Below are 57,671 nucleotides of genomic sequence, written 5' to 3' on the forward strand. Positions count from 1 at the left end.
ACCATCATCTCAATTAATCCTGCATAACCCTTAGGTGCTACTTTTACAGCATACCCTACAGCATCACTACCTTTTTGTGCTACATAAACTTCTGTTACTTTTCCCTCTGCTGCTAATTGAAGTTCTAATGTTTCTCCTGCTTCAGGAGTTACATCTCCTACCTTTTGGAAGCCTTCTGCTGATGGTAAAACTTCTTTCATAGCTTCATTATTAGCCTTTATATTTTGTTGCTTTATTGGCTCTAAAGTGATTTTATAAGCCCATCCTAAAATTAATCCTGCTATAGCTGTGATAATTAATAGTCTTAAACCTAAACTTATAATCTCCTTGTTGCTAGTTTGGTTTTCCATCTACTTCACCTCCCCAGTTCCAAATACTCTTACTTTTACGTACTTATCTATTAGTGGTACCATTAAGTTCATTATTAATATTGAGTAAGATACTCCTTCTGGATATCCGCCAAATTGACGTATAACTGATGTTAAAACACCACATCCTAGAGCAAAAATAACTTGTCCTTTTGTAGTCATAGGAGTAGTTGTATAGTCAGTTGCCATGAATATAGCTCCAAGCATTAATCCACCAACCATTATTTCATATACTCCACCCATTGGGTTTCTTCCCATAAGTGTTCCTAATGCTAAAACTGTTCCAATATAAACTACTGGTATATGCCAAGTAATAACTCTTCTATAAACAAGATAAGCAAAACCTATCAATAAAGCTAGAGCTGAAGTTTCTCCAATACATCCTCCTACTTGTCCTATAAATGCTTGGCCAAGACTTGGAAGGTCTGTTCCTGCTGCTCCTGCTTTTAGTATTGCAAGTGGTGTAGCTGCTGAAGTTCCATCTACTCCTGGAGTTGTCCATGTTGTCATAGCAACAGGATAAGATGCAAGCATAAATGCTCTTCCTGCTAAAGCTGGGTTAACTATATTTTGGCCAATTCCACCAAATAAAAGTTTAACAATTATAATTGTAAATATTGATCCAACTGCAACCATCCATAATGGAATTGATGGTGGAACGTTAAATGCAAGTAATATTGCAGTTACAACTGCACTTAAATCTTTTGTTGTATTTGGGCTATTTGTTATTTTGCACCATGCCCATTCTGCACCTACACAAGCTATAATTGCTGTAAGTATTACTAAAGCCGCTTGTACTCCGAAGAAATATATTCCTGCTGCTGTAGCTGGAATTAATGCAATAATTACATCTCTCATAACTGATTGAACCGAGTGGTCTTCACGAATATGAGGAGAAGAAGACACCGTATACATTGTTTCAGCCATTATTATTCACTCCTTATTTAGCTTTTTTACTTCTTTCTTTTATTTGCAAGTACTGTTCTTTTTGAAGTTCTTATAGATTGAAGCAAATGACGTTTTGCTGGACATATAAATGTACAAGATCCGCATTCGATACAGTCTAAACCATTACCTTCTTCAAATTCATCGTACTCATTTCTTCTTCCTAAAGAATCTAATGCTGTTGGATTTAAGAACATAGGACAGACTTGAAGACACTTTCCACATCTTATACAGCTTGATTCTTCTGGTAAAACTGCTTGTTTTTCTGTTAAACAAAGTATTCCTGATGATCCTTTTGTAGTTGGTACATCTACACTTGATATAGCCATACCCATCATTGGTCCACCTGAAATTATCTTAACTGGATTTTCTTTAAATCCACCACAAGCTTCTACTAATTCTTTGTAAGACATACCTAATCTTATTCTTAAGTTTTTAGGCTCCTTAACAGCTTCTCCTGTAACAGTAACAACTCTTGATATAGTAGGTCTTCCGTTTACAACAGCGTTATATACTTCTCTTACTGTATTAACGTTTTGAACTATACATCCTACATCAGCTGGAAGTTTTCCTGAAGGAACTTCTCTCTTAGTTACAGCATATATTAATTGTTTCTCAGCACCTTGAGGGTACTTAGTGTGTAATGCTGAAACTTCTATATTTGGAATATCTTTAGTTGCTTCTTTTAATGCTTCAATTGCATTTTTCTTGTTATCTTCTACTCCAATGTATCCTTTAGCACCTGGGAACATATGAAGTATTATTTTTAGTCCTTCAATAATCATATTTGTTTCTTCAAGCATTAATCTGTGGTCACATGTTAAATACGGTTCACACTCTGCACCATTTAGTATAATTGCGTCAATTTTCTTATCTGGTGGTGGGGCAAGTTTTACACTTGTTGGGAATGTAGCTCCCCCCATACCAACTACTCCAGCTTCTTTAACAATTGCAACAATTTCTTCTTTTGTCATTTCTGTGTAAGCTTTTGGTTTTGGCATATCGATTTCTTCGTATTGCCCATCATTTTCAACTATTACTGAAAGTGATTTAGTTCCCCCTGCAGTAGGCATTTCTTTTACATCTTTAACTGTACCTGATACACTACTATGCACGTTAGCAGATATAAATCCAGCCGCTTGACCAATTTTTTGCCCAACTAAAACTCTGTCACCTTTTTTTACCAAACATTCTGCTGGAGCTCCTATATGTTGAGACATAGGAAACACTAAAATTTGGTTTGGTTGTAAATCTTCAATAGGCTTATTCTCTGTAAGATGTTTACCATGCGGTGGGTGAACGCCTCTTTTAAAAGTTAAAAGTTCCATGTTAATCCTCCCATTCTAAAATCTAAATATACAAAAATATTTTTAATAGTGCACATAATTAATAAAAGGATATCATAATCCGCTATAATTTGTATATTATACTTTGTTGCATAATATACTAACTTTTAGTAAAATATTTTACTTTAATTATCCTTATAGCCAATCCTAAGCCCCTCTGTAAAACATAAACCCTTACATTGCAAAATTGCAGAAAAATACATAATACATGTAAATGTCTACATAATGTCAGTTAGATTATACTCTACATAAGTATATAATAACATAAATTTGTGAAAATTTAATCAAAATTTATCATTTTTTTAACTTTTTTTGATTATCTTTATAAATTTATTTTATTAGACCTTATGTTTATGATGTTAATGAAAATATTTATTTGAGATTGTTATTAAACTAAACTATTTAATTTAATAATACCACATAATATTGATTTTTAGTGAATTGACAAAATATTAAAATAAATCAGACTTTATCTCACAAGGACAATTATACAGTTTATTTAATAAAAATCAATATAGTACAAAGGCGGCTAAACTCTAAAAGATTAAAACCGCCCTTCCTATATCATTTTAAATCAATTTATCTCTGTATAGATAGTTTTTTTTAATTTACATTAAAGAACTATCCCTTTGTTTTGTAAATATTCGTCATAAGTTGTTTGCTTGTCGATTATTCCTTCAGCTGTTACTTCTATAACTCTATTTGCTATAGTTTGAATAAATTCATGGTCATGAGATGTAAATAAAAGTGTTCCTGGGAAATTTATTAGTCCATTATTTAATGCTGTTATTGATTCTAAGTCTAAATGGTTAGTTGGTTCATCTAAAACTAATACATTAGCACCACTAAGCATCATTTTAGATAACATACATCTAACCTTCTCTCCCCCTGATAAAACACTTACTTTTTTCATTGGTTCATCCCCTGAGAAAAGCATTCTTCCAAGGAAACCTCTTAAGAAACTTTCTGATTTTTCTTCTGAATATTGACGAAGCCATTCCACTAGATTTAGGTCTACATCATTAAAGTACTCAGAATTATCTTTAGGGAAGTAAGCCTGAGATGTAGTAACACCCCACTTATACTCTCCATTATCAGCTTCCATCTCTCCCATTATAATTTTAAATAACGCTGTTTTAGCAGCTTCATTATCCCCTATAACGGCTATCTTATCTCCCTTATTTAACATAAAGTTTATATTATTTAAAACCAATTCTCCATCAATTGTTTTACATAAATCTTTAACATATAATAAGTCCTTTCCAGCTTCTCTATCTGGTTTAAAGCCAACAAAAGGATATCTTCTTGTTGAAGGACTAATATCATCTAAAGTAAGCTTTTCAAGTTGTTTCTTACGAGAGGTAGCTTGTTTTGCTTTAGATGCATTAGAACTAAATCTAGCAATAAAGGCTTGTAATTCCTTCATCTTCTCTTCTTTTTTCTTATTTTGATTTTTAGCCATTTCAAGGGCTAATTGACTTGATTGATACCAGAAATCATAGTTACCAACATAGATCTTTATTTTTCCATAGTCCACATCTGCAATGTGAGTACATACTTTATTTAAGAAATGTCTATCATGCGATACAACAATAACTGTACTCTCAAAATCTAAAAGGAAATTTTCAAGCCAGTTAATTGATTTGATATCCAAATGGTTAGTAGGCTCATCTAGTAATAGTACATCTGGGCGACCAAATAATGCCTGAGCTAAAAGTACTCTTACCTTCTCCATTGGTGTGATATCTTTCATAAGCTTTGAATGAAAATCATCCCCTATTCCAAGTCCATTTAATAGCATTGCAGCCTCAGTTTCTGCATCCCATCCATTTAGTTCTGCAAATTCCCCTTCAAGTTCCGCTGCCTTTACTCCATCTTCATCTGTAAAATCTGCTTTAGCATATAATTCATCTTTTTCCTTCATGATTTCATAAAGTCTTGCATGACCCATAATTACAGTTTCCATTACTTGAAACTCATCAAACTGATAGTGGTCCTGTCTTAAAACTGCCATTCTCTTACCTGGTTCAATACTAACTTCTCCAGTATTAGGTTCTACTTCACCTGAAAGAACTTTTAAGAATGTAGATTTTCCCGCTCCATTTGCTCCTATTAATCCATAACAGTTTCCTGGTGTAAATTTTATATTAACATCTTCAAATAATTTACGGTCACCGTATCTTAAACTTACTCTACTAGTACTTATCATATAATTATTTTTCCTCCAAATCCATTTCTACTTGCTTCATTTTCAGTTCTTTAGTTTTTCATCAAAATCAGCACATAGTTACTATTATAATATATTTAACCTTAAGTTCTCAAGTTTTAATATGAAAAAATCAGGTACTTATCTGATTTTTTGTAGAATTTTTATAATAAATAATTAAATAAGGTGCCTAATTTAGGAAATTTAGTTTATTTAGATTAAATTAAAAGTATTTTTGAAGGATTAGATTCCTTTTATTTTAATATTTTTTATAGGCTTAGTAAATATTTGCATTAATTAACAAGTAAATTTCTGTACTTTTTATGTTTTTGAAGCTTATGTATCAATAAGTTTCAACATTGATGTATTTCAAAGCATTACTAACTAATACCTATTGAATTGCATTTTAATCAGTATATTTAAAGGCTATAGGGCTAATCCCTCTATAAATTGATAAATACAAGTTTTGAGCATGCTATTTGATTATGCTACTATTAAGATAAATTCAAGTTAAATTTCATTTTTCATCTTATAACGAATAGAAAATTGCATATAAATGCATTATATAAGGAGAATCATTATGAAAAAGTTGTATAAGGAAATAGTATTACTAATTCTAGGTGGTGTATTGTTTTCACTCTACGTTTCAGTATTCTTAGTACCAAACCAAATAGGTACAGGTGGAATAACAGGAATATCCCTTGGTTTAAATCGCTTGTTTAATTTTCCAATAGGTATTACGACCTTAATATTAAATATCCCTCTCTTCATATTTGGATATAATCTTCTCGGAAAAAACTTCGCTATTAAAAGTGGGATTGTTGTTATAGGGTCATCCCTTTTAATTGACTTCATAAATGCTAATATTAAATTCAAACCTATTGGTGATATGCTAACGGCAACCATATTTGCTGGTGTTATGTCTGGATTTGGCATGGCGCTATTATTTATGGCAGGATCATCAACTGGAGGACTTGATATATCTGGAAAGATAATTAGAAATAAGTTTCCTTCACTACAACTTACAAAAATTTTGCTAGTACAAGATATAGTTATATATATTTTTATAGCCTTCACCCTTGGGCCTCGCTCTGTTATGTATGCAATTATAATGAGCTTTATACGTTCCAAAACTATAGACGCAATACAAGAGGGCATGGCTTCTTCTAGACAATGTATTATTATTTGTGAACATCCTGAAGAAATAATTGAAGCTATAACAAAAGAACTTGGTAGAGGTGTTACACTTTTAAATGCTCAAGGTTGTTATTCTCATACCGACAAAAAATTTATATATGTAGTAGTACAAAAGGTACAGCTTACTTCTTTAAAATTAATTGTAAATAAAATTGATGCTAAAGCTTTCTTAACAATATCTTCCGTTAACGATATTTGCGGAAATTTCAAACAGAAATCTTTATCAATTTAGATATGATATGTAAGCTAAAGGACGATTCTTAAAAGTTTTAAGAATCGTCCTTTAATATTTTATTTACTTATCAAACATATAAGAATTAATTACCGCTAAATACTCTCTTACATAGTAGTTAGGAATTAGAAGTGGATGAAGTTCAGAGGGTACACTATCTACTTTTAGTCCAACCCTACCTGCTAGAAACTTAGCTCTAAACATATGAAAGTTCGTTGTTACAAGAGAAATTTTTAGTTCCTCCTTACTATCTATTTTGTCTATAATTGCCTTAGAATAAATAAGGTTTTCTGATGTACTTGTGGATTTATCTTCTTTAATTATTTGTTTTTCATCTATTCCATTACTTATTAAAAATCTTTTCATAGCCTCAGCTTCTGTTATATCTTCTCCAAGTCCTTGCCCTCCTGAAACTATGATTTTTGTATTTGGATGTTCCTTCAAGTACTCAAGACTCTTATACATTCTTTGACTTAATGTTAAAGAAAGTCTTTCTCCACGCAGACCTGCTCCTAAGATTATTAGGTAGTCACTTTTATGAAAATCGTTTTGGCTTCCATAATATATTATTAAACCTTCAATTATTATAAAAGATGCTATTATAATAGAAGACAGTGTAAAAAATATAATCTTAACTTTCTTATTAACTATTATTCCACTTCCTTTTAAAAATGGCTTTCCTAGAGAAATTGCAATTAAAAATATACCTGCCAGTAACCAAAACACTGAGAAACTAATTCCTCCTCCAAAGATAGTAAGTCCTATGTAATATACAATGCTTAATATCCCTAATCCAAGAAACACTTCGCCATCCTCCTCACTAATATAGTAGTCTAAAGTCAGGAATTGTTATATCCTCATTTCCCTTGCTCTTTTGTATTTTATCAACAATTGCTTTAACGTTATAATAATTCTCTTTAATTATTTTTTTAGTGTATTCATTAGTATTTTTATCTATGCTCTCAAAGGCCTTCTTTAAATTAGTATTAGCTTTATTAAAATCATCTGTATACATTATATAGTAACAACCAGCATTATTTAATGTTAATATATCATTTTTATCGTACTTATAGGCTGCTCTTGTTTCTTCTATACCTTCCTTTGCTTTTCCTATAGTTAGATATACTGTCCCAAGAGTTCTATGATATTTAACAGAGGTTGGTTTTAGCTTTATACTTTCCTTTAAAGCTTGTACAGCTTCGTCATCTCTATTTTCATTAAAATATAATAATGCTATATTGTACTTTATTTCAGGCTCATCTGGCTTTATTTTGCTAGCTAACTTAAAATATTGCAGAGCTTTATCAGTATTTTGCTCAGAATTCCAATAATAATTTGCTGCTGCTAATATAATCTTATAATTATAGGGTTCTTTTAGAACACCTGTTTGGTAATAAGCTGCCGCAGTAGTTCCATCTTCCATATCCTTTAATATTTCTGGCATTAAAAAAGCATAATTGTCTGGATAATCCTCATTCTGTTCAATAGATTTTCTACAATAATCTATTGCTTCTTTGAGCATATGTTTTTTTAAATATAGCCATCCTGCAGTATGAAGAACACTGTAATTATCACTATTTTTTTCTAAAATCTCACCAATTAACTTGTCCCCTTCTTCCTCTTTATTAAGATTTTGAAGAACTGCTGCTTCTATTAGCTTTATTTCAATACCATTAACATTTTTCTTCTTCAACTCAAGCACTAATTTTTCAGCTTCTTTTGATGTTGCTGTTTCTAAAGAATATATCTTTGCAAGCCACATTTTATATACTTCATCTTCTGGTTTATCCTCTTGCAATTCTTTTATTTCATTTATAATCTTCTCTTTATTGTATACAGCATTTTGAGCGAGAACATCATAAATTTTATATTCGTCTTTATTAATTTTCCATGCCTCTCTTAACTTATCTAGACCCTTCTTATAATCACCTAAAACCATAATAATCCCTGAATATTCTGCCATTTCATAAGCTGAGGATTTATCTACATTATAGCTACTAACTAATTTCTCAGCCTGATCTTTTTTATCATTTGCTATATAAACTGCTATCATAGTTTTTACTAATTGCTTATTATTAGGGTTAATTCCTATAGCTACTTCTCCCTCTTTTAAAGCAACATCTATATCCCCATTTATGTATTGGCTAAATACTAATCTGTTTAAGACTTCATCATCCTTAGCGTTAGTTTCCTTAGCTAACTTTATATACTTATTATAATTAACTAAATCTCCTTTAAGCGAGTATGCATCTGCAATATGTAAGTTTTTTAAAGCAAATAGTGTACTATCCTTCTCTTTTGTAACTTTAATTTCATTATATTGCTCAATAGCCTTGTCCATCTCTCCTGAATACAAATATTCATTACCTTTTTTCTCCAAAGAAATATTATGTTTCTTTACTCTGCTATCCCCTGTAGCAGTATATATTATCAACGTAGCAACAAAAACAATCATTATAATAGCTGCCATATAAATTAATATACCTGCTTTCCCACCAGACTCTATTCTATCTTTAATCGTAGTTTTTATCAAATTCTTGTTAAAACCTTCTGATTTCATAGAACTTTCACCTCATATCAATAATTTCCTAATTTAACCTTTATACTGCTATTTTATCAGAATTGATATTATAAAGCTATAAATTTACTTTTTTTACATCTATATTGATTTCAATGCGTATAAGTTATAGTATAGTATCAAGTGAAACTTAATTCAGATGTGGTTTAAGCCCACATCTGAATGCTAGTTGAACTTATCTAGGGACTTAGCAGCTGTTACCTCCCAATTTAAAAGTGGGAGTGTTACAGCTGGTAGTCTTCAGATAAAGTATAATTGTAAATACTTAGGAGGTCTAATCTATGTCTAGTAGAAAAAAATATCGTTCTAAAAAGAAAAACAAGGCTAAACATATATTATCTTTTTTCATTATTATATTACTTTCTGTTAGTTGTTTTATTTTTTATAATTTATTCCTTAAAAATATGTTACTAACTTCTTCAGAGAATTCTAAAGAAGCTAATATTACAAAAGATGTTATATCAAATAACACTACCGATAATACTAATCTAAAAAATCCTGATAAAACAAAGGAAATTTCTACTTCCCCTGTGAATAATTCTGCTGAAGTTCTACTAACAGCAGTTGGAGACTGTACCCTTGGACGTGATGATAAGTATTCTTTTGATGGGTCATTGCCTCAGGTTATTAAAAAGAATAACAATAACTTTTCCTACATATTTAAAAATGTACATCCTATATTTAAAAGCGATGATATCACAATAGCGAACTTAGAAGGAACTTTCACTAATTCAAATACTAGAGCAGATAAACAATTTACATTCAAGGCACCACCTGAATATGCTAAGATATTGACCTTAGGTAGTGTGGAAGGTGTAAATTTATCTAATAACCATACATTTGATTATTTAAATGGAGGTTTTCAAGATACTAAAAAAGCTTTAATATCAGAAAATATAGAGTATTTCGGAGAAGGAAATATTTGGGTAACAGAAGTTAAGAATGTAAAATTTGCCTTTTTAGGATACAAAGGATTCTATAATAGTAAAGAGCTTCAAGATAAATTAAAAAGTGATATTTCAAATTTAAAAAAGCAAGACTGTACTGTAATTATTAATTTTCATTGGGGTGAAGAAAGCAAATATACTCCAAATTCAACACAAAAATCAATAGCACATTTTGCCATTGATAATGGAGCTGATTTAATATTAGGTCATCACCCTCATGTTATTCAAGGGATAGAAAAATATAAAAATAAATTAATATTTTATAGTTTAGGAAATTTCGCTTTTGGTGGTAATAAAAATCCAAGTGATAAAGATACTATTATACCTCAAGTTAAATTTAATTTTGAAAATGGTACTCTTTCATCTTATGATTTCAAGGTTATTCCAGCTAAAATTTCTTCTGTAAACTATACAAACGACTACTCTCCAATAGTTGCACAAGAAAATTCAAAAACAGCTATACTTGATAAATTAAATAAACTTTCCCCTAATATAGGAATGAAAATAGATGGTAATTTTCAAAACATATCTATTACCGATGAAGATTTAAAATAATATTAAAAACCACAGAACCTTTGTTTATATCAAAAGTTCTGTGGTTTTTTAATTAATTCTTTATCTCATGACTAACTTTAACAAGACTCTCATTTTTGTTGCGTACATGATATGCTCTAATTAAGAGTTTTATTCAAAAATTTAACGTCATATCTCAATATTAAATTCTAAATTTCTTGTAATTTCTTGTGAAAATATTCCTGTTTCTTGTTTTCTGATATTTAAAAATGATGAAAAACATACTATTACACAAAAACTTACCTTTAGTAAAATATTTCCATTTAGCTTTTTACATGTTAAAATCTTATTATTACTAATATAGTATAGATTTAATAAATGTGGGCATAATTGTTTAATAAGACGGAGGTGTTGAAATATTTATATTAAAACATTTATAGCTATAACTATTTCTAAATTCGTTATGTATCTTTCAAAAGTTATCTTTAAGGGAGGTACAAATTTCCCAGGTAAAATAGCCTTAAAGTTTGATAAGAATATTTTGAATAAAATTTCTAAAAACTATGAAGTTATTTTGATAACTGGAACGAATGGCAAAACTACTACAACTAACATGATCTACAGTATATTAAGAAATAATGGAAATAATGTAATCACTAATAGTACTGGAGCAAATTTGTATACAGGTATAATCTCTTGTTTTATAGAGAATCATAAAATTCTATGTAGAAAAAATCCTGGATACGCTGTTATAGAAGTTGATGAAGCCAATGTTAAATATATTACAGAACATATCAAACCAAAGATAATTGCCATAACAAATCTATTTAGAGATCAATTAGATAGATATGGTGAAGTATATACAACTCTCGAAAAAATATTAGAAGGAATAAAAAAGTCTCCTGATTCAACTTTAATACTCAATGGAGATGAGTCTCTTCTAGGAGAACTAAACCTTCCAAATAAGATTTTATACTATGGATTTACATCCCCTATTTTATCAAATAACAAACCTTCTCTCAACGCTGACGCTAAGTTTTGTAAGGCATGTAAGCATCCCTATAGCTATAACTATATAACATATAGTCATTTAGGAGATTTTTATTGTACTCATTGTGGTTATAAGCGACCTGAATTAACCTATTCGGTGAGTAAAATATTATCTTTAACACCAGAAGGCTCTACTGTATGTATAAAAGACAAAGAATATTATATAAATCAGTCTGGTACATATAATATTTACAATGCTTTATGTGCTTTTTCAGCATGTAGCAGTCTTGGTATTACTGAGTCTATAATTGCAGATTCTTTAAAAACACTTGATTGTAGCTTTGGTCGTCAAGAACTAATCAAGATAAATGATAAGAATCTAAAAATAATTTTAGTTAAGAACCCTGCTGGTTTTGATGAGGCTCTTAATTCCATTAACTTAGATAGTCATAATAAAAGTATAGCATTACTTCTTAATGATAACTATGCTGATGGAAAAGATGTCTCTTGGATATGGGATGTAGATTTTGAAAACTTAAAAATTAGTCAAATACACGACATAATTTTATCAGGTATAAGACTTTATGATATGAGTATTCGCCTTAAAGTTGCAGGATTTAATGAGGATTCTTTTTATCTTTGTGATGATCATGAAGCTCTTTTAAAAAAGATTGAGAAATCTAATTCACCTACTGTTTATATGTTAGCAACCTATACTGCAATGACTAGTTTTAGGAAATTCCTAAACAATAGAGGCTACATAAAAAAACTATGGTAGATTTCACTTAAATTGCTTATGAAAAAATAAAGAATATAGAGGAAGGTGGTATTTTGGAACTTAATATATGCCACATGTACCCAGATCTTTTAAATGTGTATGGCGATGTAGGTAATATTTTAATTTTAAAATATAGATCTGAAAATCGAGGAATTAAAACAGTTATATCTCACATATCAGTAAATGATAATTTTGATGCTGAAAAATATGACATAGTATTTTTTGGTGGAGGTCAAGATTATGAACAAAGTATCGTATCTGATGACTTAAAGACTAAAAAAAGAAAAGATGTTATTAGATATATAGAAGATAGCAAAGTATTTCTTTCTATTTGTGGTGGATATCAACTCCTTGGTAAATATTACGTAACACCAAAAGGAGAAGAGATTGAAGGACTACATGCTCTTGATATATATACTACCGCTGGTAATAAAAGATTTATTGGTAATACAGTAATATATAATCAAGATTTCAACGAGACTTATGTAGGATTTGAAAATCACTCTGGAAAAACCTATATAGGCTCACTTAAACCACTCGGAAAGGTCTTAGCTGGTTATGGAAACAATGGCGAAGATGGATACGAAGGATGTATATACAAAAATACATTTTGCACCTATTTTCATGGTTCATTACTTTCCAAAAATCCCGAGCTAGCCGATAGACTTATATTTTTAGCGCTACAAAGAAAATATGGGAAAGTTATTCTCCCTCCTTTAGACGATACTTATGAATTAAAAGCAAAGGAATTTATAATTAAAAGAGAAGTTATACATTAATATATAAATAAAGCTAATACCATTAGTGTTGCTCCCCCTAAAGCATACTATTTGATATTAGCTTTATTTATATCCTTATTCATTACATTATTACTTACTAATTTATCATAAGTCTCTTTACTTATATTATTAAAAGTTTCAAACTCATAACCTTGACTCTTATAGTAATTTATTATAAAAGGTAAAGCTTCTACGGTAGACTTTTTATGATAAGAGTCATGCATAAGTACAACTAATGCTTTGTTATTTTGTAGCTTTTTACTTTGATTTATTAGATTATCTTTAATCTGTTCTGCTGATATACTTCTTCCTACTGCATCATTAGTACAAATATTCCATCCTACATAATTAATATTCTTACTTCTTAGTATAGTGGTTATTTTACTCATGGTTTCTCTTGAAACGTATCTATTTTCCATTCCTCCAGGAATTCTCATGTATGGAACCACTTCTTTTCCTGTTATATTTCGTATTAAATCAGTACATCGATCTAAGTCTTCAATATAATTTTTAGGACTTGAAAAAATTTCATTATATCTATGAGAGTAAGTATGGGGAACTACACACATATTATTATCTGATAATTCCCTAAGAAGCTTTGGATTATTCTCTGCAATATTTCCAATTACAAAAAAAGTTGCTTTAATGTCATTCTCCTGCAGTATATTTAAAATTTCTCTCGTAGTATTATTTGTTGGACCATCATCGAAAGTTAAATACACTTCCTTATTTGATTTCTTCTTAACTTCTTTATCTTCACCCTTTACAGCTATTTCATTTTTATTATTCTTAGAGGGCTTATTTTCTTTAACTTCCGTAAGCTTATTTTGCTCTATTTGTGGTGACTTTGGTGGCTTAGGTCCTGTAGCTCTGCAGCTAACAAGTAAATTTCCCACTAAACAAGTTAATATTACATAAACAGTTACTGCTTTTTTATTATGCGCTCTCATAAAAGCACCTTCTTTTCCCTATTTATATTACAGTATTAGGATGCACATATCTATTTAATTAACTCAATGTAATTTTATGAATCTTACCAATATTATAGGAAAATAAGAGGATTCTTCTCAAAATAAAAATCACAAAGGGAGCATCCACTTTTGATATGCTCCCTTTATGATTCCATTTTATTCCTTTACTTGAAGCTTAAGAGTCCCATCATCTTCTATGGCTGTTATTGTAACACCATCATATGCTTCTCCCTTAATTATCATCTTAGCAATACTTGTTTCAAAGACTTTAGAAATATATCTTTTTAAAGGTCTAGCTCCATATATAGGATCATACCCTTCTCTAACCATTAACCGTTTCGCTTCTTGTGTAATTTCAAGAGATATATTTCTTTCCTTTAATCTATTTTTTATTTCCTCTATAAATATATCAATTATATTTTCTATTTCACTTTCCATAAGTGGTTTAAACATTATGATATCATCTAATCTATTTAGAAACTCTGGTTTAAATCTAAGTTTCATTTCATTCATAACTTTTTTTCTTATGGTTTCATCTATACCTTGAAGGTCAGTGTTTTCTAAAAGATAATCACTTCCTATGTTTGAAGTCATAATAATTATACAGTTTTTAAAATCAATATTTTTTCCTTTATTATCAGTAAGCCTTCCCTCATCTAATATTTGAAGAAAAATATTGAATACATCATCATGAGCTTTCTCAATTTCATCAAATAAAACCACGCTATAAGGCTTTCTTCTGACAGCTTCGGTTAATTGTCCTCCTTCTTCATACCCTACATATCCCGGAGGTGCTCCAATTAATCTTGATACAGAATGTTTCTCCATATATTCAGACATGTCTATTCTTATAATATTATCTTCACTGTCAAATAAAGTTCTAGCTAAAGTTTTTGCAAGTTCTGTTTTACCAACACCTGTAGGTCCTAGGAAAATGAAAGAACCTATTGGTCTATTTTCTGCTTTTAGTCCTGCTCTAGCTCTAAGGACCGCATCAACTGCAGAGGTTACAGCCTCATCTTGCCCTATGACTCTTTTATGAAGTTCATCCTCTAATCTTAAAAGCTTCTCCCTTTCCCCTTCAACTAATCTTGATACAGGAATCCCTGTCCACTTAGCTACAATTTCAGATATTTCAAACTCTGTAACCTCTTCTTTTAAGAAAGCACTATCTCCACTTTCGTATATTACACTTTCTTTTTCTTTTATTTTTTTCTCTAAATCTGGTATAACACCGTATTTTAGTTCTGCAACTTGGTTTAAATCATATTCTCTTTCAGCCTTTTCAAGTCTTCCTCTAGTGTCATCTAATTGCTCTTTATACTTACGAACCTCTGTTAAGTTTTCCTTCTCGTTATTATACTTAGATGTCATTTCTTTATCTTTTTCTTTTAATTCGCTAAGTTCCTTCTCAATAAACTTTAATCTCTCTATGGAAGCTTTATCTTTCTCTTTTGACAATGCTTCTTTTTCTATTTCCATCTGAAAAATCCTGCGTCTTGTCTCATCGAGCTCTGTTGGCAAGCTATCTATTTCAGTTCTTATCATAGCTCCTGCCTCATCCATCAAATCAATTGCCTTATCTGGAAGAAATCTATCTGTAATATATCTATGAGATAACTTCGCTGCTGCAACTATAGCTGAGTCATGTATTCTTACCCCATGATGAATCTCAAATCTCTCTTTTAAGCCCCTAAGTATAGAGATACTATCCTCAACAGTAGGCTCATTTACAACAACTGGCTGGAATCTTCTCTCAAGGGCTTTGTCTTTCTCTATATACTTTCTATACTCATCAAAAGTAGTAGCTCCAATACAATGTAGTTCTCCCCTTGCAAGCATTGGCTTAATTAAATTTCCAGCATCCATAGCTCCTTCTGTCTTACCTGCTCCCACAATGGTGTGTATCTCATCTATAAATAATATAACTCTTCCTTCACTGCCCTCAACTTCTTTTAGAACTGCCTTTAGTCTTTCTTCAAATTCTCCCCTGTATTTAGCACCAGCTATAAGAGACCCCATATCTAGAGAAAAAATAGTTTTATTTTTAAGTCCCTCTGGTACATCTCCCCTGACTATTCTCTCTGCAAGTCCTTCAACTATAGCTGTTTTTCCAACTCCAGGTTCTCCAATCAAAACAGGATTGTTTTTTGTTCTTCTAGTTAGAATTCTTATAACTCTTCTAATCTCTTCATCTCTTCCAATTACCGGATCTAGTTTATGTTTTTTTGCTGCCTCAACTAAATCTCTTCCATATTTCTTTAGAGCATCATAGGTACCTTCTGGATCTTGATTTTCAACTCTTTGACTTCCTCTTACAGAAGATAGTATATTTAAAAAGTTTTCTTTACTTATATTAAACTTTCTCAAAATATTACCTACAACACCCTTATTATCTATATCCATAATTGCAAGCATAACATGCTCCACACTTATATACATATCCTTAAATTTGTCAGCATATTCTTGGGCTTTTATAAACAAGTCTTCTACTCTTCTTACCAGGTATATTCCTGAAGTATTAGCACCGTCACCTAAAACTTTAGGCATTTTATCAAGTTCGCTATGGGAATACTCCCTTAAACTAGTTACATTAACTCCCATTCTACTAACAAGGTTAGGTATGAGACCATCCTCCTGCGAAATTAAAGACATAAATAAATGTATAACATCAATCTGTTGGTGATTATACTTTACTGCTACAAGTTTTGATTCATTTAATGCCTGCTGCACCTTAGTTGTCATCTTTTCGTAATCCATAACTTTAACCCTCCCTAAAATATTGTTTATTAATACTATTTTTTTCTTATATAGTTAATAAATATAATTTATTTACAATATTATAATTCATTCTTAGTTAATAATAAATATCCTATAAATAAATTAACAAAAACTTTATAAATAAAAGAACTGCTTTTAAACTTCTCTTAAGTTTAAAAACAGTTCTCATAATTTTTATAACTTTTTATTTAATGATATAGCTAAAGTAAAATACTTTAATGCATCTCCAGTTAATCCTATATCATAGTACATCTTTCCCATCTCCATGTATCTTTCATGAATTTCTCTTTTATTTCCAAATTTACTTAGTGCATCTAGAGATAAGTTCATATACATCTCTGCTGATACTAAGGAATTCATTTTCTTTAATATCTTAGCTTTTAAATAATAAGCCTTTTCGATTAATTTAATATTATCCAATTTTATAGCATAATTTAATGCATTTTCATTTATTATTTCTGCCTCATGTATTATTTCATTATTCACAAGCTCCTCAGTACATAGAAGCATAAAATTTACTAAATTATCTATATTTTCATTTGGATAAATATCTAAAGCTTTCTTAATATAAACTATTGCCTTGTCCTTTAAGCCTATGTCAAACATTGTAGATGCATAATTAAATATAGACTTTGCTTTATAATCAATTTTAGTTCCATACATATCATAAGCCATGGTTTCATAATACTCAAATTTATCATCATTAGTTCTTAAAGAAATATTGGCCATCATATGATACATTCTAGCTTTCTTTAAATTATCTTCAACATAATCAAACAAATCATTTAATCCATTTGAAATCTGATATGCTTTAGTATAATCCTTAAGTTTAAAATTACAAAGCGCTTCTCCATATATACTATCAGCAAGTACCGCGTAATCTATAGTATTGGATTCTACTACTATTCTTTTAATATTGTTGAAGTAATTCATAGCTTGAGAATATTCTTTGTTTTTATAGAAAAATTTTCCGACATCCATATAATATAATAGCCTCTGTGCTTTTTCACTGGACTTATTACGCAAATCATAATATTCTCCAATTAGTTCTTGTACACTTTTCAAATCATTATTTTTTAATAAAAATTCAACAATTTCATGCATAATAGAAAAAGCTAAGTCGTTATAACTATATTTTACAGCTGCTTCTAAATTATATCTTAATTCCTTTATCAGTTCATTTGATATAGAATCCTTTAGTAAAGACTTTATATTCATATTAATTTGACTATCTATACCTTGATTTAAGTAGTTTAAATCTAAATCAAGCTTCTTGGATATGCTTTCTAAAATCCTTTGCTCAGGCACAATTTTTCCATTTTCTATGCAGCTAAGCTTCGATACTGAAACCTCACTACCGCATACATCTTTAAGGGTTAGTCCTTTATATACTCTTGCTCTTTTTATTTTTTCTCCAATAGATAGAACTTCCATACAAATCACCTATCCAATACTTAGCTATTTCAAAACTCCTAACCTTTTAAATGCCTCAACACCTTCATTTAAGTATTTAGCAGCTTCCTTTTCTTTACCACTATCTATATAAAATTTTCCGATTAATATTGATATTTCTGCAATTTCATCTTTTAACTGAGCGCCCTTTGTATAATCCAATGCCATTCTTAAAGTATTTTCAGCTTGATTTTTATTTTCTTCTAGCATATCTATCCTATACTGTAGTAAATAATACTTATATAATGTTAGGTCATCTCCATTATCTTTATTATCAAATATCTCCTCTAACACGTATACTGCATTTTTAATATCTTTTAGCTTAATATAGTTTTCACATATATTAACTAAAGTTTCAATATACCTTTCATCTTTATCATTCTTTCTTAGCTTTCTTGCAGTATTGAGATGAATAAAAGACTCCTCAATATTATCAAAATCCGAAAAAAGTTTTCCTAAGTTATTTTCTATCTCTGAAATATATTTTACATCATCAATTTCTTTAAATAATTTTAGTGTTTTATTTGAATATTTTATAGCATTATCCATATCTCCCTTTTTGCTGTACTCCTGAGAAAGTAATAGAAGGGATTTTGCGTATTCTCCTATGTTATTAATTTTTTTAAACTTGCTATTGGCTAAATATGAATAATTGATAGCCTTGTCCATTTCTTCCAGCTTAAAGTATGTATATGCTATATAATAGTATATTTGACCTATTAAAAAATCACTACCTGTAACACTATCCTCATAAACCTTTTCAGCCTGATGAAAGTAACTACAAGCTGAGTGATATGCGTGCATATCATATGTTATTATACCTAGCTTTAAAAATGTATTTATTATATCTTCAAACTTATTTTCCTTAATAAATATTACATTTGCTGATAAAAAGAATTGTTGAGCAAGCCCTAGTTCCCCTCTTGCTATATATATTTCTCCTCTTAGATATATATTTTTTGCCTTTCTATGCTCTAGTCCATATTTTTCAGCATAAAATAGTGCATTTTCTATGTATTGTTCTCCTAAATCTAGATCACTATTAAGTATATGAGATTCAGCAATATTTTGAAAATAAACACATATCTTTTCAGCTTGAGTTTCCTCAGATTCCATTAAGTACTCTATGGAAATATCAAGAGAATTTGCTAAATACTCTAGTAAATCCATACTAGGATTGGACTTTCCTGATTCTACTAGGCTTATTTGTCCCGGAGTAATTCTATCACCTGCTAAATCTTTTAAGGTCATATCTAATTCTTTTCTTCTTCGTTTAATTTTCTCTCCTAAAGACAATATTTCCATGAATACATCTTCCTTTACTATATTATAATTAACGTATTTAATAACATTCAAAAAAATTTAATAAATATGTATTATATTATACCATATTATTGCTATATTCCGCAAAAAAAATTTTAATGTGTTTTAAAATTATAAAAAAATGATTCCTATTATGTTGAAATTGGAATCATTTTATAGAACTTAATATTATTTTGTTAATATTTGATTACATCATATTTCTCATAGCATCTACGATATTTTCTGCTGTATTCATCATAGTCCTATTACTTCTTTTTATCATTTTTCTTGTTTTCCTACTCATTTCTGGAACCATCATCATACCAGCAGCTGCACCTATTATAGCCCCAGTTGTAAGTCCTTTTATAAATCTTCCAGTCATAAATTGCACACCTCTTTCCATTAATTTGTTAATTTGTTTTTAAATATAACAAACTTATATGTTTAAGTTAAAGCTTTAACTTGAGTTCAGTATTAGGTTGTGCAAATTCATAAATCTTAAACATAATTTAATCTTTTTATTATCAAAAATATCTTAGTATTGCTACTAGTTTAAAACTATATTAACCTTTTTTAAAGATTCTTCTTTAAGAATTTTTTTAAATTCCGCTCTTATATCCTCACTCTTAACTTTAATTCCCTCAGATTTTAGACATTTTTCGGTTTCCCCTTTAATGTTTATATCTGCTGCTACTTTAGCAAATTCATCTACTACTTCATTAAATAAATCCCCAGTATGACTATCTACTTTAACAAATATAACATTTATATTATTATTTTTAGTTAATTTATTAAATTTCTCATAATATTGTTTTGATGACTCTTCCTTTCTCTCCCATGCTCCAGTAGCATGATAACATACACCTACATAATCATGAATAATCACAATATCTTTAAAACCATTACGTGCAGCATACTCTACAGATTTTATAGATGCCTCAAGTTCACCTGCTATCTGTCTTATAGATTTACTTTTATTATCCCTTGCAGCATCACTTTCCACATGGATAACTATGCCATCCTTTACTACAACTACAGCATAAGAATATCTTTCCGAAGAGTCATTATAGCTACCGTCAACATAAAAATGAGGAATATCCTGTGGATAATTATTCATACCTTTTTTAATAATGCCTTCACTATTTAAGTATTCCTCAGCTTCTTCTCTTGATGTAAAGCTCTTATATTTTGCTCCCTTTACTCCTTTTACATACTTTAAGCATTCATCCCAAGAGTTTAATAATTTATTTTCTACTCTTATATTATTTTCAAAATCAAAGCCTTCTTTTATTGCATATATTTTTTTAGCCATAAACCTTATTCCTTTCAAACTAAAATCTTTGTCTTCTTTTTCTTTTCTTTAAAAATATAATAGCTCCACTAAAAATTCTTACTGCGTTATTTCTTCCTACAACTTCCATCAGATCATTGTTTATATTCATAATTTTACATATAACCTCATTATCTCCCTGCCAATGCTCTAGTATAATATCCTTTGGCACTTCTTCTATGATTTTATCCAAAACTAGAAATGCTATGCCAAAATCTTCTCCTTTTCCTACTATTGGAATAAAGTCTGGTATGATATCTGTAGGTGTAATCAAATACCCTACCACCCCTCCAATTAAAATCTTTGTTTTAGTAGATACTCTATTATCTTTCATAAGTCTGTATAATAGAGCTATTATATCAGGCAGAATTAAAAAGTATTCTGATATATATCTACTCTTCTCTGGAATACTTTCTTTTATATCTTCTCTAACCTCTGTATACTTATCTCTAGTCTTTGTTAATGTATTACAACAAATTTCCTTACTTCCTGCTACTTCATCTATGTGTTCTTGAAGTTCTTTTAAAGAAAGAGCTTGTTTACCTTCACTATAAACTAAATTTTTAAGTTCAACATCTAAACTCCCTTTAAAACTAGTTATGTGCTGAAGAGTAAAACTCACAGAAGGTATATAATTACAGAGTTTTGTAAAATCAATATGTAAAAACTTTTTATCTACTGTTATTCCCATAATCTCTAGGCTTTTAAGTACTCTCTTTATAATAAAACTTACTAAACCTACAGCAATAGATATTCTTCCTAATTTTACACTTGAAATTTTAAGTTTTAAAACATTGTTTTCTATACTATGAACTATTACATTAACTTTGAAGTTAAAACTTAAACCCTTTATAAGCTTTCCCTCTATTTCTATTTCTTCTCCTATACATATATTTTCTATTTTAATCTCATCTATTTTTATATAGTCTTTAATAATGCTAAAAATATCATTTTCAGTAAGCCTAACAGTGACATTAGAGATATTCATATATACGTGCTCTTATGAAGTTATCTTATAAGAGCTTCCCCCCTTTTTATAGCATATTTTTACATCTACCCTAAAGTATACACAAAATATTAATTTTGCACAATAATCCATTCTATCTATCTTTCTTACATAAATTACATTAGCAATTTTTATGAACTTCATTGGACATGTTGTAATAACTTTAATATAATTAGTTCTAGTTGACATAATGTCCGAGAAAATATTAGATTATACCATCTAGAAAGGGTGATATAGTGAAAAATAAATTAAAAAATAAATTTATAATAATACCTATTATTACAATGTTACTTTCTATAATTCTAATGATTGTTACAAACTTTGTTTATAAACCAGGAATTTCAAAACCATATACAGACTTTATTAAAGATTTATCTAGCAAAAAAATTTCTAAAGTTTATTATACAAGTTCTCCTAAACTAAAGGTAAAACTAACTACTGGAAAAGTTTACGAAACGGATAATCCTAGAAGTGATAGTTTCAAAGAGGATATGCTAAAAAATGGTGTTCAGGTTTCTGAACAAGGATATATTTCTTTATTTGAAATTATCCCATTTATTCTACTTGCAGCTTCCTTTACAGGTCTTATTGTTGTATCAATAAAATCCTCTAGAGTTGCATCTAAAGGACTTCGATCTGTGGATTCCTTAGAACTTAATGAAACTGAAAATATAGGCTTTAACTTTGAAAGTGTTGCTGGTAATGAAGAAGCTAAAGAAAGTGTTAAAGACATTGTAGACTTTCTTAAAAATCCTGACAAATATAGTGCTTATGGTGCTAGAATGCCAAAAGGCATAATTCTATATGGAGATCCTGGTACTGGAAAAACTCTTCTTGCTAAATCAGTTGCTGGTGAAGCTGGTGTTCCTTTTTATGCTATGTCCGGTTCAGATTTTGTTCAGGTATATGTAGGAGTTGGTGCTAGTAGAATAAGGCAACTATTTAAAAAAGCTAAAGGTCATGGAAAAGCAGTTATCTTTATAGATGAAATAGATGCTATTGGTAAAAAGAGAGAAGGCTCTGCTACTGGTGGTTCTGATGAGCGAGATCAAACACTAAATGCACTACTTACAGAAATGTCCGGATTTAATGAAAAAGAAGGAATAATAGTTATGGCAGCTACTAATAGACTTGATATGTTAGACCCTGCTTTGTTAAGACCTGGTAGATTTGATAGACACATTGAGGTATCTCTTCCCGATATTGCTGCTAGAGAAAAGATTCTATCACTGCACATTAAAGATAAACCTGCAGAAAATATAGATATTAAAGAATGGGCTCAAAAGACTTCTATGTTCTCAGGTGCAAAACTTGAGCACTTAGTTAATGAAGCTGCTATACTTGCTTGCAAAGAGGAAAGTAACTTTATAGAAAATAGTCATTTTGATAAGGCTTTCTCTATAGTTTTAGCTGGATATGAAAAACAAAATAGAGACCATATAAAAGAGCTAGATAGAAAAATCACAGCTTATCATGAAGCTGGGCACACTCTTGTATCTGCTAAAATTCTTCCTGAAGAAAAGTTATCTAAGGTTACAATAATTCCAACAACAAATGGAGCTGGAGGATATACTTTAAGTATACCTGAAGATAAAATGTACCAAAACAAAGACTATCTTTTAAGAAGAATAATGGTTCTCTTAGGAGGACGAGCTGCTGAAGAAATTATCTTTGGAAGTACTAAGATAACAACTGGTGCCTATAGCGATTTAAAACACTCAACAGGCTTAATAAATAACATGGTTACAGCTTATGGAATGGGTGACTCTCTAGGACTTCTTACTCTAAATGAAATGGGACACTTGTCGAACTCTGCTAAAGAAGCTGTGGTTTTAGAGTGCAAAAATATTATAGATAAGCTATACAAGGATACAAAAGAACTTTTATTAAATGACAGACAAGCCCTAGAAGACTTAACTAATCTTTTACTCCAAAAAGAAACTATTCACTATGATGAAATTATGGAAACTCTAAAAAAGCCAGTAACTATTAACTAGTTACTGGCTTTTCCTTACTATATTTGATAATCTGTGTCCTCTGTACTAATCTCAACATTAGCACTTATAGGTTCTTTAGTTTCTTCTTTAGAGGATTCCTGATTTTCGTGTACATTTCTATATCTAAGCATAACTTGTGAAAAAATATCAGCTGAAGATTGTGGTGTATATGTAATTGCATTTGCCCCTGCCTCTATAGTCTCTCTTATACTCTCATCAGTGGGTCCACTTGTAGCTATTATTGGGACGTCTGGAAAATTACTTCTTATATATCTTACAATCTCTGCAGTCTTTTTACCTCCGGAAACATTCAAAATACTGGCTCCTGCGTTTATTCTTCCTTGAATATCTTCTTTTTCTGACACCACCGTAACTACTACAGGTATATCTATAGTTTTTCTAACTCTACTGACTACCTGATTTGGGGTAGGAGAATTTAAAATTACTCCCATAGCTCCTTTAAACTCAGCATCTAATGCTAAATTTACAACTCTTTTACCAGTAGTAAGTCCCCCTCCAACGCCACAAAACACAGGTTTATCTGTACCTACTACAATTGATTGAGTTATAGCAGGCTGTGGAGTGAATGGATATACCGCCATAATGACATCTGCATTATTGTTTCTAATTACAGCAACATCAGTACTGAAAATTAAGGACTTTATTCTCTTGCCCAAAACAATAATACCACTTACCTCTCTAATAATTGCTGGAACAGTAATCATATGGCTTCTTAAAATTCCATTTATCTCTGGTACACTTCTTTTCATAATTCCCCTCCAAATTTCTTAAAATTCTTATAGACTATCCTTACTTTTCAACACAGCAGCTATCAGAATACCTCCAATAAGTCCTCCTAAATGTGCATAGTTATCTATATTTGATAGTGAAAATCCTATAAATATGTTCATGGCTATAACAGAAAGTATGTTTTTGACCATTCCATTTCCTACTCTATCCTTACTTTTTATTGCAAGAACTAGTATTGCTCCTAGAAGAGCGAATATTGCTCCTGATGCTCCAATTGAAATTTCCTGTGAAAATATATAACTTGAAATAACTGAAATAATTCCCCCTAGAAAATAGATAGCAATATATCTTACTTTACCAAAAACCTTCTCTACAGTGGGCCCTAAAGCCCTAAGTGCATACATATTAAATCCTAAGTGTACTAGTCCACCATGTAAAAACATAGCTGTAATAAACCTATAGTATTCCCCCTGCGAAATCAACGAATTCTCTTTAGCACCTAATTTAATTAACACATAAACATTAGCATCAAATGGATTTCCTGAAAGAAAAGCAGTAAAAATATACATTATTATATTAGTAATAATTAATATTGTTGTTATTGTGCCCATATCCATTTTATTGATTTTTCTATTTACTTTCTCTTCTTTTAGTTTTCTTCTATATTCTGAAATTCCTTCCATTCGATTTGAAAATAAATTTATATTTGGAGTATAATATAAAACCTTATCACTGAATTTATCCACAACTACAATTTCATTATTAGATCTTTCAACTAAAATATGCCAATTAATTCCTTTCTCTTTATTTCTATCTATAACTAAAACCTTTATAATTTCTACATCTCTTATCATATTTTTATTATACAAAAAGCTTGTATCTAAATTTTCAAAATTATTTTCATCTAAAAATACAACATACTCTGTTTTGTTATCTATTACCTTACTTAATCCCCAAAGGTTTTTTTCACTATCTTTTATCTTAAATTCCTCAATATTATACTTATAGTATTGACAAAATATATTTATTATAAACTTTATTAATTCATCACTGCTCATTCCTATTCTCCCTTATAAATAACTTAATTATAATTTTAACCTAAAGCGAAAAAATATTCCATAAAGAAATCTATTTTAATTATACCAAAAAATAAAAGCACCTATTAATAGGTGTTTCTATAAATAAATGCTTCTAAATTTAATATTATATTTTTACACTGTTTCTGTAATTACTATATTTAGGTGTTCCAATAAGTCTATCTCATAGAAAGCTATAGGTTCTTTATTGATATAATTATATAATATTCTTATAACTGGTCTATCTGGGAATCCTTTATTTTGACGTATAACATATCCTTCAACATTATTAGAAAGTCTAACACAGCACCCAAGTGGATATATTGCGAAGGTTTCCTTAAACTTCAAAACTATTTGATTATCAAAGCTTGAACCTGCCCCAGCTAATATAAGTTCATAAGCATCATTAGGACTAAATTTCTTTCTATAACTTCTGTCATTACTTATAGCATCATATACATCACAAATTCCAACAATTTTACCGTATCGTGATATTTCATTACCAGATAGTCCATAAGGATATCCAGTTCCGTCAACTTTTTCATGATGCTGTTCTACAGACTTTAACACTATATCTGATATATGCATATGCTTATTTAAAATTTCTCTTCCATATATAGGGTGATTTTTAACTTCAAGATATTCACTATCTGTTAATTGTCCTTGTTTACATATAATACTATCAGATATTTTAGTCTTTCCTATATCATGAAGTATACCACCTTTTCCTAGTTCCTTTAAATCCCCTTCTTTAAATCCTAAGGATTGACCTAAGAAAACTGCCATTATTCCTGTATCAATAGAATGTACATATGTATAATTATCATAAGTATGAATATCGTATAAGCTTTTATTTACATCAGCGGAACCTATTATATATTCTATAAGGTTTTCAACTACCTTTAGAGAGTCTTTTGCCTGACTTTTATTAGAATTGTTTAAGTTTTTAATTATTTTATCCATGCTTTTCATAGTTACTTGCTTTAGCTTTCCAAGCTCTTCATCATCAACCATGACATCATCAAGTCTATCATCTTCAATATATACATAAATTACCCCTAATTCCCTTAACTTGTCTATATATTGATTTGTCAACTGAACTCCAGCTCTTAAGAGTACTCCCCCATCACTGGTTAAAATATTTTTTCCTAGAATATCTTTATCCTTAACTCTGTTTATAAACTCTAGTCTCATATTACACCTCGTAAAATTGGTTTCATTTGCTGTCCAAATCTATATTTATAATAGCTATACTCTTTTTAATATCTATTTTAATATGATTCCAATATTAATTAAATAAGCTTCAATTATACCTATTATAATATAATCTTGAAGATATTTCATCATTTTTGGTGCAATTTCTAAATTTTATAAATACTTGACTTCAAAATTCTTCAAAATAGTGCAGTTTTCTTTATCAAAATCACTTTCTGTGAATCCTGTAACAAAAAAACTTTAGGTGAAATAAATACTCACCTAAAGCCAATAACTCTCTTTATTTATCCAGCATATCTAAAAGTTCATTAAATCTTGCTATAGTATCCTCAATTGGTTTTGGTGTAGTCATATCTACTCCCGCTTTTTTCAAAATATTAATAGGATAATCTGAACCACCACTCTTTAAGAAACCTATATATTTTCCTACAGCTTCATCGCCTTTTTCCATTATCTGTTTAACAAAAGAGTTTGCTGCTGAATATCCTGTAGCATATTGATAAACATAGAAGTCATTATAAAAATGTGGTATTCTAGCCCATTCCATATCTATTTCTTTATCAATTATTATGTCTTCTCCAAAATACTTAACATTTAAGTCGTGATATATTTTGCATAACTCTTCACTTGTAAGAGGTATACCCATATCTGTCTTCTCATGAGTTATTTTTTCAAATTCAGCAAACATTATTTGTCTAAATACAGTTGTTCTTATCTGTTCAAGTTGTGTATTTATAAGATATAATTTTTTCTTTTCATCCTTTTCATTTTCTATAAGATAGTTTATTAAAAAGTTCTCATTTACAGTGGAAGCTACCTCTGCACAGAAAAGAGTATAATTAGCATACACATAAGGCTGTTCTTTTCTTGAATAATAAGAATGTATTGAATGCCCCATTTCATGAGCAAAAGTTGATACATCATTTAATTCATAGTTATAGTTTAAAAGTACATAAGGCATTGTATCATAGGATCCCCATGAATAGGCTCCTTTTCTCTTTCCCTTATTTTCATATATATCTATCCATCTATTTTCAATTCCCTCATCAAATATTTTTGAATATTCTTCTCCGAGGGGTTTTAAAGCTTCCTTTACAAGCTTTATTCCTTCATTTAGCTCTATATGCATCTTTGGAGTATCTATTACTGGAACATATAAATCATACATATGCATTTCATCAAGTCCAAGCAATTTTTTCTTTACTCTTACATATCTGTGAAGTGTATCAAGATTATCATTTATAGTTTTAATTGCATTATCATACACTTCAACAGTTATATCATTAGGTTCTAAGGAGCTTTCAAGAGAACCTTTATATTTACGAGTTTTTGCCATAAGAGAAAAGTTTTTAATTGAAGATGTTAAAGAAGAAGCTATTGTATTTCTAAACTGCTCGTAAACTCCAAATAAAGCTTTAAAAGCAGCTTCTCTTACTTTTACATCCTTTGATTTTAGATAGATACCATAATTACCTTCAGTTAATTCTACCTCATGTCCTTCTTCATCTTTTATATTAGGAAAAGTCATATCTGCATTTGTAAGCATTCCAAATATACTTGAAGGAGCATTTAAAGCATCAGATACAGATGCTAAAAGTTCTTCAACTTCCTTACTTAGGGTATGAGGCTTTGCCTTTAAAAGTCTTTTAAACATGAAATCATATACTTGAAGTTCTTTAAGAGATTTTATAGCCTCCTCTATGACCTTCTCGTCATAAGATAAAATCTCTGGTGTGAAAAATGCAGACATTGCTGATAGCTCAGCAGAATATGTTTCTATTTTGTTCTTTAGCGCTTGGTTAGTATTGTTTGTAGTATCCTCATCAGCCTTTAAGAATGCATAGATTAAAAGCCTATCAGTAAGTCTGGATACTTCTTCATCTAATTTTAAAAAAGCTAAAAGTTCTTTTGGATCGCTTAATTTACCTTGAAATGCACTTAGCTTTGGTGCCATTTCTTTTAGCGTTGAAAAATCCTTTTCCCATTCCTCTGAACTAGGATATATTTTCTCTACATCCCATTTATCTTCTTTTGAAATCTCTTCTCTTCTCTTAACCTTTTTTACTTCACTCACAAACATACACCTCACTTTTTATTAGATAACAATACCTATTTCCTATTACATGTACTCTGACTTTTTTATCTCTGCTTCTTTAAACACTCTATTTAATTCCTCATTTATTATGCCACAAACTTCATTTAATTTTTCTGCCATATCCATATGTTCTTCAATATAATCAAATTTAACTAACCAGGTAGGATTGTATTCATCGTCTTTTTCTTCAATCTCATAACCCTTACTTTCAAATACTTCTTCATTAAATAATTCATATACAGCAGTGTATTCCCACTCTTCTACATCCTTTTTAGTGTCAAAGTACAAATGTACTCTCTCATCTTCTTGGCTAAAGAAGAACTTTGTTACATATTCTGCTCCTTCTCTAACTTCATAACTTCCTAATTCGTCAACAAACTTATTATCCTTATCCACTTCCATTAATACTAATGCTGCAAAATCCATAATTATCTCCTTTTTCATTTCATTCTATTTTATATGAATTATATTACCATATATTATTTACTAGGTAAATTGTAACTATACAACCATTTTTCTGGTAATACAAGAATTTTGCTCACTACTAACTAGGAATAGAGAGTAAAAAAGAAGCTGCCTTCGCAACTTCCTTTTTTAGCTATACTGCTGTTTCCTTTTGTTTTCTGCTGTCTAAAAATTGTATTTCCTGGGCAATAACTTCACTAATATATTTTTTTGTGCCATCTTTTGTCTCGTAATCTCTCGTTTGAAGTCTTCCTATTATGCTTATTAAACTACCCTTTTTAGTATACTTAGCTAAATTCTGAGCATTTTTTTCCCAAGCCACTACGGGAATAAAATCCGCTCCTCTCTCTCCATTTTCATTAACAAAATCTCTGTTTACAGCTAACTTAAAAGATGCTAAATACTTATTATTTTCTTTAAGCTCCTTTAATTCAATATCCTTTGTGATTCTACCAATAAACATAACCTTATTCATGAGAAATCCTCCAGTACCAATATATTTTTTTAAGATTATATCCATTAAAATAGTTGTTAAACACTCTATTTATAATTAATTATAAAAGTATCATTTTTAATCCAAATAAAATTAAAATAATTCCACCTACATAATCTGCATACTGGGAAATAATATAAATTTTCCTTAAATATTTGGCAATTAAAAATGCAATTATACACATTATAAGAGTAATAATTCCTATAAATACACTTGCTTCAAAGAGAACAAATCCTTTTTCAATGCTGTTCAAAACTGTAAACCCAACAACCGCAGCATCTATACTTACTGATACCCCAAGAATTAGATACATCTTTCTACTTACAAGTATGTTTTTATCGTGCTTCTCAGAGCCCTCTTTTAGCATAAGCAGTCCTACAAGAATGATTATTATACCTCCAATTATCTTAGGTATACATAATATGTACGTATTAAATAAATATCCTAAATAAGCTCCAGCAAAAGAAAGAATAAACTGAAAAAAACCAAAGGATATAGAAAACCAAATTTTACTTCGCCTTTTAACCTTTGGGTTTAATCCTATGCTCAAAGCTACGCCAAAAGCATCTAAAGCAAGTGCCAAGGAAATTAAAAATAGCGAAAAAATCCCAATATAAAATATTCCCATAAAAAAATCCCCTCATATATTTTTAAGATGCAGAACTTTATCTGTTCTATAAAAATATATGAGGGGCCTTTATAACTTAGTACAAGTTGTTTTATTTGTCATAAACTCTTAATTAGTACTCTTCTATTACATTCCATAATCATCTTTAATTTCCATAGCATTATTTAAATCAACACCACTAAATACTTTAGATTTAAACTTCTCTTTTTCTTTTGGAGTAAGTGTATCGTAAATGGACATAACTCTCTTTACATCTCCCCAAAAATTATATGATGGATTACTTTGTAGCGTATTTGCAGTGGAACTCATTATACTTATCATCTGTTTCTCTTTGGAAGTGGATGCACTGCCTTGTAATGAGCCTAGTTCACCTGCTATTTGTGCAAGGGATTGCCTTGTATCTTGCTTAGAATTATTATCTTTAGGATTACTGTTTTTAGTCTCATTTCCTACCTTGTTCCCGGAGTTCTTGTAATCAATCCCGCTGTTAGTTCCTTTATTGGCATTAGAGTTATCTTTTGAACCTGCTTTTGCTTGCTCCTGAATCTTTTTAATAGATTCGTTAGTCTTTGCTAGCATCTGCTTTGTTTCCTCTTTAGCTACAAGAAATAATTTCCCATTAGCAAATTTAAAAGAGTCTATATCATCTGGCAAAATACTACGATCTATAACTATGTACTCCCCTTCTACATTAATCTTATTATTAAAGTTTTTACTTATATAATTTAATATAGTGCCTCTAGGTATAGTAATTTTACCTACCTTGAAAAATTCTGGAGTATAAACTACCTCTTTATTATCTATACTAAAAGTACCTTTCGTAGATAAAAGAATTGGAAATGACTTAAACTTAACTGGAATTAAAGTTGTGACTTCATCCTCTTTTATGTTCATATTTAATCCTCTTATAGTCAAACTTCCTTTTGTTAATCCTTCCTTAAAATAAGATGATCCTAATGCATTTATTTCATTTTCACTAAGGGCTAACTCTCCTTTGTTTTTAACTGTATCTAATAGTACACTCATAAGCACATTAAAAGATTCGTCACTACTATATTCCTTATATCCCCCATGTGAAAAAACAAGATATCCACTAAGAATTAATATAAAAAGTCCTATAGCAGTTATTTTAAATGTTTTGTTTTTAAAGTTCATCCTTATCCCTACCCCTCTTTTCTAAAACCATATAAAAATATTTTACCATTATATATATTTCTGGTAAATGAATTATTTTTCCCATTCTTACTTGAAATTTAGAGGATACTATACTTTCTTGTAGAATATTAGTATTTATATATTACGTAAGAAAGGTGAAATGTACATGACAGTAAAAAAAGCGATTATACCAGCAGCAGGTTTAGGAACTAGATTTCTTCCTGCAACCAAAGCTCAACCTAAGGAAATGCTTCCAATCCTCGATAAACCTACCATACAGTTCATTATTGAAGAAGCCGTAGCCTCAGGTATAGAAGAAATTCTTATTATAACCGGTAGGAATAAAAGAGCAATCGAAGATCATTTTGACAAATCAGTAGAACTTGACCTTCAGCTAGAACAAGGAAACAAAACGGATCTTCTCGAAATAGTCAGGAATATTTCTAATATGGCTGATATTCACTATATAAGACAAAAGGAACCTAAGGGCCTAGGTCATGCTATAAGCTGTGCTAAAGCTTTTGTAGGCAATGAACCTTTTGCAGTTATGCTAGGTGATGATGTAGTCGATAGTGAGACTCCTTGTCTAAGACAACTAATAAACTGCTTTAACGAGTACAAAACAAGTATTTTAGGCGTTCAAGAAATTCCACATGAAGATGTATCTAAATATGGCATAGTAGAGGGATTCCACATAGAAGATAGGGTCCATAAAGTACGAAATTTAGTTGAAAAACCTTCAGCAGAGGAAGCCCCATCAAACATTGCAATCCTAGGTAGATATATAATAACTCCTGAAATATTTAATATACTTGAAAACACCCCTCCTGGAAAAGGTGGAGAAATACAGCTCACTGATGCATTAAATACTCTCATTGAAAGAGAAGCTATGTATGCTTATAATTTCCAAGGAAGAAGATATGACGTTGGTGATAAACTTGGATTTCTCCAAGCTACTATAGAATACGCTCTAAAAAACGAGGACTTAAAAGAAAACTTTATAAACTATCTTTTCTCACTAAAAAATCACGATGCTATAAAAAACTTTTCTAAAGAAAAATCTTTTATATGATATTAAAACAAAACTGCTACAAATTTTATCATTTGTAGCAGTTCTATTTTTTTATGTATACATCTCTAATAATTAATCACTAAGTTTTCGAGAAACATTTTTTCTTCTAATATATATTTTATAATAAGTAAAATAATATATAATTGTTCCAGCTACAGCTCCCCCAAAATCAATCAACACATCTCCTACATCTGAAGTCCTACCTTGAACAAACTTTTGGTGAAATTCATCTGTTACAGCATAAAATAAACATATAAAAAGTATGTATACTATAGCATTCTTTCCTTTAAAATCATTAGTAAAGAAGGCTATGCCAATGAGCAGTGCTAATATAAAGTATTCAATAAAATGTCCATTTTTTCTTATAATAACATTCAGTTTCTGCTTTTCGCTTTTTACATGAGTTGTAACCTTTTTTATTTGTTCCCCTGTCTTTTCTATGGTACTTAAGAATGCATAACTTGTTTTGTTAGACACCTCTCCGCTATTGTTAGAATTATAAAAAATAACTCCCATCCATAATATGCATAAAAATATAGATAGTTTTTTCATATAAACAACTTCCTTCTAATAATTTATGTATAATATATATGATTTTTATCCATAATCACTAATATTAGTTACTAGCTTTTATATTATGAATAAGTTAAAGTTTCAGAATTTTCAACGATAATCAATAATAGAGCTATGGAGGATTACTATGAAAGACTTTGTGTTTCTGACTTTACTTATATTTATACCTCTTGTTATAATTATAACTCTCGCTTTATGCAAAGCTGCTTCAAAAGATACTAAAAGATATAAAGGCTAGTAGAGAGGTACTACTCTACTAGCTTATTTAGTTCTTTAGTACCCATCTGGATGGGTTCTATGCCACTCCCAAGCTGTTTTTATTATAGTTTCAAGTGAATCATATTTAGGAACCCATCCTAATTCCATCCTAGCTTTCTCACTAGAGGCTATTAGGATAGCTGGATCTCCAGCCCTTCGTTCTGCAACTTCAGCCTTAATATCACATCCAGTTACATCTCTTACTGTTTCTACTACTTCCTTAACTGAAAAACCTTTTCCATTCCCTAAATTATAAGTTCTACTCTCCTCACCTTTTCTTAACCTGTGAAGAGCAAGAACATGAGCACTTGATAAATCAGTTACATGAATATAATCTCTTATACATGTACCATCCTCTGTTTTATAGTCATCTCCAAAAATCATTATCTTTTCTCTTTTCCCAAGTGCTACCTGAAGTATTAGTGGAATTAAATGAGTCTCTGGTGTATGATCCTCCCCTATTTTCCCACTTATATGAGCACCTGCAGCATTAAAATATCTTAAAATTGTATACTTTATTCCATATGCTCTATCACACCATTTTAATATTTTCTCTACTGCAAGTTTTGATTCCCCGTAAGGATTAGTCGGGTATGTATTGTCCTCTTCTAAAATTGGTATATTCTCAGGCTCACCATAGGTAGCTGCTGTCGATGAAAACACTATATATTTAATATTATGTCTTTTCATACTATCTAATAAATTAATAGTAGAAGAAACATTGTTTTCAAAATACTTTAAAGGCTCCTCTACACTCTCTCCAACTAAAGAATATGCTGCAAAATCTATTACAGAGTCTATTTTATTTTCAGTGAATATTCTATCTAAAAGTGCACTGTCTCTTAAATCTCCCTCATAAAACCTTCCACCAAGTATAGCCTTTTTATGACCCTTTTCAAGATTATCTAAAACAACAACGTCTTCCCCTTTTTCTAAAAGCTCCACCACTGTATGGCTTCCTATATATCCCGCTCCACCACAAACTAAAACTGCCATATTTTTTCCTCCTGTGTTTGTAATAAACAATTTTCCTATATCAAATATAAATTTTTATTTTTTCAAAAACTTCGCTATAAAACAAAATCTATTCTTCTATTATAACATGAAACTTACTAATTTTGCCTATTTCCCTTTTAAGGATTCTAATTATTTTAAATCTTAAGATTCTTAAACCACTTTTTAAAATTTTATCCAAAATATTATATTTTTATAACGAATTAATTATTACTTTATGCAAAAAATATAATTGTAAATCTTAAACTAAAGGAGTGGATTTAAAATGGCTAAAAAAGGCATGAGACGTATTGATGAAGATGAGAATATACAAACACCAAAGAAGAAGAAAAGAAAAGAGGATGATCCTCGCCAAGTTCCTGAAGTTAAATAATAGTTCACTTAGTATTAATAAGGAGACTTAACCCTAAGTCTCCTTATTTCTTTCAAATTAATTTTTATATTTACTTTTCCTGATCTAAGTTATCCCTATATATCAGTTAAATAACCAACTGGAATATAAACATTTGTTCCATTAATACTTAATATGTATAGCCCATTAACTTCATCCACAATAGTAATTACATCATTTTTTTTAAATTTTTTTACCTCTACAGGAGTATTATCTTCAATCTTAAATGCAACAACATCCTTTATTACTTTTAAAGATGAAGGAAATGATTTACTCGAAATTGCATTTACAAATTTCTCTTCATTAGCTTTAGCTTCTTCCATTTTTATACTTTCCATTCTACTAGCTATTCTTTTTCGTTCTTTATTGTCCTTTATAGTACCAAATCCGATAACCCCTACTGTAGCAATCCCTAAAAAGATAATAAACCACCAACTAGAAAATATCTTCCTTGTATAATATCTCATTTTATAATATCTCATAAAGTTCCTCCCTTACACATACTATATCCATATTATACCACTTTCTATAAATCAATTACAAATAATGTAATTTTATTTTTATATCAAATTCTCATGGGTTTCCTTCTATTTCGACAAATCACTGTAACTCTTCTATGAGGATTTAAAAATATAATAGATTTATTTAAAAATGGGTAGTATATGTACAAGAATAAATTGAGGTGATACTTATGGAAATGTATGATAACACTAAATTAAATAATCGCTTACAAGAACTTAATGAAGAAGAATCTAATTTACAAAAAAGCCTACTAAAAAATTCAAATTCTCTATCTCAGGATGCAATTAAAGAAGTTGAATATTCACTAATAGGTGTAAAAACCGAAAAAGAGCAAATCAAAAATATGCTCTCTGGTGGGTTTTATTAAGTATTTAAGTAATTCGCTAAATTTCTTTGTAAAATAAAATAAAAATGGCCGTTATTTAGCAGCCATTTTTATTTCATGGCATGTTATAGTTTACTAACCTCATGTAAATCAATGTTATTATAAATCTTTACTTCTGCTAAAACTTGTGCATCATGCTCTTTAGTCAATTTGTCAATTACTTCTTTAGCTAAAGGACTCATTTAATCACGCCTTCATTTACTAAAACTATTATTATAATTATACCAAATTAATTATTGTTTTACACTTATATTTTAACTTTGCTCAATCTCTATTTAACAAAAAAATCTAGAATTTGTAATACTGTAATCTCTTAATAACTAAGAGCTTACAGTAATTTTTTTTATATATTACATTTTTATAAAAGTACTACGTGTATGTAAAAAACACTTACGACTTTCCTTTTTTCTCTTGAGTTGCATATTTACTATATAAAACCACAACAAAGGAGAGAAAATAAATGAATAACAAAACTTTAAGTAACTTTGGTAATATATTTGAGTATAAAAATGCATACTGAAGACTTATAAAAGATAATATAGTTCCTAATATAAAATCTATTATAGCAAACAAACCCTATGATTATATAAAAAGTGTACGAGCTACAGGATTTCATAAGATAGATGGAGTAGATTGTTTCCTTACATCAGACAGTGCAGTAGATAAATATATGAATACCTTTGTAGGTGGAAGCTTTTTAAAAGGAAAACTTTTAGAGAATAACATTATTACAAGGGTCTGACCCTTTACAAAGTGAAATATCTTCCAGCAGCACATCGTATTATTCCTTTTAATTCCATCGAAAATATAACTTCTATAATAGTTGACTTATCTACATTCAAAGCTAAAACTATTTCATCTATTGTATATGACTTACTTTTAATCAAATCTAATATAAATTTTTCTTCATCTCTTATATTAATAATCTCATTTTTCATTTTCACTTCGTCTATTTTAGTAGAATTGACAGTATTATTTATACTTAATTGATTTGGATTTAAATAAATACTACATCCATCAGATATAAGATTATTCGTACCCTTACTCTCTTTAGAATATATATTATTAGGAACAGCCAAGATTTCTTTGTCTTGTTCTTTAGCATATTTGGCTGTAATTAGAGCACCACTGTTTTCTCCTGCTTCAACTACTAAAATCTTTTCAGAACAGGCACTTATAAGTCTATTTCTTTTAGGAAAGCTTTGTCTACTCGGCATAGTTCCAGGAGGATATTCAGAAATTACTACTCCGTTATTAATTATTTTTTTCATAAGTTCAGTGTGTTCTTTCGGATAGCATATATCTACCCCACATCCTACAAAAGCTACAGTATAACCCTGAGATTTTATACAAGCTGTATGTGCATAACTATCTATTCCTTTAGCCATACCGCTTATTACGGGAATTTTATTCTTAGCTAAGAAGGTTGCTGCTTCAACTGTCACATGTTTCCCATAATCAGAACAACGTCTTGACCCTACAATTGCAACACCAGATATATTATCATATAGATTTCCTTTGTAATAAAGTAAAATTGGCATACCCGAATATTTATCTATAATTGAAGGAAACTTTTTTTCTTCATATGTAGTAATACTTATACCTTGCTTTTCACATTCATCCAAGATTTTTTTACACTTATCTATATCTTTTGATTCAACTATACTTTCTGAAAGTTTTTCTCCTATTTCTCCCAGTTCTTTTAATTCTGCTTTTGTTGCGTTATAAATTTCTTCTGGAGTTATAAATTTTTTAAGTAGTCTTTTAGCCGTGACTGGTCCAACTCCTTTTAATTCATTGACCCAAATCCAGTATAAATAATTCTTTTCCATAAACTCCTCTTTAAACTACCATCATATTTGATTGTTCTTTCTCTAAATCTCTACACATAAGAGCTTTTGCAATATCCTGTTTTCTAATATCTGTTGATTCATCCATGTCTGCAAATGTTCTAGCTACTTTTAAATACTTATGATATGACCTTGCACTAAACTTAAATCTTTCATATGCTACTTGTATCAAGTTTTTACTCTCACCATCTAAAGCACAAAACTTTTTAATTAATCCTGGAGTTATTTCAGCATTACAATTCACGTTCTCTATATCTATGTATCTTTCCGTTTGAATTTCTCTTGCTCGCTCTACCTTTTCTCTTAATTCTTTAGAACTTATTCCCTTATTGTAATTAGATAGTTCCATAAATTCTACTGATTGTGCATACTTTTGAATATCTATTCTATCTAAAATTGGCCCTGATATCTTCTGTCTGTATTTTAAAATTTCATAATCTGTGCATCTACATCTAGTATCTCCATAATATCCACAAGGACAAGGATTCATAGCTGCTACCATCATAAAATTAGCTGGATATGTATGAGTGTATTTAACTCTAGAAACTGTAACTATATTGTCCTCCATAGGTTGTCTTAAAGCTTCTAAGGTCCTTTTATTGAACTCTGCTATCTCATCTAAGAATAGAACACCATTATGAGCAAGAGATATTTCTCCTGGCATTGCATTATTTCCTCCTCCTATAAGTGAGTTCATAGACGCATTGTGGTGAGGTGATCTAAAAGGTCTTTGTGTTATTAAACTTCCTTTATTCTTTAAAAGTCCTGCAACACTATAAATTTTAGTTACTTCCAAAGCCTCACTTTCTGCCATAGAAGGTAAGATGGTAGGAATTCTCTTTGCTATCATAGACTTTCCACAACCCGGAGATCCTGACATTATAATATTGTGTCCACCTGCTGCAGCTATAACTATATACTCTATAACAGAATCTTGTCCTTGAACATCTTCAAAATCTAATAAGTAATCCTTGTATATTTTATGTTTACTTTTGTATTCATCTAAAGGCTTATTATATGTGCCTGTATCGTCTAAAAACTTTACTACTTCACATAATGTTTGAAAGGCAAAAATGTTTATATTACTAACTAAGGAAGCTTCTTCTAGATTATCCTTAGGTACAATTAAATTATTAATACCTTTCCGCTTGGCCTCTATTGCCATAGGGAGTATTCCTGAACATGGTCTTAACTCTCCATTTAATGATAGCTCTCCTATAAATGCAAATCTATCAATTTCATTTACAGTTATTTGTTTTGTTTGCACTAGTATCCCTATAGCCATTCCTAAGTCAAAATGCGATCCGCTCTTCTTTATATCTCCTGGAGCTAAATTAATTACAACTTTCATCTTCGGAAATTCATACTTTTCATGATTTATAGCAGCTTCTAGTCTTTCTCTCGCTTCTTTAATGGCTGCATCTCCAAGCCCCACTATTGAAACCGAAGGCTGCCCAAATATAGTATCTGTTTCTATATTAACTACATAAGCATCTATTCCAGATATTGCAAAACTATTAATTACTGAAGCCAAATATATTCACTCTTCTTTCTATCTATTATTTCATTGCACTTTCTACATAAGATTTATATAACTCTCTACAATTTTCTTTGTTAAAATAAAATAATAATTTTTCACTTTCAATAATTTTCTCTTTTTCTTTTCCTATATACATACTGTAACTACTCCATTCATATTCTGCTGGATGTTCTACCATTCTAGCTCTTACAGGATTAAGATGTATATATCTACTAGACTCTAATACATAATTATCATTTTCTATTAGCTCTGATCTATATCTATCCTGAAATAAATGTCCTATATAATTATATTTTTTATTGAAATTCCACGCATATCTACTATGTACCCTTTTAATAAAATCTGATATATCCCTATCTTCTGTTTCAACTTCAAGATGCACATGATTTGTCATCAACGTATACGCTATTATATGATATCTATTATCATAATACTCAATAGCTTCTTGCAAATAATTTAAATATAGTTCATAATCTGTTCTATCCCGAAATATATCATTTCTACGATTTCCTCTTGCTATTACATGTAGTTTTGCTCCTGGATACCACTTATGTTTTTTTCTTGGCATACTATTCATCCTTTTTCTCTTTTATTATTATAATTCTTAACTTTAAACTACATTTTAATCATTATCTCCTGCTTATTTTACTTAAATTTAGCATAAAAATTGAAAAAAAATAAAGTTATCAATTCTCTGAACTGACAACTTTATCTTTTTATTTATATTAAATATCTTATATTTCATGATTACTTTAACAAGGGTCTGACCCCTTACAGGATCTATTTTACTGCTTTTAATTTTGATATATCATTCCAATTTTTAGATGTTATCATTTCTACAGCTGTAAGATCTTCTCTAATTCCTTTAACTTCACCCTCAACTCTTGCAATTGCATTATTAACTTTATCTATATCTGCTTTGTGAATTCCACTTACATGTTCCAATGCTCTTAATATTCGTGTATGTTTATCAAGTTTATTATTAATAGTTTTTAATAATTCTAAAACTTCATTGTCCATTTTGTTCACCACCAATAAATTTTATACTTATATTTTAACATTGCCATATGCTAGTTTCAAAATTAAATCTAACTTGGCTAAATTTCCACTTAACGCCAAGAACAGTAGAATATACATACTCTACTGTTAAATATGCCATCTTTGGCTCAGCCTCTTTATTTATTATCTCTATTTTCATCTAACGCGTCTATTTCTTATTTGATTTTGCCTTAAACCCTCAACTTCATCTTTTTCATATCCAATTCTTTCTTCTCCAGTGTGGCAAATTTCATTTACTCACCTACTTACAGTCTTTCTCAGGGATCTGACCCCTTTGCGATGGGCGACTTCGTCGAACTGAGCTTGATGGGGTGCTTGAGAAAGAAAAAAGAACCTAGATTAATAGGCTCTTTGCTATTTTATTGCTCTTCGCTTTTCAATGAAATTTCCAATCCCATTAATAGTTCCTTCTACATGGGCAACTTTGTATTTTAGATTATCTATTTCAGCTGTTTTTATATTATTGCTATGTTCAATAGCCTTTACTACATCAAATATTTCATCTTGTCTTTTTTCCATGCTTTCCTGTTTTTTTTCTATATTATCTAACTTTGATAATATTAATCCAAACATTTGCTTTGCTTCTTTATCCATTGTTTCACCAGCCATTTCAGAACTCTTAATTAATTTTAACACTTCCGATATTATATTTCAATATAATCTTAGCTTCGCTAAACTCCCATTTAACGCGAAAAAACAGTAGAATATACTCACTCTACTGTTCTTACTTATTTTAACTATTCCTTCTATGGCTACGCCACTTTATTTACTCTATCTATTCTTTATCATCATCTTAACGCGTCTATTTTTTATTTGGTTTTGCCTTAAACCCTCAACTTCATCTTTTTCATATCCAATTCTTTCTTCTCCAGTGTGGCAAATTCCATTTACTCACTTTCTTACAGTCTTTCCCAGGGGTCTGACCCCTTTGCGATGGGCGACTTCGTCGAACTGAGCTTGCTCCTAATGCGTATATGATTTAAATAGTTCAATAGGTTCTTCAACTTCAGGACAATTATACAGTTCAAAAGGATCTAGATCTAAACAATTTCCTTCATCAAAGTTCCCATTAATATCCCAAGCCAATGTACCATTTAAAACAGTACATCTATCTATAAAAATACTTTTACTTTTAAGCTGAGTAAATATACCCTTATTTATTATTTCTGATGCATCAAATAATTTTATAGATCCATCATCAAAATATATATATACTTTATACTCATTAGTTGGTATAACTTGAATAACTTCTGGAAAGTAATCCATAAACATTCCTCCTTATGATAAAGGTGCTATCTTATTTAGCTTTTCATGTAATCTTGCTAATTCCCAATTCTGCATTAATTCATCCTTATGTAGCTCTGCCCAAGCTAATACTAGTTTTAGCTGTCTCTTTGGAAGCATACCTTTAATTACTTTTACATTTATTATATTAATTAAGGCTTTATCACCATTATATTCGGCATGAAAATGTGGTGGTACATGATCACTATAGTTTATAGTTATTCTAATACCGAAAAATAAGCTTATTTCTGGCAATATAAATCACTCCTTCTTTTACTAACATTATTACTATAATTATATCAAATTACTTAAGCTTTTACACTTGTATTTTAACTTCGCTAAATCTCTATTTAACGCGAAAAAACAGTAGAATATATACACTCTACTGTTCTTACTTCTTTTAACTACCATCTCCGGCTACGCCACTTTATTTACTATCTATATTCCCTATCCTCATCTAACGCGTCTGTTTTTTTATTTGGTTTTGCCTTAAAACCTCAACTACATCTTTTTCACACCCAATTTTTTTCTCATCCGTCGTGGCATTTCCATTTGCTCACTCACTTACAGTCTTTCCCAGGGGTCTGACCCCTTTGCGAAAGAAGTATGATTGAGCTTGCTACGGTTCTTAGATGAGGGAAAGGGAGCAATCCCTTTTTCTTAATCGATTATACTAACAAACAATTTAAGAATAAGCTTGACAGTATTGGTGCTACTCAAAGCATGTCTCGCGTTAGCAGATGTATTGACAATGGGCCAATGGAGGGATTTTGGGGAACACTCAAATCTGAAATGTACTACCTCAGTAAATTTCATACATTTGGGGACTTAGATCAGGCAATTAACGAATATATACAGTTTTATAATACCACAAGATTACAAAAAAACCTAAAAGGTCTGACTCCGATGGAATATCGAAATCAGACCTTGACAGGATAGTATCTTTTATTTTTTTACCTGTCTACTTGACAGGGAGCAGTTCACACTCTACTGTTCTTACTTCTTTTAACTATGCCATCTCCGGCTACGCCACTTTATTTATTATCTCTATTATTTATTCTCATCTAAATCAATGTTTTTTATTTAGTTTTGCCTTTAAACCTCAACTACATCTTTTTCATACCCAATTTTTTCTTCATCCGGCGTGGCATTTCCATTTGCTCACTTCTTCCAGATTTTACACCCCTGGGGTGCTGGCGAAGGATGAATGACTGAGCTTGCTAATATTTTGTGATAAAATAATTTTACATATTTCAACAGGGGTTTGGCCCCTTTGTGAAGGGCAACTTCGTCAAACTGAGCTTGCTAAATCCTCCAAAGGAATTAAATCTTCTTGTGAGTTTTTATATTCTTTCAATATTTTTATTTCTTCTTCATCTGGTTCATCTTCTTTTATTATGTTCCATTCCTTTTCTTTCTTTTGCTTCAGATATTCATAGAAATCTAATACTTCTGCTAAAACTTGTGCATCATGTTCTTTACGCAATTTGTCAATTACTTCTTTAGCTAAAGGACTCATTTAATCACTCCTTCATCTACTGAAACTATTATTATACCAAATCACTTCAGCTTTTACACTTATATTTTAACTTCACTAAATCTCTATTCAAAGCGAAAAAATAGTAGAATATATACACTCTACTGCGCTCACTCTTTTCTATATATAATCTCCATTATAAAATATTATACTACTGGATTATTTATGTTAGTAGACATTTCAACAAATTCTCTATAAAGTTCAACTTGCCTTTCTTTATTAAAATAAGAAAGAATCTTAGTATATGATACAAATTTACTTTCTTCTGCACCTATGTATATTTTATAACTACTCCATTTATATTCCTGAGGGCTATTTACCATCTTAGCTCTTACAGGATTTAAATGAATATATCTGCTTGTTTCTAGCATTTGAGGATCACTTTCGATTAATTCGGAATAGTACCTATCCTGAAATAAATGCCCGATATAATTATATCTTTTATTATAATACTTTGCATACATACTGTTTATTCTGCCTATGAAACTGCCTGCTGACTTATTTTCCGTTTTTATTAATAAGTGTATATGGTTATCCATTAAACAGTAGCATATTATTTCATAGTTATCATATTCAAAATATTCTAGAGCTTCTTTCATTAAGGATACATATTTAGTGAAATCGCCTTCGTCCTTAAATATATCGTTTCTATGATTCCCTCTAGCTGTTATATGATAACTTGCTCCATGATACCAATTTCTTTTAGGTGTTGGCATAATCAAGACCTCCTTTTTTATTCTTGATTATAACCAATTTTCCAGAAATTACACCCCTGGGGTGCTTGCGAGGAAGAATGACTGAGCTTGCTAAAAACCTCAACTTCATCTTTTTCATATCCAATTCTTTCTTCCCCGGAGTGGCATTTCCATTTGCCCACTCACTTACAGTCTTTACCAGGGGTCTGACCCCTTTGCGAAGGGCGGCTTCGTCGAACTGAGCTTACTAATTAAATTCGAATCTTAATTTATAATAATGCGCGAACCTGCAGACTTCCCTTATCTTCCATATTGATTGACTTTTAAGACTTCCTTGTTTTAATAGCCATTCATGTGTAAATACCTCTATCCTTTTATCAGTATCATTTTTCACTAAATCAAACATCGACGAATAAGGATTTTCTGTGTTATCTAGTCTTAAATCAGTTTTTATAAACATCAAGTTCTCATCATAGTATATCTCGTTACTATATATAATTTCATTAATACTATCATCAAAATAATAAGAAATTCTAGTATCATCAGCAGTATAGAAAATGCTAGTATCCTTTGAAATGTATTTTAAGATTTCCCTATTACCAGAAAACATTGAAAGCCTGGTTGCTTTATCAATTGCGTTTTCTCCCACAACATCAACAAGAGAATTCATCGTTGAATTATACTCATTCTTGAAAGAATAAAGATCAATTTCATTTAAATTCTCTTTGCTGTTATAAGCATGGAAATTAAATTTTAACCAATCTGAGTTTTGCTCAAATTCTAGTCTGTATTTTTTTGTACAATCTTTCAATTCAAACCCATTCCAGTTAGCGAATACATAAAAACTAAATACAGCACCATACTCATCATGCATTTCCTTACAAAACTGTAAGGTTGGATTATCAAAAATAGATGTGTATTTTTTTTCGTTTACTGTTAAATCAGAAAAAAGATCAAGCGTGTCGTCTATTGAAATATGTATAGTATAATCCGAATAATCATAATTTAACCAGTTATTTCTTATTGCATTTACAGTTATTCCAAAAAAGAGGCACACAATAACTAATAGAAAAGAAATAATCCTTTTAATCATTTGTTTCATTTTTTATCTCCCTTTAAAAACATCAGTTTCCCTTTTAACCAATCTATAGTTGTTACAAAATCTTTATCAAACGAAAGACCAAATATAAATACAATATTAGGAACAACTAAACAAATAATAAACCTTAATATTAATCCTAATAATGAAACTGCTTGTATGCTTTGACAAGTAAGATATGTAATTACACAAGCTACAAATGTTACAAACATGTAATAAAAATATTTTGTAAAATATTTGGCCATGTTTTTTTTCTTTTCATTGAAGAAATATTTGAATAGAACAATAGTTGACCACGGAAATATCACTATTACTATGGATATAATGGTTGATAATAGAATTCCATATATTCCAACCATTTGAACTAATATTATATTTAATATAAGGTTAACTATTGATGCGACTATCGGTCTATATTTATCATATTCCCACATTCCAGCTGCATCTTTATAAAGGTTCACAATTTCCATCATTTTCCATATATAGAAGTATACAGAAAATAACATAAGAATACTAAGTGGAAAAGTTAAAGATTCACCAACCCATAATTCCATAAATGGCTCATATAGGCAAAGTAAACATACTGTACACCAACCAACTAGCCAACTGTTAAGCATAAATAGTTTAAAAAAGTCTTTAAGATTTTTATCTTTATTTTCAACTACCAAACTGTTACCAATTCCTGGTCTTATTGAATCATAAAATATTGCTAAAAATGCAAAAAGAGAGGTGATAATAAAATAATAATTGTTATACTTGCCAAGCATTGAAAGCCCAATAAAAGCAGAGATAACAATACTATCAACAGATGTTAATACAACGCCTCCAATTTTGTATAAAAACAGTGCTTTTACTTTTTTTACGATATTGTCAATGACACTCTTTTCAACTTCCCCCTCAGGTCTATATTTTTTAAATTGCTTACAAGATATATAATTTATCAGCAGATTATTTAAAATAGTGCCAACCACCATCCAAATTATATACATATAATAATTCTTTGTGATGATAAGGAATACTATCTGGAGTATATTTTGTGACACTAAAACAATAGCAGATATTTTACTAATAACATCATTTCTATGATGGGCAATAAAAAGACAATTCTTATAAGCAAATAAAAAATAAGTCAATACAGTATTAAGCAAATAAATATAATATAAGACATAAACACTAACATCTGATGGTGTTTCGCCTGAAATTATATTGTTTAAAAAAGGAGAGATTAAAAGACCTACAGCAAGAATGATAAAGCCGATTATTGTATATACTTTCTTGTAAACTTTTAGTAAAGCACATATTAAGTTTTTATCGTCTCTTGCAACAGCGTCATACATACTGAAAACTATAGCCGAACCAACTCCAAGCTCAGCCAAATTAAGCATACTTAGTATGGATGTGAATAGGCTTGTAAGTCCGACATATTGGATACCAAGATAGTAGATAATAATAGTTCTAGCAATAAACGGGAGTACAAGTGCCAATATTTTATACATCAATCCAAACCCTATATTACGTACAGAGTTTTTGGTTCTGGATATACTAACCATTATAATTCCCCTTCTTGAAAGTATATAAAATAGATCTAAAAATGCTGTGTTTTATAAAATACAATAGATCCTTATACGTTCTTTTATTTCCATATAATTTTTTTTCTTTGGCAGTATACAAAGAGTTTTCTTCTTTTAATTGATGGCTCAAAAATTCTTTCATTTCTGGACTAAGCCACGCTCTACCATCGACTGTAACTCTATTTCTCATAGTAGCATACACTGGAGTCTCTAATTCAGGAATTAGGCCCACCGTTAAGAATGCATGTGAATTAAAACAATGAGCTTCTTTACAATTTTTACCTATGCAATGATTAAAATCTATCGGTTCATTAATATCCTTGTATATATTTTGTGTATTTCCACAGTAACACTGACGCATTTCTCCTGTTCCTAAATCCAAATACCCACTCCATGCGCCAGCATAACAAAACTCTCTTCTTTTGATATTAAAAGTCGACATCTTAAAATCAAAAAATTGAGAATTAAATTGTCCCCATGTTTTTAAGTATTCATCCCTGTTCAAATTTGTTAAAATTGGAACATCCATTTTTCTGTCGTCTCTAGCCACTGATATATGGCACAATGCCCCAACATTTTTCAAGCAAACTTCTTTAATTTCTGGAATAAGTGGTATTAATTCATCATTAGGTGTTAACTCCAAAGAGAAAGAACAGCCAGCATTCCATACTTTTCTAATGTTTTCAAAATACTTATCCATTAAATTTAAACGTTTCAATTCCAAATAGTGAAACGAAAATTTAAACCCTAAATGTGGCAATAAATCACTAGGTACAATTTCTAAAATCTCATCAAATCTTTTAAAAATACTTCCATTTGTTACAACAAAAATATAATGACCTTCTTTTAACAACTCATAGATTATTTGTGGCATTTCTTTCGGTAGGAGCGTTTCTCCCCCACCACACATGTTGATATGTACTTGCCCCCCTAATCTTTCAGCCGATAACGCCTTCCTTATATGTTCAGGGGAGTAATCGAACTTTGGCAAAGCCTTATCAAATCTATGTTGCTGAGCAATATAACAATAATGGCACCTAAAATTACAAGTCTCTACCGGCACCCTAATATCGATAAATCTTTTCATTGAATTTCTCCTTTAAATAATTTGATACAAACGAAAAAATTCATTTGTTAAATCTACTTTTTCTACTCTAGAATTTATCAATCTATTTATTTGATTAAATTCTAATTCATTTTCATTAATGCATTTATAGCCTTCTGCATTTTTTATCCAATAATAAACACCACTTACCTTTTGACTTATATTATCGAATGACATACATGGTGTTTCGCCCAAATAACTAAAAATCATGGCATGAAGTCTATCGCAAATAACAAGTGAGTAACTAGAAAAAGTGCCTATTTTATTGCTTACCTCTTCAGCTGCTTCGCTTATTTTAATCTTTCTCTCTGCAATCGTGCTTTCAAAATCATATTGTAATTTTTGACTATCAAGATAATCTATCAATTTATTAGGATTGAATATACGCTCTTTATCATTTCGAAAGCACAATAATATCTTGCCATTTTTATTATGATTAACCTTACATTGTTGATAGGCTAGAACTATATCAGGCACCAACAGAACATTACAGCATACTAATTTTATTAATACATCATATGACTTTTTTTCTCGAACGCAGATTGTTAAATCTGTATGTTTATTCACAACGTTTTTAAACTTTTCTACTTCATCAATACATTTTTCGTCAAAATATACTGTTTGTGGGAAAATAACTATTTTATTATTCTTAAACAGCGAAAGTATATTTAAAACTACATCATTCTCTTTTTTCCAAAGGGTTCCTAAAAAGCCTCCTCCTGGAAGGAATAATTTATCTTGCTTTTTAATATGCTTTTCGATTTGATGTAAACAAAATCTACATTGATTATAAGAAAATCTATATACATAGCTATGAGGATACTTTTTTTTAATAAAATCATACTCGGAAACAGCTATGGCATGATCTCCTAAGTTTTCATGTGTGGGAAGATCAAGTAAAATAATTTTGGCCTGCCTATCTTTTTTTAATCTTATAAATTCTTTATCAAAGAACAAACCAATTTTAGTTGTCAGAAAACTAGCAGTATCCAAGAGCATTCTCTTTAGTTTTCTTAAGTATTTTCGCATTAAAACTTAACCTCCAAATTAATTCTCTTATTATTTTTAAAAATATAAAGCCTAGTAAACTATGACTTCGGAAGATACATTGATATGTTTACTTCTTTATCTTGTTATGTAGTTTTAAATACAAATAAGGTGAAAGAAAATATAAAAGTGCCTTAAGCTTTGTTTTTTTATAATATGAATTTTTAATAGGCAAGGTTCTACATATTTTTTCATTTTTCAAAAAATTAGGAACTTTCCAAATACTTTGCATGAAAGTATCTACTGCATGATCTCTCATATATACAAGATCATCTCTTCCAGATTTGTCAAAAACTTCAATCAATTCATGAGTCAAAATAATATCAGATCTACCACTTTTCTCAAGGTTGTTTGAATTCATTATTGATCCATCTCTCATAACATGATAATAAATATTTAATCCGCTATAATAAATGGCATTTGCATTGATTAGAATTTGGGGTGTCCAAAGCTCATCCTCATGTAAAATCCCCTTAAAAAAATACAATTTTTTGTCTATTACAAAATCTTTTCTAACTATTTGATATTGTGCACAAAAAATTGAAGCCTCCGGATGCAACCTGAGCTGTTCCATATAATCATGAGAATTATACACGCCTTGTTTTATAGTATATTTTCTTTCATCCCTAATTTCCGAATTTTGATCAATTTTTGATTGTATTACAAGTACATCTGGAAAATTGTTTTTTAAAAATTTAATTATCTCTGATAAAGAATTGGGTTCAATATAGTCATCACTGTCGACAAACCACATATATTCTCCATTTGACTTATTGATACCAAAATTTCTCGCATCAGATAGTCCTCCGTTAAGTTTGTGATATGTGTGTATAAATGAGTATTTATTTGCATATTCATCCGCAATAATACCACTATTGTCAGGAGAACCATCATCAACAAGAACTAATTCTACCTCATTATTCACCTGTATTATGATTGAATCCAGGCATTTTCTTAAATACTGTTCCACTTTATAAATTGGAATAATTATTGATAATAAACATGTTTTCATAATTAATATAATGTACACAATATCAGTATTTACAATACTGACAATGTAAACATTTCACTCCTCTCCTTAATAAAAATAAATAATATAAGGGAAAATGGATGCATCATTTCTAATCAGTACTAGTCCGAATAGATAAAAAGCATAAATTAGAATTAATACCTTATTCAATCTTGAATTCTTAAATTTGCTAGAAGCAATCCCCCAATAAATAATGTAATAAATTGTATAATATATTCCAGTTCGCCCAACGAATGCAAAAAATAACGACAATGAACTAAATGCAAGTCCGATCAAGGTATATATAATTACAGTATTATCAATTTTATAATCATTAATTAAACGTCGATTATTTGAATTTAAAAACTTTATTCGTCTCTTTGATATATACATTACTAAAGAAAACAGTGTTATAACGAATAAATAAAAGAACGTTATGTTTACATTGCTTACTTTTTGAGAAGAATAAGATTCGACGTCGCCTGCTAAGTAAGCACCTACATACATTACTGATGCAGCAATAACCAGAATCATGGGAATTGCAAACAATTGTTTTTGTTTTTTTGAAAAGCCACTCCACATAGATATCGCTAGAAAACCAATCGCTAGTAAAGATGATCTATGAAAAAAGAAAGCAGCAATTAAAAAGGGAATAAATAATAATTGAGTTTCTTTTAAAAACCTAGTTCCATAGAACACCAGCGCAACAGCAACAAACTGTCTCATTATATTCATCGAATTCGGAAAAAACATCAATATGTAAATGAGTATCATAAAATCGAATTTTGCTTCTTTTCTAAAATCCCAAATTCTTAATACTATCAATAAATTCGTTACCACTGCGCAAAAAACAAACATTAATTGAGGATTACTAAAAGTATCCATAAAAAAGTTTGCAATTAACCTAAATCCTTCTTCTCTAAACATCCAAGAATATGGAAATCCCTTAGATATGGACTCATAATACGATGGTGTATCTACGCCACAAAGTTGTCCCCTAAACCCTGCAATAAACGCAAGAAGAAAAATTAACGAATATAGAAATATTTTTTTCTCTGTCCTTCTAGCTAAATAGCTAAGTAACAGGACAATCATCATCAAAAACAGGTATAACAACTGTGACATATCGACTCTCCTATAAAACCTTATCTTTTATTTTTTTTATACCTAATATTTAAGAAATATGACAAACCAAACACTAAAGCAAAAAAAACAATAATACATAAAATCAATGGGTACTTAACTCCAAACAATTAGAATGAATTAAAATACTTCATACGAAACAATACCAGTCAAAAAAATAAACTTATTTTTAAAAATTAATCTATATTTGCTTGTGAAGGCAATAACTGCATAAGCAAGAGGTACAACAGTAAATAATGATAAAAGATTTGATAACAATATCGGCATTTTTTAAATTGTATTAGTATTAGTAATTACCATAAAAGATACTCCAATAATGACATTAAAAGCTATAAACTTTTTTGAACTAATAAAATTTTCAATTCTTTGTCTATTTTGAGAGACTAAAATCCCCGATACAAACGCACTCATTTGTCTTGCTATTAAAAATGGTGCAGTAGTTGAGGCAAAAAACAAACTATCCAAAAGAAACCACGTTAGATATACAATAAAAAACAAGTAAATGCGTTTTTCCCATATACTACCATTTTTTTTTGTAACAACGTAGAAAACAATGTAATTAATTAACAGAAAGTTGATATACTACTGTGCTTGAAAATTCAGTATTCTTATTATTCCACTTACAGATATTTCATTATAATGTGAAATAAAGTATCCTATTAAGCAAATTACATAATACGGAATTATTACATTAACTATTTTCTTCTTCCAGTAAGATTTAAGCCCATTCTTCTTATACGATTCTTCTAATCCATATCCAGAACATATTAAAAATAACGAAATACCTGCTCAAGCAATAAACTGAACCCCGTTTATTCCATTGGCTAGTGCAACATGTCCCCATCAATACAAGCAATGCACCAATGCCCTTTAGAACAGTTGTGTGCTCCATGCTAAAGAATATAAAACTCTCTCTATTCTTTAAAAATAAATACCCCCCCGACTAAAGCGAGGAGTATTAAATTGAATATTACAAAATTAATCATTTTTTACCTTTTATTTCTGTCTATAATCTCTAATCTTGGACGCAATATATATAATTAAAAACAAATTCATTCTTGCAAATGTTAAAATACCAATTGTAGACTTATCTAGCGCATCCTCATTGATATTATTAAAATCATAGTTATGGGAATAATATTTAAATATTCTTTTTATCTCTTTACGTGCCTTCCAAAAAGGCATACTATTTGAGTATCTATATAGACTTATTGACATCGCTTTTAATGACAAACTATTTATAGTAGATTCGTACCTTTCATACTCGCCCTGTGTCATTAAATATTGTTTAAAGTTTGCCACAAGAGTGTTCCAAGGATCGTAGTCTCCTTTTTTGTGCTGTCCCATTTCATTTTGAATATAGTGATATATCACTTTTTCTGTAAAAGCAATTTTGTTCGATGCTCTCAATGCTTCGAAGCTAAATATATTTTCTTCACCAACTGAAAATCTCATAAATTTACCTTTGGATTTTAATAAGACATCTCTACGAATAACCTTTGACATCCCCCATGGCATTTTCCCGGTCATTTGACGGCATATCATTTGCTCTTTAGAAAGATTTATATTTTTACTCACATTTGTTTTTGCAATTATCTTTCCTTCAAGAGTTTCTTTTACCATTTCAATATAAATATAATCAGCTTTTTTATTATCTGAGGCCTCAAGGACAGTCTCGAAAAAATCTGGGCTCCAATAATCGTCCGCATCTAAAAAAGCAATATACTCCCCTGTTGCATTTGCAATACCATTATTTCTTGCAGCTCCAGGTCCGGCGTTCTTTTGATTAATTATAATTAAGTTGTTGTATTGTGATGAAAATGTTTCCAACATTTTTAATGAGTTGTCAGTGGACCCATCATTTACAACTATTACTTCAAAATCTCTAATTGTTTGATTAAAGATGCTTTGTAGACTCATTTGAAGCGTTGTCTCCGAATTATAAACTGGCATTATTACTGAAAATAAAGGCATATGATATATCTCCTAATCTACTGTTTTAAACTTTCTAATCCTAAATCTATTAATAATACTAGCTGCAAAACAAGGGTTAAATTTGAATAGAATCCCTCTTAACTTTTGTTGCTTAGAAACTGGTGCTTTAAGAGCCAATAAAGCATCTTTTTGGCACTCATTTTTTAATCTGTTATATAAATCTATATTTTCCCTTTTAGCTTTACATCCAACCATTACATTGAATGCATCGCAATGGGTGTGCCAATTACTAAATTTCCAAGAATCTAAAACTTCTTCATCAGTAAATCTTAATTTGCTCTTAATGTATTGCTGAGCATTGATACTGCTATTTAAATACTGTTCCTTGTAAACAGATGCGCCGGTAGTCGGATCTCCCACTCTATAGTGATAGACTTTTTTACTTCCAACAGCTACTCTATTTGCTGCTTGAAAACATTCTATAGAGAAAGCAAACCCCTCACCATTGAAATATTGAGGATTGAACCATATTTCTGATGCATTAATTAAACTTTTTTTGATTATTTTATTCCAAGGCGCAATAACAAATTTATGGTAAAGCATTGTGATCACAGCTTCCCTTCCTGTTATCACCTTTACTCTATCTTCTCTATTGTCTACTTTCATTTCATCAAAAAACTTATCAACATCTGGAGTTAGAGCTATCTCAGCATTATTATTTTCACATAAGCCATATAAATATGATACATAATTCCTTGATAACACATCATCTTGGTCTATGATGCAAATATACTCTCCATTTGCCATTTTCAATGCATTGTTTCTAGAAGTGCTTACTCCAGAGTTTATTTGATGAATAACTTTTACTCTGGAATCTACTTTGTACTCATCCGCTATTAATGAACTTCTGTCCTTGGAACCATCATCAACCAGAATAATTTCTAAATTTTTATAATCTTGTTTAATTACAGAATCTAAGCATTCTTTTAAATATTTTTCTCCATTGTATATACAAACAATAATTGTAATTAAAGCATTTTCTGTCATTTACTACACCTCCACATTCTTACAAAGATACTCATAACTTCTATTTCTTTCAGTCTTGATAACCTCATCAATTTTGTCGTAGTTGATAAGTTCTTCAACCTTGCTTGCTACTTGATTCAAATCTTCAACGATTCTATCACTTAGTCCTAACCTACCAAGTAAGTCGGTCATCTTTTCACTATTACCGTATCCAACACTTCTTACAACGGATGCAAATTGGCTATGTGTAATTACAGATAGGATTGTTCCGTGGAATGTATCAGTAACAACACAGTCAGCGTATTGGAAGTACGCGATAACCTGGAATGGATTGCAGTCAATAAACTTATCGCAAGCATCTTGAACACCGCCGATACAGAATATCTTCAATCCCTTACTATCGGCATATTTTCTGATTTTCTTGCATTCTTCTTTACTAAAACGACCTGCGTAACCATAAAGAATCATATACTTATCTTCAGGAACGCTTGTAGGAATATCAGTACATTTTCCAATGAAGTCATAAGCCAACACAGGATCCAAGTTATATAACGGCTCCTTTCCGGTTAGCTCTTTTACAACATTTCCACTATTCTTATCTCTAACAGAAATTGAATCTATATCTTTAAGGTATAAAGCAACTTTATCATCCACTCCATACTTTTTTAATTTCTCAACTGTGGTATTACCAAATGAGGCTGCATAAGTAATGACCTTTTTAGCATTATTATTCGAACCAAATAACTCAGGTGAGAAACCTACATTGGTATTGTTTTGGACACAGTTAAAAACTTCATCGCTACCAATTACCAATACATCTAGTTCAGGAGAGTAATTCATCTCACCTAAACCAAGGTATGGATAATAATTAGCAGCATAATTTTTCTTATACTTGATAAACTTAATCTTCTCTTTTAGAGGTGCATTATACTTGAATGCTTCTAAAACTTTAGATACTTTTCTCTTTAAGCCTGTACCACCATCAGCTGGAATAAGTATCTCCCCTGGATGATAGTCAACAAATTGAACTTCACAACCCAAATCTTCTAATATATGCTTTAAACCATATGCTTGAAGGAATGAACCATAATTGGCTATCCTCTGCATAGAAAGTATTCCAACTTTTTTCATAACTACTTTTTCCCCTTAAACATCTCATCAACAATGCCTTCTAAATCCGAACAGAATTTAGCATTATTGCTGGAGTTCTTTCCTTCTCTTTTTATATCATCGTAATTCTCAATTACGCTACCTAATTTCTCCACATCCTCAACAACCACGATAGTTCCCATTCTGTTTTCAACTTCTTTGCAGAATTTCACTTGATGGTCATTGACGTGTTCATCAAAGCTGAATCTTCTTGGTACAACAATAGGAGTTTTTCCAATTTGGAGTGGCATGATAAAACTAGAAGGACCACCATGAGTGATCACAATTCTTGCCTTATCTACCATCTCTATCATCTTTGGATATGGGAATAATTTTGACCATGTTGCATGCTTTGGCTCATATGTACTATATCCAGACTGAATGATAACTTTTTCATCGTGCTCTGCTGCCCATTTATCCATATACTCAACGAGACGATTAAACTGCTGCTCGTGAGTACCAACTGTAACAAAAATCATAGTCTCACCACCCTTAGAAAATACTTCCGAGATTGATAGACTTAGGATAAACGTCCTTCATCTCATCCCATTCCACAATAAACTTATCTGTAACTGGATAGCACATCTTTCCAGCAATTGTGGAAGCATCAATTCTATCAAATACTTCAATATAAATAGTCTTTGCTCCAAAGAGCTTACCTAACCAAAAGAAAGGAACCGCACCTGCAGCTCCAGAACTGATAATAAGATCTGGTTTTTCTTTAGGTAAAATCTTCAATGCACGCCATGTGTTTATGATGAGTGCCTTGATAGAGCGGTTTGAGGGAAAATATAAAGGATACATTTTCTCCCCTTGAAGCAGAGAACGAGCATCTTCTTTATCAAAAGTAACCCAAAATCTATCCTTGTTTTCCCAGAAAGGCTTTAACATATATAAATGAGTTAAGTGTCCTCCAGATGAACCGACTAAGCACACTTTTAATTTTTCATCTGACATCTTTGCTCTACTCTCCTCTTTATTTCTTTTGCCCTTACATGGGCTATTCTTTTCTTCTTTCTTCTCTTCCCGTATTCCGGACGCACAGAGGCAATCTCTCTTTTTTCGGCCCTATGTGACGGGCCAGGTTATTAACCTCTAAACTAAACCATCAATCGTCACCTGATTAGGAGTTTAGGCGTTAATCCAAATACATATAACTACACTATATAGTAGTATTTCTATACTAATTTGTTAAACTCAAATTTATACTTACACCCTTAAATGTCAATCACGCTAGTACACTAATACAGTGTATATTTATTACTCCGTCAAAAGACAGGATTAAAGGGTGCAGTTTACGGAGGACATCAAAGCTGCCTCCAACTCCCATAACGAATGGAATGTTCAATTGTTCAAGGTATTTATTTCCCCATTCTTATCTCTCCCACAGTCTTCTGAACTATTTTTGTCAATGTGGACATCCCGTCTCATCTATGACTCATAATCCGATTTTAACTTTTTTATTCAAAACATGATAATCAGCAATCCGAATTTCTTCCAATTGCTTAATACGACTCTCCCCTCCTTCAATGTCAAAATTCCTTGATTTTACAAGGTTTTATTCATTTTCTCGGGTAAGAAAATATGAACTCAGCAGACCTCCCATCTAGGACTACCTGCTTTTGTTCCTAATTATGCCGTATTCATATTATGCCATAAGCATATTATTCCGCATACATATTATGACAAACTCTTTTTCAATATTTCCATATTATACATACATTTCAGGAAAGCATAAAAATTATACCTATACCTTCCTCACAATTTCCAATCCCCCATTAACCTCCATAGTCCTCCCGAAAAACTCCACCTCTAGTATTGCTTTTCTTTTATGCCTGTCAATCTTCTTTATAGTTCCTTCATAATCTTTCATTGGACCATCTGTTATTACACTTCTGTCATTTTCTATATATCCATGTGATATTTTAATAAGATAATTTTCTTTCTTTTGGTCAAGCTTCGACATATTATAAGTAAAATATATTTTTAAAATTTCTCAATAATCTATACTACCTACTTATTCTTTTGAACAAAAACCCCTAACGCCTCTCCCCATTCCCTCATCTCATCTCCCACACTACATCGGAGCATCATATTATCCAAAGATGAAAAGCTTGGCCTTTTAGCTACTCTATTTATCTTATCGGAAGTAATCGGACTAACTGTACACTCAATTCCTGCATATTCAACAATAGCCTTAGCAAAATCATACCAAGAGCATTCACCAGCACCCGTACAATGATATACTCCATACTCCTCAGTTAAAGCTACCTTTAGTATATGGTGAGCCAAATCCTCAGCATTAGTTGGATTACCTCTTTGATCATTTACTACGTCCAAATGTCCCTTTTCCTTTGCAGCTTTTATAATGGTCTTGACAAAATTATTTCCATTATATCCATAAAGCCATGCAGTTCTAAGTATAAAATATCTCGAGCAGAATTCTCTAACATAGTTTTCTCCAAATAACTTTGTCTTTCCATACACACTTACTGGATTAGTTATATCATATTCTTGATAAGGTAGAGTTCCATTACCCTCGAATACATAATCCGTTGATATATGTATAAGCTTTGCACTAACCTGCTCGCAAGCAATTGCTAGATTTCTTGGTCCTAAGGAATTTACTTTAAAGGCTAAATCCTGATTGCTTTCGCAACCATCTACGTTAGTGTAAGCCGCTGGATTAATAACTACATCAGGTTTCACTTTATTTATAAATTCATTTACTGCTTTTAAATTTGATATATCTAGATCTTCTATGTCAACTCCTATAATCTCAGCTGTTCTATATTCTTCAGATATAGGACCT

The 57,671-nt window shown here is 30.3% G+C and carries 57 protein-coding genes (2 of these 57 cut by a window edge); 8 read left to right on the plus strand and 49 right to left on the minus strand.

Annotated elements, in window-relative coordinates:
• The 4 genes from ACX0KU_RS00320 to ACX0KU_RS00335 form a co-directional block, all read right to left on the minus strand.
• Nucleotides 1-350: the 5' portion of an RnfABCDGE type electron transport complex subunit G gene (locus ACX0KU_RS00320; RefSeq protein ID WP_472990962.1), read on the minus strand. Its footprint begins 274 nt before the window's first position; 350 of the gene's 624 nt are visible here — the first part of the coding sequence; it begins with the start codon at nucleotides 348-350; the stop codon falls past the left edge of the window.
• Nucleotides 351-1,295 carry an RnfABCDGE type electron transport complex subunit D gene (locus ACX0KU_RS00325; RefSeq protein ID WP_472990963.1) on the minus strand — a complete coding sequence of 315 codons (945 nt, stop codon included), beginning with the start codon at nucleotides 1,293-1,295 and terminating at the stop codon, nucleotides 351-353.
• Between the two features lie 26 nt (nucleotides 1,296-1,321).
• Nucleotides 1,322-2,641 (minus strand): electron transport complex subunit RsxC, encoded by a 1,320-nt coding sequence (gene rsxC, locus ACX0KU_RS00330; RefSeq protein ID WP_472990964.1) that lies wholly within the window; start codon nucleotides 2,639-2,641, stop codon nucleotides 1,322-1,324.
• Between the two features lie 631 nt (nucleotides 2,642-3,272).
• Nucleotides 3,273-4,868, minus strand: coding sequence for an ABC-F family ATP-binding cassette domain-containing protein (locus tag ACX0KU_RS00335; protein WP_472990965.1), 1,596 nt, complete (start codon nucleotides 4,866-4,868; stop codon nucleotides 3,273-3,275).
• A gap of 577 nt (nucleotides 4,869-5,445) precedes the next feature.
• Between ACX0KU_RS00335 and ACX0KU_RS00340 the strand changes: the two genes are divergently transcribed.
• Entirely contained in the window at nucleotides 5,446-6,294 is an 849-nt protein-coding gene (locus ACX0KU_RS00340; RefSeq protein ID WP_472990966.1) for a YitT family protein, read from the plus strand.
• Nucleotides 6,295-6,357: 63 nt separating this feature from the next.
• On the opposite strand, the gene ACX0KU_RS00345 is transcribed toward ACX0KU_RS00340, so the two are convergent.
• Together ACX0KU_RS00345 and ACX0KU_RS00350 are read right to left on the minus strand one after the other, a co-directional pair.
• Nucleotides 6,358-7,098 (minus strand): YdcF family protein, encoded by a 741-nt coding sequence (locus tag ACX0KU_RS00345; RefSeq protein WP_472990967.1) that lies wholly within the window; start codon nucleotides 7,096-7,098, stop codon nucleotides 6,358-6,360.
• Between the two features lie 16 nt (nucleotides 7,099-7,114).
• Nucleotides 7,115-8,854, minus strand: a complete 1,740-nt coding sequence (locus ACX0KU_RS00350; RefSeq protein WP_472990968.1) for a tetratricopeptide repeat protein — start codon at nucleotides 8,852-8,854, stop codon at nucleotides 7,115-7,117.
• Between the two features lie 299 nt (nucleotides 8,855-9,153).
• Between ACX0KU_RS00350 and ACX0KU_RS00355 the strand changes: the two genes are divergently transcribed.
• The 3 genes from ACX0KU_RS00355 (at nucleotide 9,154) to ACX0KU_RS00365 (ending at nucleotide 12,879) form a co-directional block, all read left to right on the plus strand.
• On the plus strand, nucleotides 9,154-10,374 hold the full coding sequence (locus tag ACX0KU_RS00355; RefSeq protein ID WP_472990969.1) for a CapA family protein: 1,221 nt from the start codon (nucleotides 9,154-9,156) through the stop codon (nucleotides 10,372-10,374).
• 421 nt (nucleotides 10,375-10,795) lie between these two features.
• Entirely contained in the window at nucleotides 10,796-12,100 is a 1,305-nt protein-coding gene (locus tag ACX0KU_RS00360) for a MurT ligase domain-containing protein (RefSeq protein WP_472990970.1), read from the plus strand.
• A 53-nt stretch (nucleotides 12,101-12,153) separates the two neighbouring features.
• Nucleotides 12,154-12,879, plus strand: a complete 726-nt coding sequence (locus ACX0KU_RS00365; RefSeq protein WP_472990971.1) for a type 1 glutamine amidotransferase — start codon at nucleotides 12,154-12,156, stop codon at nucleotides 12,877-12,879.
• Between the two features lie 47 nt (nucleotides 12,880-12,926).
• Here the strand turns inward: ACX0KU_RS00365 and ACX0KU_RS00370 are convergent, their stop codons facing one another.
• From ACX0KU_RS00370 to ACX0KU_RS00405, 8 genes are all read right to left on the minus strand, one after another.
• On the minus strand, nucleotides 12,927-13,829 hold the full coding sequence (locus ACX0KU_RS00370; RefSeq protein WP_472990972.1) for a polysaccharide deacetylase family protein: 903 nt from the start codon (nucleotides 13,827-13,829) through the stop codon (nucleotides 12,927-12,929).
• Nucleotides 13,830-14,006: 177 nt separating this feature from the next.
• The gene (clpB, locus tag ACX0KU_RS00375; protein WP_472990973.1) at nucleotides 14,007-16,610 is read right to left on the minus strand and encodes an ATP-dependent chaperone ClpB; all 2,604 of its coding nucleotides are present in this window, start codon (nucleotides 16,608-16,610) and stop codon (nucleotides 14,007-14,009) included.
• Nucleotides 16,611-16,805: 195 nt separating this feature from the next.
• A complete protein-coding gene (locus tag ACX0KU_RS00380) occupies nucleotides 16,806-18,065 on the minus strand; it encodes a helix-turn-helix domain-containing protein (RefSeq protein ID WP_472990974.1) in 1,260 nt (419 codons plus the stop codon).
• 24 nt (nucleotides 18,066-18,089) lie between these two features.
• Nucleotides 18,090-19,388 carry a helix-turn-helix domain-containing protein gene (locus tag ACX0KU_RS00385; RefSeq protein ID WP_472992373.1) on the minus strand — a complete coding sequence of 433 codons (1,299 nt, stop codon included), beginning with the start codon at nucleotides 19,386-19,388 and terminating at the stop codon, nucleotides 18,090-18,092.
• A 205-nt stretch (nucleotides 19,389-19,593) separates the two neighbouring features.
• On the minus strand, nucleotides 19,594-19,788 hold the full coding sequence (locus ACX0KU_RS00390) for a YtxH domain-containing protein (RefSeq protein ID WP_472990975.1): 195 nt from the start codon (nucleotides 19,786-19,788) through the stop codon (nucleotides 19,594-19,596).
• A gap of 144 nt (nucleotides 19,789-19,932) precedes the next feature.
• Nucleotides 19,933-20,697, minus strand: coding sequence for a ribonuclease H1 domain-containing protein (locus ACX0KU_RS00395; RefSeq protein ID WP_472990976.1), 765 nt, complete (start codon nucleotides 20,695-20,697; stop codon nucleotides 19,933-19,935).
• A gap of 19 nt (nucleotides 20,698-20,716) precedes the next feature.
• On the minus strand, nucleotides 20,717-21,703 hold the full coding sequence (locus ACX0KU_RS00400; RefSeq protein WP_472990977.1) for a YkvA family protein: 987 nt from the start codon (nucleotides 21,701-21,703) through the stop codon (nucleotides 20,717-20,719).
• A gap of 12 nt (nucleotides 21,704-21,715) precedes the next feature.
• On the minus strand, nucleotides 21,716-21,910 hold the full coding sequence (locus tag ACX0KU_RS00405) for a hypothetical protein (RefSeq protein ID WP_472990978.1): 195 nt from the start codon (nucleotides 21,908-21,910) through the stop codon (nucleotides 21,716-21,718).
• A 47-nt stretch (nucleotides 21,911-21,957) separates the two neighbouring features.
• Between ACX0KU_RS00405 and ACX0KU_RS00410 the strand changes: the two genes are divergently transcribed.
• Nucleotides 21,958-23,718: an ATP-dependent metallopeptidase FtsH/Yme1/Tma family protein gene (locus tag ACX0KU_RS00410; protein WP_472990979.1), complete on the plus strand. Its 1,761-nt coding sequence runs from the start codon at nucleotides 21,958-21,960 to the stop codon at nucleotides 23,716-23,718.
• A gap of 17 nt (nucleotides 23,719-23,735) precedes the next feature.
• Here ACX0KU_RS00410 and ACX0KU_RS00415 read toward each other — a convergent pair whose 3' ends face one another.
• From ACX0KU_RS00415 to ACX0KU_RS00450, 8 genes are all read right to left on the minus strand, one after another.
• On the minus strand, nucleotides 23,736-24,488 hold the full coding sequence (locus ACX0KU_RS00415; protein WP_472990980.1) for a hydrolase: 753 nt from the start codon (nucleotides 24,486-24,488) through the stop codon (nucleotides 23,736-23,738).
• A 27-nt stretch (nucleotides 24,489-24,515) separates the two neighbouring features.
• A complete protein-coding gene (locus ACX0KU_RS00420) occupies nucleotides 24,516-25,526 on the minus strand; it encodes a rhomboid family intramembrane serine protease (protein WP_472990981.1) in 1,011 nt (336 codons plus the stop codon).
• A gap of 153 nt (nucleotides 25,527-25,679) precedes the next feature.
• A complete protein-coding gene (locus tag ACX0KU_RS00425) occupies nucleotides 25,680-26,738 on the minus strand; it encodes an HD-GYP domain-containing protein (RefSeq protein WP_472990982.1) in 1,059 nt (352 codons plus the stop codon).
• 301 nt (nucleotides 26,739-27,039) lie between these two features.
• Nucleotides 27,040-28,839, minus strand: coding sequence for an oligoendopeptidase F (pepF, locus tag ACX0KU_RS00430; RefSeq protein ID WP_472990983.1), 1,800 nt, complete (start codon nucleotides 28,837-28,839; stop codon nucleotides 27,040-27,042).
• A 39-nt stretch (nucleotides 28,840-28,878) separates the two neighbouring features.
• A complete protein-coding gene (locus ACX0KU_RS00435) occupies nucleotides 28,879-29,280 on the minus strand; it encodes a DUF6762 family protein (RefSeq protein WP_472992374.1) in 402 nt (133 codons plus the stop codon).
• Between the two features lie 172 nt (nucleotides 29,281-29,452).
• A complete protein-coding gene (locus ACX0KU_RS00440; RefSeq protein ID WP_472990984.1) occupies nucleotides 29,453-29,794 on the minus strand; it encodes a single-stranded DNA-binding protein in 342 nt (113 codons plus the stop codon).
• Nucleotides 29,795-29,873: 79 nt separating this feature from the next.
• Complete coding sequence (locus ACX0KU_RS00445; RefSeq protein ID WP_472992375.1) at nucleotides 29,874-30,425, minus strand: manganese efflux pump MntP; 552 nt, start codon at nucleotides 30,423-30,425, stop codon at nucleotides 29,874-29,876.
• 141 nt (nucleotides 30,426-30,566) lie between these two features.
• Complete coding sequence (locus ACX0KU_RS00450) at nucleotides 30,567-31,595, minus strand: hypothetical protein (RefSeq protein ID WP_472990985.1); 1,029 nt, start codon at nucleotides 31,593-31,595, stop codon at nucleotides 30,567-30,569.
• A gap of 166 nt (nucleotides 31,596-31,761) precedes the next feature.
• Between ACX0KU_RS00450 and galU the strand changes: the two genes are divergently transcribed.
• Nucleotides 31,762-32,667 carry a UTP--glucose-1-phosphate uridylyltransferase GalU gene (galU, locus tag ACX0KU_RS00455; RefSeq protein ID WP_472990986.1) on the plus strand — a complete coding sequence of 302 codons (906 nt, stop codon included), beginning with the start codon at nucleotides 31,762-31,764 and terminating at the stop codon, nucleotides 32,665-32,667.
• A gap of 72 nt (nucleotides 32,668-32,739) precedes the next feature.
• Here galU and ACX0KU_RS00460 read toward each other — a convergent pair whose 3' ends face one another.
• The 3 genes from ACX0KU_RS00460 to ACX0KU_RS00470 all read right to left on the minus strand — a co-directional run bounded on the left by ACX0KU_RS00460 (nucleotide 32,740) and on the right by ACX0KU_RS00470 (nucleotide 35,385).
• Nucleotides 32,740-33,219, minus strand: a complete 480-nt coding sequence (locus ACX0KU_RS00460) for a VanZ family protein (protein WP_472990987.1) — start codon at nucleotides 33,217-33,219, stop codon at nucleotides 32,740-32,742.
• A 294-nt stretch (nucleotides 33,220-33,513) separates the two neighbouring features.
• The gene (galE, locus tag ACX0KU_RS00465) at nucleotides 33,514-34,494 is read right to left on the minus strand and encodes a UDP-glucose 4-epimerase GalE (RefSeq protein WP_472990988.1); all 981 of its coding nucleotides are present in this window, start codon (nucleotides 34,492-34,494) and stop codon (nucleotides 33,514-33,516) included.
• A 486-nt stretch (nucleotides 34,495-34,980) separates the two neighbouring features.
• Entirely contained in the window at nucleotides 34,981-35,385 is a 405-nt protein-coding gene (locus tag ACX0KU_RS00470) for a hypothetical protein (RefSeq protein WP_472990989.1), read from the minus strand.
• Between the two features lie 209 nt (nucleotides 35,386-35,594).
• On the opposite strand from ACX0KU_RS00470, the gene ACX0KU_RS00475 reads away from it, so the two are divergent.
• On the plus strand, nucleotides 35,595-35,792 hold the full coding sequence (locus tag ACX0KU_RS00475; protein WP_472990990.1) for a hypothetical protein: 198 nt from the start codon (nucleotides 35,595-35,597) through the stop codon (nucleotides 35,790-35,792).
• A gap of 764 nt (nucleotides 35,793-36,556) precedes the next feature.
• Here the strand turns inward: ACX0KU_RS00475 and dprA are convergent.
• The 8 genes from dprA to ACX0KU_RS00515 all read right to left on the minus strand — a co-directional run bounded on the left by dprA (nucleotide 36,557) and on the right by ACX0KU_RS00515 (nucleotide 41,798).
• Entirely contained in the window at nucleotides 36,557-37,642 is a 1,086-nt protein-coding gene (gene dprA, locus ACX0KU_RS00480; protein ID WP_472990991.1) for a DNA-processing protein DprA, read from the minus strand.
• Between the two features lie 10 nt (nucleotides 37,643-37,652).
• Nucleotides 37,653-39,194 carry a YifB family Mg chelatase-like AAA ATPase gene (locus tag ACX0KU_RS00485; RefSeq protein WP_472990992.1) on the minus strand — a complete coding sequence of 514 codons (1,542 nt, stop codon included), beginning with the start codon at nucleotides 39,192-39,194 and terminating at the stop codon, nucleotides 37,653-37,655.
• Between the two features lie 25 nt (nucleotides 39,195-39,219).
• A complete protein-coding gene (locus ACX0KU_RS00490; protein WP_472990993.1) occupies nucleotides 39,220-39,768 on the minus strand; it encodes a transposase in 549 nt (182 codons plus the stop codon).
• A 212-nt stretch (nucleotides 39,769-39,980) separates the two neighbouring features.
• Nucleotides 39,981-40,220: a hypothetical protein gene (locus ACX0KU_RS00495; protein WP_472990994.1), complete on the minus strand. Its 240-nt coding sequence runs from the start codon at nucleotides 40,218-40,220 to the stop codon at nucleotides 39,981-39,983.
• Nucleotides 40,221-40,254: 34 nt separating this feature from the next.
• Nucleotides 40,255-40,398, minus strand: coding sequence for a hypothetical protein (locus ACX0KU_RS00500; protein WP_472990995.1), 144 nt, complete (start codon nucleotides 40,396-40,398; stop codon nucleotides 40,255-40,257).
• Nucleotides 40,399-40,613: 215 nt separating this feature from the next.
• Entirely contained in the window at nucleotides 40,614-40,895 is a 282-nt protein-coding gene (locus tag ACX0KU_RS00505) for a M domain protein (protein ID WP_472990996.1), read from the minus strand.
• Nucleotides 40,896-41,222: 327 nt separating this feature from the next.
• Nucleotides 41,223-41,525, minus strand: a complete 303-nt coding sequence (locus ACX0KU_RS00510) for a DUF2442 domain-containing protein (RefSeq protein WP_472990997.1) — start codon at nucleotides 41,523-41,525, stop codon at nucleotides 41,223-41,225.
• A 12-nt stretch (nucleotides 41,526-41,537) separates the two neighbouring features.
• Nucleotides 41,538-41,798 (minus strand): DUF4160 domain-containing protein, encoded by a 261-nt coding sequence (locus tag ACX0KU_RS00515; protein ID WP_472990998.1) that lies wholly within the window; start codon nucleotides 41,796-41,798, stop codon nucleotides 41,538-41,540.
• A 450-nt stretch (nucleotides 41,799-42,248) separates the two neighbouring features.
• On the opposite strand from ACX0KU_RS00515, the gene ACX0KU_RS00520 reads away from it, so the two are divergent.
• Nucleotides 42,249-42,482, plus strand: a complete 234-nt coding sequence (locus tag ACX0KU_RS00520; protein WP_472992376.1) for a transposase — start codon at nucleotides 42,249-42,251, stop codon at nucleotides 42,480-42,482.
• A gap of 352 nt (nucleotides 42,483-42,834) precedes the next feature.
• On the opposite strand, the gene ACX0KU_RS00525 is transcribed toward ACX0KU_RS00520, so the two are convergent.
• From ACX0KU_RS00525 to rfbD, 16 genes are all read right to left on the minus strand, one after another.
• Complete coding sequence (locus ACX0KU_RS00525; protein ID WP_472990999.1) at nucleotides 42,835-43,062, minus strand: hypothetical protein; 228 nt, start codon at nucleotides 43,060-43,062, stop codon at nucleotides 42,835-42,837.
• 164 nt (nucleotides 43,063-43,226) lie between these two features.
• Nucleotides 43,227-43,796 carry a transposase gene (locus tag ACX0KU_RS00530; protein WP_472991000.1) on the minus strand — a complete coding sequence of 190 codons (570 nt, stop codon included), beginning with the start codon at nucleotides 43,794-43,796 and terminating at the stop codon, nucleotides 43,227-43,229.
• Between the two features lie 226 nt (nucleotides 43,797-44,022).
• Complete coding sequence (locus tag ACX0KU_RS00535) at nucleotides 44,023-44,877, minus strand: hypothetical protein (protein WP_472991001.1); 855 nt, start codon at nucleotides 44,875-44,877, stop codon at nucleotides 44,023-44,025.
• Nucleotides 44,874-46,424: a lipopolysaccharide biosynthesis protein gene (locus tag ACX0KU_RS00540; protein ID WP_472991002.1), complete on the minus strand. Its 1,551-nt coding sequence runs from the start codon at nucleotides 46,422-46,424 to the stop codon at nucleotides 44,874-44,876. Before ACX0KU_RS00540 ends, ACX0KU_RS00535 begins: the two co-directional genes overlap by 4 nt.
• On the minus strand, nucleotides 46,417-47,532 hold the full coding sequence (locus ACX0KU_RS00545) for a radical SAM protein (RefSeq protein WP_472991003.1): 1,116 nt from the start codon (nucleotides 47,530-47,532) through the stop codon (nucleotides 46,417-46,419). The genes ACX0KU_RS00540 and ACX0KU_RS00545 overlap by 8 nt, the downstream gene beginning before the upstream one ends.
• 12 nt (nucleotides 47,533-47,544) lie before the next feature.
• On the minus strand, nucleotides 47,545-48,579 hold the full coding sequence (locus tag ACX0KU_RS00550) for a polysaccharide pyruvyl transferase family protein (RefSeq protein WP_472991004.1): 1,035 nt from the start codon (nucleotides 48,577-48,579) through the stop codon (nucleotides 47,545-47,547).
• Between the two features lie 88 nt (nucleotides 48,580-48,667).
• Nucleotides 48,668-49,609, minus strand: a complete 942-nt coding sequence (locus ACX0KU_RS00555; protein ID WP_472991005.1) for a glycosyltransferase — start codon at nucleotides 49,607-49,609, stop codon at nucleotides 48,668-48,670.
• A gap of 66 nt (nucleotides 49,610-49,675) precedes the next feature.
• Nucleotides 49,676-50,731, minus strand: coding sequence for an EpsG family protein (locus ACX0KU_RS00560; RefSeq protein WP_472991006.1), 1,056 nt, complete (start codon nucleotides 50,729-50,731; stop codon nucleotides 49,676-49,678).
• 288 nt (nucleotides 50,732-51,019) lie between these two features.
• The gene (locus ACX0KU_RS00565) at nucleotides 51,020-51,214 is read right to left on the minus strand and encodes a hypothetical protein (RefSeq protein WP_472991007.1); all 195 of its coding nucleotides are present in this window, start codon (nucleotides 51,212-51,214) and stop codon (nucleotides 51,020-51,022) included.
• Nucleotides 51,215-51,745: 531 nt separating this feature from the next.
• On the minus strand, nucleotides 51,746-52,723 hold the full coding sequence (locus ACX0KU_RS00570; RefSeq protein ID WP_472991008.1) for a glycosyltransferase family 2 protein: 978 nt from the start codon (nucleotides 52,721-52,723) through the stop codon (nucleotides 51,746-51,748).
• Between the two features lie 12 nt (nucleotides 52,724-52,735).
• Entirely contained in the window at nucleotides 52,736-53,731 is a 996-nt protein-coding gene (locus ACX0KU_RS00575) for a glycosyltransferase family 2 protein (protein ID WP_472991009.1), read from the minus strand.
• A 3-nt stretch (nucleotides 53,732-53,734) separates the two neighbouring features.
• Nucleotides 53,735-54,817, minus strand: coding sequence for a polysaccharide pyruvyl transferase family protein (locus ACX0KU_RS00580; protein WP_472991010.1), 1,083 nt, complete (start codon nucleotides 54,815-54,817; stop codon nucleotides 53,735-53,737).
• A 26-nt stretch (nucleotides 54,818-54,843) separates the two neighbouring features.
• Nucleotides 54,844-55,338 carry a glycosyltransferase gene (locus ACX0KU_RS00585; RefSeq protein ID WP_472991011.1) on the minus strand — a complete coding sequence of 165 codons (495 nt, stop codon included), beginning with the start codon at nucleotides 55,336-55,338 and terminating at the stop codon, nucleotides 54,844-54,846.
• A gap of 13 nt (nucleotides 55,339-55,351) precedes the next feature.
• Nucleotides 55,352-55,816 carry a PssD/Cps14F family polysaccharide biosynthesis glycosyltransferase gene (pssD, locus tag ACX0KU_RS00590; RefSeq protein WP_472991012.1) on the minus strand — a complete coding sequence of 155 codons (465 nt, stop codon included), beginning with the start codon at nucleotides 55,814-55,816 and terminating at the stop codon, nucleotides 55,352-55,354.
• A 790-nt stretch (nucleotides 55,817-56,606) separates the two neighbouring features.
• A complete protein-coding gene (locus ACX0KU_RS00595) occupies nucleotides 56,607-56,825 on the minus strand; it encodes a KOW motif-containing protein (protein WP_472991013.1) in 219 nt (72 codons plus the stop codon).
• A gap of 47 nt (nucleotides 56,826-56,872) precedes the next feature.
• Nucleotides 56,873-57,671 carry the 3' portion of a dTDP-4-dehydrorhamnose reductase gene (rfbD, locus tag ACX0KU_RS00600; protein ID WP_472991014.1) on the minus strand. Its footprint extends 80 nt past the window's final position, so only the last 799 of its 879 coding nucleotides appear in the window; its start codon lies off the right edge, out of view — the gene reads right to left on this strand; the stop codon is at nucleotides 56,873-56,875.

Source organism: Clostridium sp. X (genome assembly GCF_055755365.1).

Excerpts from the sequence above, each read along its gene's own strand:
- ACX0KU_RS00585 (WP_472991011.1), bottom strand. The coding sequence starts at position 55,338 with ATGATTTTTGTTACAGTTGGTACTCACGAGCAGCAGTTTAATCGTCTC.
- ACX0KU_RS00355 (WP_472990969.1), top strand. The coding sequence starts at position 9,154 with ATGTCTAGTAGAAAAAAATATCGTTCTAAAAAGAAAAACAAGGCTAAA.
- ACX0KU_RS00535 (WP_472991001.1), bottom strand. The coding sequence starts at position 44,877 with ATGAAACAAATGATTAAAAGGATTATTTCTTTTCTATTAGTTATTGTG.
- rsxC (WP_472990964.1), bottom strand. The coding sequence starts at position 2,641 with ATGGAACTTTTAACTTTTAAAAGAGGCGTTCACCCACCGCATGGTAAA.
- ACX0KU_RS00370 (WP_472990972.1), bottom strand. The coding sequence starts at position 13,829 with ATGAGAGCGCATAATAAAAAAGCAGTAACTGTTTATGTAATATTAACT.
- ACX0KU_RS00385 (WP_472992373.1), bottom strand. The coding sequence starts at position 19,388 with ATGGAAATATTGTCTTTAGGAGAGAAAATTAAACGAAGAAGAAAAGAA.
- ACX0KU_RS00440 (WP_472990984.1), bottom strand. The coding sequence starts at position 29,794 with ATGAATAAGGTTATGTTTATTGGTAGAATCACAAAGGATATTGAATTA.
- ACX0KU_RS00550 (WP_472991004.1), bottom strand. The coding sequence starts at position 48,579 with ATGCGAAAATACTTAAGAAAACTAAAGAGAATGCTCTTGGATACTGCT.
- ACX0KU_RS00570 (WP_472991008.1), bottom strand. The coding sequence starts at position 52,723 with ATGCCTTTATTTTCAGTAATAATGCCAGTTTATAATTCGGAGACAACG.
- ACX0KU_RS00390 (WP_472990975.1), bottom strand. The coding sequence starts at position 19,788 with ATGGAAAGAGGTGTGCAATTTATGACTGGAAGATTTATAAAAGGACTT.
- ACX0KU_RS00380 (WP_472990974.1), bottom strand. The coding sequence starts at position 18,065 with ATGGAAGTTCTATCTATTGGAGAAAAAATAAAAAGAGCAAGAGTATAT.
- ACX0KU_RS00470 (WP_472990989.1), bottom strand. The coding sequence starts at position 35,385 with ATGAGATATTATAAAATGAGATATTATACAAGGAAGATATTTTCTAGT.
- ACX0KU_RS00560 (WP_472991006.1), bottom strand. The coding sequence starts at position 50,731 with ATGTCACAGTTGTTATACCTGTTTTTGATGATGATTGTCCTGTTACTT.
- dprA (WP_472990991.1), bottom strand. The coding sequence starts at position 37,642 with ATGGAAAAGAATTATTTATACTGGATTTGGGTCAATGAATTAAAAGGA.
- ACX0KU_RS00490 (WP_472990993.1), bottom strand. The coding sequence starts at position 39,768 with ATGCCAAGAAAAAAACATAAGTGGTATCCAGGAGCAAAACTACATGTA.
- ACX0KU_RS00555 (WP_472991005.1), bottom strand. The coding sequence starts at position 49,609 with ATGAAAACATGTTTATTATCAATAATTATTCCAATTTATAAAGTGGAA.
- ACX0KU_RS00460 (WP_472990987.1), bottom strand. The coding sequence starts at position 33,219 with ATGAAAAAACTATCTATATTTTTATGCATATTATGGATGGGAGTTATT.
- ACX0KU_RS00525 (WP_472990999.1), bottom strand. The coding sequence starts at position 43,062 with ATGAGTCCTTTAGCTAAAGAAGTAATTGACAAATTGCGTAAAGAACAT.
- ACX0KU_RS00510 (WP_472990997.1), bottom strand. The coding sequence starts at position 41,525 with ATGGATTACTTTCCAGAAGTTATTCAAGTTATACCAACTAATGAGTAT.
- ACX0KU_RS00350 (WP_472990968.1), bottom strand. The coding sequence starts at position 8,854 with ATGAAATCAGAAGGTTTTAACAAGAATTTGATAAAAACTACGATTAAA.
- pssD (WP_472991012.1), bottom strand. The coding sequence starts at position 55,816 with ATGTCAGATGAAAAATTAAAAGTGTGCTTAGTCGGTTCATCTGGAGGA.
- galE (WP_472990988.1), bottom strand. The coding sequence starts at position 34,494 with ATGGCAGTTTTAGTTTGTGGTGGAGCGGGATATATAGGAAGCCATACA.
- ACX0KU_RS00405 (WP_472990978.1), bottom strand. The coding sequence starts at position 21,910 with ATGTCAACTAGAACTAATTATATTAAAGTTATTACAACATGTCCAATG.
- ACX0KU_RS00425 (WP_472990982.1), bottom strand. The coding sequence starts at position 26,738 with ATGAGACTAGAGTTTATAAACAGAGTTAAGGATAAAGATATTCTAGGA.
- ACX0KU_RS00580 (WP_472991010.1), bottom strand. The coding sequence starts at position 54,817 with ATGCAGAGGATAGCCAATTATGGTTCATTCCTTCAAGCATATGGTTTA.
- ACX0KU_RS00325 (WP_472990963.1), bottom strand. The coding sequence starts at position 1,295 with ATGGCTGAAACAATGTATACGGTGTCTTCTTCTCCTCATATTCGTGAA.
- ACX0KU_RS00415 (WP_472990980.1), bottom strand. The coding sequence starts at position 24,488 with ATGAAAAGAAGTGTACCAGAGATAAATGGAATTTTAAGAAGCCATATG.
- ACX0KU_RS00545 (WP_472991003.1), bottom strand. The coding sequence starts at position 47,532 with ATGAAAAGATTTATCGATATTAGGGTGCCGGTAGAGACTTGTAATTTT.
- ACX0KU_RS00435 (WP_472992374.1), bottom strand. The coding sequence starts at position 29,280 with ATGGATTTTGCAGCATTAGTATTAATGGAAGTGGATAAGGATAATAAG.
- ACX0KU_RS00530 (WP_472991000.1), bottom strand. The coding sequence starts at position 43,796 with ATGCCAACACCTAAAAGAAATTGGTATCATGGAGCAAGTTATCATATA.
- ACX0KU_RS00395 (WP_472990976.1), bottom strand. The coding sequence starts at position 20,697 with ATGGCTAAAAAAATATATGCAATAAAAGAAGGCTTTGATTTTGAAAAT.
- ACX0KU_RS00420 (WP_472990981.1), bottom strand. The coding sequence starts at position 25,526 with ATGAGCAGTGATGAATTAATAAAGTTTATAATAAATATATTTTGTCAA.
- ACX0KU_RS00595 (WP_472991013.1), bottom strand. The coding sequence starts at position 56,825 with ATGTCGAAGCTTGACCAAAAGAAAGAAAATTATCTTATTAAAATATCA.
- ACX0KU_RS00335 (WP_472990965.1), bottom strand. The coding sequence starts at position 4,868 with ATGATAAGTACTAGTAGAGTAAGTTTAAGATACGGTGACCGTAAATTA.
- ACX0KU_RS00340 (WP_472990966.1), top strand. The coding sequence starts at position 5,446 with ATGAAAAAGTTGTATAAGGAAATAGTATTACTAATTCTAGGTGGTGTA.
- pepF (WP_472990983.1), bottom strand. The coding sequence starts at position 28,839 with ATGTTTGTGAGTGAAGTAAAAAAGGTTAAGAGAAGAGAAGAGATTTCA.
- ACX0KU_RS00475 (WP_472990990.1), top strand. The coding sequence starts at position 35,595 with ATGGAAATGTATGATAACACTAAATTAAATAATCGCTTACAAGAACTT.
- ACX0KU_RS00360 (WP_472990970.1), top strand. The coding sequence starts at position 10,796 with ATGTATCTTTCAAAAGTTATCTTTAAGGGAGGTACAAATTTCCCAGGT.
- clpB (WP_472990973.1), bottom strand. The coding sequence starts at position 16,610 with ATGGATTACGAAAAGATGACAACTAAGGTGCAGCAGGCATTAAATGAA.
- galU (WP_472990986.1), top strand. The coding sequence starts at position 31,762 with ATGACAGTAAAAAAAGCGATTATACCAGCAGCAGGTTTAGGAACTAGA.
- ACX0KU_RS00575 (WP_472991009.1), bottom strand. The coding sequence starts at position 53,731 with ATGACAGAAAATGCTTTAATTACAATTATTGTTTGTATATACAATGGA.
- ACX0KU_RS00495 (WP_472990994.1), bottom strand. The coding sequence starts at position 40,220 with ATGGACAATGAAGTTTTAGAATTATTAAAAACTATTAATAATAAACTT.
- ACX0KU_RS00400 (WP_472990977.1), bottom strand. The coding sequence starts at position 21,703 with ATGAATATCTCTAATGTCACTGTTAGGCTTACTGAAAATGATATTTTT.
- ACX0KU_RS00540 (WP_472991002.1), bottom strand. The coding sequence starts at position 46,424 with ATGGTTAGTATATCCAGAACCAAAAACTCTGTACGTAATATAGGGTTT.
- ACX0KU_RS00500 (WP_472990995.1), bottom strand. The coding sequence starts at position 40,398 with ATGAAAATAGAGATAATAAATAAAGAGGCTGAGCCAAAGATGGCATAT.
- ACX0KU_RS00450 (WP_472990985.1), bottom strand. The coding sequence starts at position 31,595 with ATGAACTTTAAAAACAAAACATTTAAAATAACTGCTATAGGACTTTTT.